Origin of the sequence: Nonomuraea sp. NPDC050404, assembly GCF_040655495.1 — a bacterium.
Lineage (GTDB): Bacteria > Actinomycetota > Actinomycetes > Streptosporangiales > Streptosporangiaceae > Nonomuraea.
Map to the genome: position 1 here is coordinate 221769 of NZ_JBFAKB010000018.1, position 46270 is coordinate 268038.

Below are 46270 nucleotides of genomic sequence, written 5' to 3' on the forward strand. Positions count from 1 at the left end.
GTGGGCGCGGCGCCCTTCGCCGGAGCTGCGATCGGGCACGAGTTGCCGCTCGGTGCCCTCGTCGGTCACGTAGTGGCAGCGCTTGAGCCCGAAGGGGGTTGGCACGACCTCAATCGTGCCGCCCTCGACGGGAAAGACGGCGGGGAGCGTGGACACGGCGTGATGCCTGCCGTCGAGATACAGGTGGACCTTGCCCTTGCCGTCCTCGGAAAAGAACCGCCCGACATAGTTGGCGTCAACGGCATAGACCATTTGCCGGCCGTGCGCGTCCCGCAGCGTCAGGTAGAACAACGCCCGGGAAAGCGTCTGCCACCAGCGGAAACGCTTGAGCGGACGGCCATTTCCAGGTTGGACGCGTTGTACGGCTCGGCGTCTTCGCAAATCCTTGAACACTTCAGACTCCATGTCATCGCGTGCGAACGTCTAGGCGGCGGGGTCGGTCGGGTCCGTCTCCTGTTCGAGGAGGGCGTTGATGCGCTGCAGGACCCGGATCTGCGCGGAGTTGTAGAACTCCACCACCGCGTGCGCCATCGCGTTCTCGGCCAGCTTCGCTCCCATGGGGGAGTCCGCCACCGGGCTGTTCGCCCACGGGTGCTCTTCCCGCATCCTGCGGATCATCGGCAACATGCGCTCGGCGATCCGGTCGATCGTGGCGTCGTCGGCGTCCGCGGGGACGGCCTCGAACTCGTCATCGGCGTTGTCCCGTACGGTGATCATCTGACGGAACTCCCGCATGGCCTCCTCACTGAAAACCGTCGAATAGACCATGAGCATGGACTGTTCGGCGTCGGAGAGGTCATGGGAGATGGGAGCGAACGCGGGCGGCACGTGCATCGGCGCGCGATGACGCAGGATGACGGCCAGCTCCGCGCGGATCCGGTTGAGCCGTTCGATCGTCGCCTCCAGCTCGGCGTCCAGCACCCGGATCGCCTCGTCCGGCTCCTGGTCGGCCCGTCCCATCGCGGCGATCTGCGACAACGGCACCCCCAGATCGCTCAGCCGCCTGATCTGCAGGAGCCGGAGCAGGTGCGAGATCTGGTACTGCTTGTATCCGTTCGCCGCGCGCTCGGGCATCTCCAGCAACCCGATCTCGTGGTAGTGCCGGATGGTCTTCACCGTCGAGCCCGCGAGTTCGGCAAGTTGCCGGGTGCTCCACGCCACTGTCTTCGCCTCCCTCATTCCTGACTCAAGTCCACACCATGACGTAGGGGCACAGTCAAAGCGGAACCGGGTGTGATCTGAACCACTGTGCGGCTCTCCTTGACTGTGCCCCAAGGGCACGCTGTTGGCTCGGTGGCGTAAACGGTACGAGGAGGGAAGCACATGACCATGCATCGCAGCGTGGCGCGGAGTCTGGCGGTGGTGGCCGTGATCGGCGCCGCCGGCGCGTTGACGGCGGCGCCCGCCGTGGCCGGTGCCACGGCATCCGCCACCGCCAGGCCCGCGACCCAGGTGAAGTGGGGCGAGTGCCCGAAGGAGATCGTGACCGAGGCAGGACCGAACAAGCTGGACTGCGCGACCGTGCCGGTGCCGCTGGACTACAACGACCCGGACGGCACCAGGATCGACATCAAGATCTCCCGGCTGGCCAGCCAGAATCCGGTCAAGCGGCGGGGCATCCTGATGCTCAACCCGGGTGGCCCCGGCGGGTCCGGGTTGAGCCAGCCCGCGTTCCTGATGACCCGGGGGCTGCCCGCGAGCGTGAAGGACAGCTATGACGTGATCGGCATGGACACCAGGGGGATCGGGCATTCGGCGCCGGTCAGCTGCGGATTCACCGCCAACGGGCCGTACGCCGCCAACATCCCGCCGTACGCGGTGGACGACGCGGCGGTCGTCAAGCGGGCGAAGGTCGCCAAGCAGGCGGCGGAGCAGTGCGCGCAGAAGGACCGCGACGGCCGCCTGCGTCACGTGTCGACGGCGAACATGGCTCGCGACCTGGACCGGATCCGTGCCGCGCTCGGCGAGAAGAAGACCAGCTTCCTCGGCTACTCCTACGGCACGGCCCTGGGAGCCGCCTACGCGTCGATGTTCCCCGAGCGGTCCGACCGCATCGTGCTCGACAGCAACATCGGCGACACCCACCTCGACCCCGCCGGCATGCGCCGCTACGGGCTGGGCATGGAGCAGACCTTCCCCGACTTCGCGAAGTGGGCGGCCAAGCGGCACGGCACCTACGGCCTGGGCCGCACGCCGGAGGAGGTGCGTGCGACGTACTTCAAGCTCGCCGAACGCCTCGACAGGAAGCCGCTGCCCGACATCGACGGCGCCACCTTCCGGGCCGCCATGTTCGCCCTGCTCTACCGCGAGGCGCAGTACATCACGGCGGCGCAGATGTGGCAGACCCTCCTGACCGGCACCTGGCCGAAGCCCACGCCCGTCCCGCCGGGCCCGTCGCCCATGGACAACGCCTACACCGTGTTCCTGGCCGTGACCTGCAACGACATCCAGTGGCCCAGGGACGTGAACACGTATCGCCGCGCCGTGGAACAGGACCGCGAACGGTACCCGATGTACGGCGCGGCCGCCGCGAACATCACGCCGTGCGCCTTCTGGCCGTACAAGCCGGCCGAGGCTCCGGTGAAGATCACCGACGAGGGCCCGGCCAACGTGCTGCTCGTCCAGAACCAGCGCGACATCCCCACCCCCCACCGCGGCGGTGAGATGCTCCGCGAGAAGTTCGGCGACCGCGCCCGCCTGGTGAGCGTCGACGCCAGCGGCCACGGCGTCTACCTCCTGGGTGAGAACGCCTGCGCCTCGAACACCACCACGAGCTATCTGGTGGACGGCAAGATGCCCGCGCGCGACGTGACCTGCCCCGCGTCCTGAGGCGTGACCGGGCCCGGATCGGTGAGCCGCGTGCTTCCGTACGCGATCCGTGCCATCGATCCGTGTTCGGTTCCGTGGTCACCACGGATGTGGACCGGCCGGGCCGGAAGAGAAGCTGTGCACACGGTGATCCACGACCAACAGGAGCAACCATGACCGCCTCTTCCACCCAGGGCATCAAGACCGTCCTGCACCCCGTGTCCGACCTGGCCAAGGCCAAGGCCGTGTACGCGGCCCTGCTCGGCATCCCGCCGCAGAGCGACTCGGCCTACTACGTCGGCTTCGACAGCGAGGGCCAGCACATCGGCCTGGTGCCGGGCGGTGGGCCGCAGGGCATGACCTCGCCGGTGGCCTACTGGCACGTGAGCGACATCGAGGCGAAGCTGGCCGAGGTGACCGCCGCGGGGGCCACCGTGAAGGAGGCCGCGCACGAGGTCGGCGGCGGTCGCCTGGTGGCCACCGTCACCGACCTCGACGGCAACGTCCTCGGGCTGATCCAGGACCGGTGAGAGCCGTTCCGCCACCGACCGAACCCACCTCACCCAAAGGATCAGCCATGACCACTTTCGCGACCATCACCCTGGAAGTTCCCGACCCCACCGCCGCGGCCGCCTTCTACGAAGCCTTCGGCCTGGGCTCCCACGTACGCGTACGCGCCTCAGAGGCGCCGACGACCGGCTTCCGCGGATTCACGCTGTCCCTCGTGGCCGCCCAGCCCGGCAACGTGGACGCCCTCATCGGCGCCGCCCTCGACGCCGGCGCCACGACGCTGAAGCCGGCCGAAAAGAGCTTCTGGGGCTACGGCGGCGTCCTACGCGCCCCGGACGGGACGATCTGCAAGATCGCGTCCTCGAAGAAGAAGGACACCGAACCCGCCGCCCGGCGGATCGACCAGGTCGCGCTCCTGCTGGGCGTGGCGGACGTCAAGGCGAGCAGGCGGTTCTACGTCGAACGCGGCCTGGCCGTGGCCAAGAGCTTCGGCGGCAAGTACGTCGAGTTCGACACCCCGTCGTCGGCAGTCACGCTGGCCCTCTACCCGCGCCGCGCCCTGGCCAAGGACACCGGCATGGCCCAGGAGGGCACCGGCTCGCACCGCATCGTGATCGGCGGCGACGCCGGGCCCTTCACCGACCCGGATGGGTTCGTCTGGGAAACCGTCTCCGCCTGAGCTTCAAGAACTTCAAAGGGGAACCTGTCATGAGCAGCAGCACGTACGAGGGATTCACGGCCGATGAACGGGCCGCGATGAAGGACCACGCCCAGGAGCAGAAGAAGGCCGCACGCCGGGCCTCCCGCGCGGACAAGGCGGCGGAGGCGGCACGGGACGTGCTCGCGAAGATCGCCGAAATGGATGACTCGGACCGGGTCATGGCCGAACGTGTCCACGCCGTCATCACGGCAGCCGCTCCGGCGCTGGAGCCGAAGCTCTGGTACGGAATGCCCGCGTACGCGCTGGACGGCAAGATCGTGTGCCACTTCCAGAGCGCGGCGAAGTTCAAGACCCGCTACGCGACGCTCGGCTTCAGCGACCAGGCGAACCTGGACGACGGCACGATGTGGGCCGCCGGATTCGCACTGACCGAGGTGACGGCCGAGGTGGAGGCGCGGATCAGCGCGCTGGTACGGCAGGCCGTGAGCTGATGCGCGCGGCGAAATGGCCGGCCGGGGAACTCGGGTCAGGCGAGTCCCCCGGCCGGCCGGGTCATTGCGAGATCAGTTGATGGGCGGGTAGGCGTTGGCGAGCAGTTCGCGGAACTGGGCCGAGAACCACTGGCCGGACAGCGGGGCGTCGGCCTTGGCGCCCGACATGTTGTTGCCGTTCAGGTTGTTGCCCGTGTACGTCGGGTCGCACATCCGGTCGAACTTCTTGCCCTCGTCGTTCGGGATGTCGCGGCTGGCGCCGTCGGACTCACCCGGAGGCTTGATCCAGACGTAGGCGTCGAAGCCGGCTGCCGGGCTGGCGGTCGGCCTGGTGCCCATGCCGGCGCCGCTCTGGTTGCACCAGTTGCCGGCGTGGATGCGGCGGTCGAGGCGGGACTGGTTGACGAACTCGTCCACGTTGGTCGAGGTGCTCGGCCCGGACGGGCGGGCGCTGCCGCCCCAGCCGTTGCGCGAGGTGTCGACCAGCATGCCGAGACCCGAGCGGAAGCCCTTGGCGATCAGAGCGTTGCGCAGGGCGGTGGCGAAGGTCTGCTCGTCCACGTACCAGTTCCAGTCGATCCACTTGGACTGCCGGATCGGGGTGTTGCCGATCGTCATGTTGACGTTGAAGTACGGCTCGCTGGTGGCGGAGTAGTTGGCGGTGTTGACGATGAAGCCGTCCACGCTGTCCACACCGGCCGTGGTGGCGGCGACGGTCTCGTGGAACAGGTTCACCGACGGCTGGAAGTTCGAGTCCCAGCCGAGCCACGCGTGGTGGGCGGCGTCGATGTAGGTGTAGACGTTGGTGATGGCGTGCAGCTGGTTGAGCGCGTAGCGGACGCCGTCGCGGTAACCGCCGGCGCCGTTGGCCTCGCGGCACTTCTCGAACGCGTTGAGGTTGGTGACGAGGTTCGGCAGCGAGTCGGGCTCGATGATCGTGACGATGCGCAGGCCGGCGTAGGCGGGGCTGCGCAGGATGGCCGCGATCGGGTCGATGTACTCGGTCTTGTAGCGGTTGAAGCCGTCCTGGGCGATGAGCAGCTCACCGTTGGAGGCCAGCGCCGAGCAGTCGCGGTTGGGCAGGTTGTAGATGACGACCTGGATGGTCAGCGGCGCGGAGCCGTTGGCGGCGTCCTGCCTGACGGCCTCGTCCAGGTGGGCGCGCAGGCCCATGGCCCCGCCGGTGCCGGCGATGGCCGCGATGCGGTCCATCCACACGGCGGTGGAGGTGTTGGCGACCGCCGAGCCGCCGGGCTCGGCCGCGGCCTTGGCGCTCCAGTTCGGGTTCACGTAACCGGTGGCGCCGGCGTACGGGTTCTCGACGTGGGTCGGGTTGGGGCCGCCGTCGTCGTCGGCCTCGGTGGCGGTGACCGTACGGGAGGTCAGGCCGGTGGAGGCGACGGTGAAGGTGCGGCTGCCGGCGGCCGTGTCGGTGTCCTGCGCGGCGGCCAGGGTGACCGTCTGCGGGACGTTCCAGTTCGACGTGGTGAAGGTGAGCGAGGCGCCCGAGCTGACGGTGAGGTTGCTGTCGCCGCTGCCCGCCGTCGTGGTGACGGTCACGCTGGAGGAGGGCTGGGCGGCCAGGCGCACGGTGTACGTGCCGGTCGATCCCTCGGGCACGGTCACCGAGGTCGGCGTCACGACGATCGACTGCTCGACGGTGCCGTCGTCGTCGACCTCGCTCGCGTTGACCGTGGCGCCGGTGACGCCGGTTCCGCCGACGCTGAAGGCGGCGGTGCCCGAGGCGGTGTCGGAGTCCTGGGCCGCGGCCAGGGTGACCGTCTGGGCGGTGTTCCAGTTGCTCGGGGTGAAGGTGAGCGAGCCGCCGGAGCTGACGGTCAGGTCCGTGTCACCGCTGGTGCGGGCGGTGGTGACGGTGACGTTCGAGCTGGGGGCGGAGGAGAGCCTGGCCGTGAACGTGGCCGTGCCGCCCTCGTTGACCGCCACCGCGCTGGAGGAGGTGACGACCGACGGGGTGGTCGGGTTCGTGCCGCCGCACGAGGTGCCGTTGACGCTGAACGCTGTCGGGTTCGGGTTGGTGCCGGACCAGGTGCCGTTGTAGCCGACGGAGACCGACGCGCCGGTGGCCAGGTTGCCGTTGTAGGGCATGTTGGTGCCGGTCACGCGGGTGCCGGACTGGCTCCAGTTCGCGCCCCAGCCGGTCGGGGTGTACTTCTGGCCCGCCGTCGCGTAGTCGAAGGCGAGTGACCATGAGGTCAGCGGGTCGCCGGTGTTCTTCAACGTGATGCTCGCGGTGAAACCGCCCTGACCAGGGCTGCTCGTCCACGAGTTGGCTGTGTAGGTCACGTCGCAGGCGACGGCGGCGTTCGCGGCCGTGCCCTGGCCGACGACGAGCCCTAAGGCCGCGACACTCGCGGCGGTCATGGTCACGGCCCATTTGCGGAGGCCGCGGTGGAGTCTCACGAGCGATCATCTCCAGGATTAGTTGGCTGGGAGCGCTCCCATGGTGTGCCGCGCCAGCGGCCGTGTACAGCGGGCGGCGGTCGGGGAGGTGTCTGCCGCCCCGCATGCTCGTTGAATACCCCTAAACGAGGATGAAACTTTCATCCCGGTCAGCCTGGTGAGAGGAAACACGAGGGTTACCGAAATGCCATTCCGTTGACATACGCCGGAGCGCACCCACAATCCACTTTGGGAGCGCTCCCACACCCCTACTCCCATGGAGACCCCGTGAAGTACAGACCTCCACTCCTTTTGACACGCTTATCGAGACGGCTCGCCGTGGCCACGACTGTGGTCCTCGCGGCAGGGTTGACCTCGGCGGTCACGGCGGCCCCCGCCCAGGCGGCCGTGGCCTGTGACGTGACGTACGCGGCCAACCAGTGGACCAGCGGACAGGGCCAGGGCGGTTTCACCGCGAACATCACGTTGAAGAACACCGGTGACCCGCTGACCTCCTGGTCACTCGCCTTCGACTACCCGACGACCGGGCAGCGGTACACCCCGACCGGGTGGGGCGCGAACTGGAGCCAGTCCGGCACCCGCGTGACCGGCACCAACATGCCGTGGAACGGCAACCTGGCCACCGGCGCCTCCGTCAGCATCGGCTACAACGGCACGTGGACGGGCAGCAACCCGAGCCCGACTTCGTTCAGCGTCAACGGCGTCACCTGCGGCGGCACCGGCTCCGCGCCGACCGTCTCGCTGACCTCGCCGAGCGCCGGCCAGACGTTCACCGCCCCGGCCACCGTGCCGATCACGGCGAGCGCCTCCGACGCCGACGGCACCGTCGCCAAGGTCGACTTCTACCAGGGCTCCACGCTGCTGGGCACCGACACCTCCTCGCCCTACAGCTACAACTGGGCGAACGTCGCCGCCGGCAGCTACTCGATCACGGCCAGGGCCACCGACAACGCCGGCCTGGTCACCACCTCCTCACCGGTCGGCATCACGGTCTCGCCGAACACGGGCCCGGCGCTCGTGGTGAGCCCGACGACCCTGTCGGTACCGGAGGCCGGCACCGCGACGTTCGGCGTCAAGCTCTCGCAGGCGCCCTCCTCGAACGTGTCCGTCTCCGTCGCCCGCGCCAGCGGTGACGCCGACCTCACCGTCTCGGCCGGCGCCACCAGGACGTTCACCCCGTCCAACTGGAACACCGAGCAGAGCGTCACGCTCGCCGCGGCCAACGACACCGACACCACGGCCGGCTCGGCCGTCTTCCGGGTCAGCGCCACCGGCTACACCGCGGTGAACGTGACCGCCAACGAGGCGGACGACGACGTCGGCGGCAACAACGTCTACGTCCAGCGCTTCGTCGAGCTCTACAACGAGCTGCACGACCCGGCCAACGGCTACTTCTCGCCCGAGGGCGTGCCGTACCACTCGATCGAGACGTTCATGGTCGAGGCGCCGGACCACGGGCACGAGACCACGTCCGAGGCCTACAGCTACTACCTGTGGCTGGAGGCGGCCTACGGGCGGGTGACCGGCGACTGGTCGAAGTTCAACGCCGCGTGGGCCTCGATGGAGAAGTACATCATCCCGGCCACCGCCGACCAGCCGACGAACTCCTTCTACAACGCCTCGAAGCCGGCGACGTACGCGCCCGAGTCCAACAACATCAGCGACTACCCCTCGCAGCTCGACACCGGCGTCACCGTCGGCTCCGACCCGATCGCGAGCGAGTTGCAGAGCGCGTACGGCACCCGCGACATCTACGGCATGCACTGGCTGCTGGACGTCGACAACACCTACGGCTACGGCCGCTGCGGCGACGGCACCACCAGGCCCGCCTACATCAACACCTACCAGCGCGGCCCCGAGGAGTCGGTCTTCGAGACGATTCCGCAGCCGTCCTGCGACACCTTCGCGCACGGCGGGCCCAACGGCTACCTGGACCTGTTCACCAAGGACGCCTCGTACGCCAAGCAGTGGAAGTACACCAACGCCCCCGACGCCGACGCCCGCGCGGTCCAGGCCGCCTACTGGGCGCTGACCTGGGCCAAGGAGCAGAACAAGGCGGGCGACATCTCCGCCACCGTGGGCAAGGCCGCCAAGATGGGCGACTACCTGCGCTACTCGATGTACGACAAGTACTTCAAGCAGCCCGGGTGCACCAGCCCCTCCTGCCCGGCCGGCACCGGCAAGAACGCCTCGAACTACCTGCTGAGCTGGTACTACGCGTGGGGCGGCGCGACCGACGCGAGCGCCGGCTGGGCCTGGCGCATCGGCTCCAGCCACAACCACTCCGGCTACCAGAACCCGTTCGCGGCCTGGGCGCTGGCCAACGTGACCGAGCTGCGGCCCAAGAGCTCCACCGGCGCGGCCGACTGGAGCACCAGCCTGACCCGCCAGCTGCAGTTCTACAAGTGGCTGCAGTCCGCCGAGGGCGCCATCGCCGGCGGCGCGACCAACAGCTGGGAGGGCCACTACGCCACCCCGCCGGCCGGCCTGCCGAAGTTCCACGGCATGACCTACGACTGGCAGCCCGTCTACCACGACCCGCCGTCGAACCAGTGGTTCGGCTTCCAGGCGTGGACGATGGACCGGGTGGCGCAGCTCTACTACGCCACCGGCAACGCCGACGCCAAGGCGCTGCTGGACAAGTGGGTGACGTGGGCGCTGGACAACACCACGATCAACGCCGACGGCAGCTACGAGATCCCCTCCACGCTGCAGTGGTCCGGCCAGCCGGCCGGCAACTTCAGCGCCACCACGGGCATGCCGCCGGCCAACCCCGGCCTGCACGTGACCGTCGTGAACCACACGACCGACGTGGGCGTCGCCGGCGCGTACGCCAAGGTGCTCATGTACTACGCGGCCAAGGCGAACCACGCCGAGGCCCGTGACACCGCCAAGGCGCTGCTCGACGGCGTGTGGGCGAACCGCGACGCCGAGGGCGTGTCGGTGCCGGAGACCAAGGCCGACTACCGCCGCGTCGACGACCCGGTGTACGTGCCGCCGGGCTGGACCGGCGAGATGCCGAACGGTGACCCGATCAACTCCAACTCCACCTTCATGTCGATCAGGTCGTTCTACGAGGACGACCCCGACTGGCCCAAGGTCGAGGCCTTCCTGAACGGCGGCCCCGCCCCGGTCTTCAACTACCACCGGTTCTGGGCGCAGGTGGACGTCGCCGTCGCCCTGGCCGAGTACGGGCGGCTCTTCCCGTGATTCGTCGAGCAGCTCTGATCGCTGCGGCGTCGCTGGTCCTGCCACTGTCCCTCGGGACGGTGGCGGGGCCGGCGGCCCACGCCGCGCCCGCTTTCTCCTACGGTGAGGCGCTGCAGAAGTCGCTGTGGTTCTACGAGGCCCAGCAGTCGGGCGCGCTGCCCGACTGGAACCGCGTCTCCTGGCGCGGCGACTCGGGCCTGAACGACGGCAAGGACGTGGGCGCAGACCTCACGGGCGGCTGGTACGACGCCGGCGACCACGTCAAGTTCGGCTTCCCGATGGCGTTCTCCGCCACCATGCTGGCCTGGGGCGCGGTGGAGTACCGCGATGCGTACGCGGGCTCCGGCCAGCTCACCCACCTGCTCAACAACCTCAAGTACGTCAACGACTACTTCATCAAGGCCCACCCCTCCCCGAACGTGCTGTACGGGCAGGTCGGCAACGGCGGCACGGACCACGCCTGGTGGGGCCCGGCCGAGGCGATGGCGATGAACCGGCCCGCGTACAAGATCGACGCCTCGTGTGGCGGGGCGGACCTGGCGGGTGAGACGGCCGCGGCGATGGCGGCCTCCTCGATCGTCTTCCGCCCGACAAATCCGTCGTATGCGGACACGCTGGTGACGCACGCCAAGCAGCTGTACACCTTCGCCGACACGGTCAGGAAGAAGTACAGCGAGTGCATCACCGACGCCTCCAGCTTCTACAACTCCTGGAGCGGCTTCAACGACGAGCTGGTGTGGGGCGCGATCTGGCTCCACCGGGCCACCAACGACGCCTCCTACCTGGCCAAGGCCGAGAGCGGCTACGCCGGCCTGGGCACCGAGCCGCAGAGCAGCATCAAGTCCTACAAGTGGACGATCGCCTGGGACGACAAGTCCTACGGCGCGTACGTGCTGCTGCACAAGCTGACCGGCAAGCAGCAGTACCTGGACGACGCCAACCGCTGGCTCGACTGGTGGACGGTCGGCGTGAACGGCTCCAAGGTGGCGTACTCGCCGGGCGGGCAGGCCGTACTGGATCGGTGGGGTTCGCTGCGTTACGCGGCCAACACCTCGTTCGCGGCCCTCGTGCACAGTGACGCGATCACCGACGCCACCCGCAAGGCCCGCTACCACGACTTCGCGGTCCGGCAGATCAACTACGCGCTCGGCGACAACCCGCGCAACTCCTCCTACGTGGTCGGTTTCGGCGCCAACCCGCCCAAGAACCCGCACCACCGTACGGCGCACGGCTCGTGGACCGACCAGCTCAGCAGCCCCGAGCAGACCCGCCACACCCTGTACGGCGCGCTCGTCGGCGGCCCGCCCGACCCGAACGACGCCTACACCGACAAGCGCGACGACTACGTCATGAACGAGGTCGCCACCGACTACAACGCCGGCTTCACCAGCGCGCTGGCCCGCCTGTACAAGGAGTACGGCGGCGCGCCCGCGGCGAACTTCCCCGCCCAGGAGACCCCGGACGGGCCGGAGATCTTCGTCGAGGCGGGCGTGAACGCCTCGGGGAGCAACTTCACCGAGATCAAGGCGATCGTGCGCAACCAGTCGGCCTGGCCCGCCAGGGTGCTGTCCGACGGCTCGTTCCGCTACTACTTCACCCTCGACGGCTCGACGACCGCCTCGCAGATCAGCGTGTCGTCGGCCTACACGCAGTGCAAGGCGCCGACGTTGCACCAGGCGGGCGGCAGCACGTACTACGTGGCCATCGACTGCTCGGGCCAGGCCATCGCGCCCGCCGGGCAGTCGCAGCACCGCAGGGAGGTGCAGTTCAGGATCAGCAGCGCGGGCACCTGGAACCCGGCCAACGACTGGTCCTACGACGGCATCCCGACCACGCCCGGCACAACGCCGGTGCGTACCGACCACATCACGCTGTACGGCGGCGCCACCAAGATCTGGGGTGAGCCGCCAGGTCCGGAGGAAGAGGACGAAACAGCTCCCGGCAAGCCGGGCAAGCCCGCGGTTTCGGCCATCACGGGCTCGTCGGCGAAGCTGAGCTGGACCGCCTCCACCGACAACGTCGGCGTCACCGGCTACGACGTCTATCTGGGGTCCACCAAGGTAGGCACGGCCACGACGAACTCCTTCGACCTGAGCGGTCTCACCCCTGCCACGGACTACGCCGCCCACGTGGTGGCCAGGGACGCGGCGGGCAACACCTCGGCGCAGAGCGACAGCACCACGTTCACCACCTCGGCCACGGTGGACGGGACGCCGCCCAGCAAGCCGGGCAAACCCGCGGTCTCCGGGATCACCGCGACGGGCGCCCGGGCGAGCTGGGCGGCGTCCACGGACAACGTGGGCGTGACCGGCTACGACGTCTACCTCGGATCCACGAAGGCGGGCACGGCCACGACCACGTCGTTCGACCTCACCGGGCTCACACCCGGCACCGCCTACACGGTGAGCGTGGTGGCCAGGGACGCGGCGGGCAACAGCTCGACGGCGTCCGACGGCACCGCGTTCACCACCACCGGCGCTCCGGCCGGCGGGTGCACGGCCACCTACAAGGTGGTCAACTCGTGGAGCGGCGGGTTCCAGGCGGAGGTGACGGTGAAGAACGCCGGAACGTCCGCGACCAGCGCCTGGGCGGTCGCCTGGAGCTCACAGGGCTCGATCACCCAGCTCTGGGGCGGCAGGCACACCGCCTCCGGCGGGACGGTCACGGTCAGGAACGAGGCGTGGAACGGCTCACTCGCCCCGAATGCGACCACCACGTTCGGTTTCATCGCGACCGGCGCCTCCACCACCCCCGACCCCATCACCTGCACGCCCGCGTGAGCCGAGACCCCGCCCCCGCCGCAAGCGCGGCGGGGGCGGTTCCATCGACAATCGAGAGCACTTGTCACCCCGGCGTACACACCTGCGCCAACTGAACTACTCGGCCTGTTGGTGCGTATGAGGAGGTGAGGCGCAAAACATCGCATACTGCCCGACACCATCCCCGCCCGGATGGGACGGACGCGGCCGGACCTCCACCCGGTCGCGTCCGTTTGCGCGTTCGCTCGGCTCGTTCGCTCGGCTCGTTCACTTGGCTGTCGAAGTGGCCAGCGCGAACCGCTCCCGCGCCGCCTCGATCGCCGAGTCGTCAGAGAACTCCTCGAACGCGAGCCGGTGATAACGCTGGGGGATGAGCTGCCTGACCCGGTCCGGATACCCGGCCCCGTCCTTGGGGACGCGGATCTCCGGCGGAATGTCGATCTTGACGGCGATCGGCCCGGAGGCGCGGACCGAGGCGGCCCAGTCCGGGCTCTCCCCGGTGATCGCGCACATGTGGCGGGCGTAGACCCACCGCACCTCGACCAGCGAGGCGGCGTTGGCAGGTTCGGTGCCGAAGGGCTCCACGGCGCACACTACGCTGGATTCAAAGCTGTGTCCGTGGGCGTGGTGCTCGCCTGGCGAGGACTGTTCGAGCAACAGGGTCACCTGGGCGGCGAGCTCCTCGTTGAGCTTCGATGACGGCTGCCTGGCGACGAAGAACGTCACCCCGGCCAGCACCAGGCAGGCCAGGGTGACGATCGCCGCGATGAGCCCGCGACGGGTTTTGATCACGGGCTGGAGCAGGTCAGGGTCGGGGCCGGGGACGGTACCGAGCCTGTCGCGTTGAAGCCGAACGTGGTGGACGCGTTCGCCGCGAGCTGCCCGTTGTAGGTCTGGTTCTTGACCGCGACATTGGGTGCCTGCCCGGTCAGCACGCCGTTCCATGGTGCGCCGTCGAAGCCCTGCCCACCGCTGTAGGTCCACTTGACCGTCCAGCCGTTGATCGAGCTGGTGCCCGTGTTCTTCACGGTCACCTCACCCTGGAAGTGGCCGGCCCAGCCGGTGTTGGTGGCCTTCCACGTCGCCGTGCAGGCCCCGGGGGTCGGGTCGGGGCTGGGGCCCGGGTCGGTGGGGCCGGGCGTGCTGCCGCCGGGGCCGACACCGGTCACCTGGCCGTTGCCGCCGTCGAAGGTGACGTCGGAGCAGCTGTAGAAGTTCTCGTTGCTGTCGGAGCGGATCCAGTGCGTGAAGATGATGTGCTTGCCGCTCTTGCCGGACGGGAGCTGGGCGTTCCAGTAGTAGTAGTTGAGCCCGCCGGCGCCGCCGGACTTGGGCGGGTCGGTGACGCTGCCGAACAGCTCCAGGTCCGACCACTTCAGTGCGCCGTTGGCGTTCCAGCCGTTCTTGGTGACGTAGTAGTTGAACTTGCCGGGGTGCTCGGCCCAGTTGCTGTGCCGCATCTGGATGTTCGCCCCGGAGGTCAGGTGGGTCAGGGGCCAGTCGCCGCGAACCGCGTTGTAGGCCGAGAAGTCGTAGGGACCGCCGGTGCCGCCGCTGCAGAGCTGCCCGTCGGGGATGAATCCGGTGGTACGGCCCGCGCCGTCGGAGCGCAGCACCGCGAACCAGTTGTACAGGGGGGTCGCGCCGCTCTGGTTGACGGCGGACGCGCACGCGGGGTTGTAGGGGATGATCTGCCCGTTGTCCCGCAGGCCGTCCTGCCAGCACAGGAACGTACGGCTGCCGGGGAACATCGACACACCGTGGGCCTGCGCCGAGGTGGGTGCCATCAGAAGACTGGTGATCAGGACCAGGACGGCGGTGATCGCCGCCGACTTGAATAACCTCATGGGGATTCCCTTGCGCTGACTACAGAGGAAACCTGCCCACGACCTGCCCGCCCGGCCTGCGCATTGAATCACGTTCGGCAGCGTTCCGACAACGACGGGTGAAACTTTCAGCCGATCTTGGTCACGGTTTCCGCTGGTGGCCCGCCCCGCTCCAGGTCGCCCGCAGCCGCGCCCCCTTGCCCCCGGTGGACGGGCTGAGGAGGCTGCATGTTGGGAGCGCTCCCACTACACTCCACCCCCATAGAGGCGGGAGCAACACGCCATGAGGCACGCGCACATCCACCTGATCATCGGGGCGTTACTCGCCATGGGCCTGTTCGCCGCACCGGCGAAGGCCGCGCCGGTGATCTGCGAGAAGTACGGCTCCGCGAGCATCCAGAACAACCGCTACATCGTGCAGAACAACGTCTGGGGCGCGAGCACCGCGCAGTGCGTCGACGTCAACCAGAACGGCGGGTTCACCGTCACCCAGGCCGCGCACAACAACTCCACCAGCGGCGCGCCCGCCGGCTACCCGTCGATCTTCGCCGGCTGCCACTACGCCAACTGCACCACCGGCAGCAACCTGCCCATGCGGGCCGACGCGGGCGGCTTCGCGGCCCTGCGCAGCAGCGTCAGCATGAGCTACTCCTCAGGCACCTACAACGCCTCCTACGACCTGTGGTTCGACCCCACGCCCCGCACCGACGGCCAGAACACCGGCGCCGAGCTGATGATCTGGCTCAACCGGCAGGGCTCCATCCAGCCGATCGGCTCACGCGTCGGCACCGCGAACCTGGCCGGCGGCACCTGGGAGGTCTGGTTCGGCAACGTCGGCTGGAACGTGATCTCGTACGTGCGCACCTCCACCACCACCTCGCTGGACTTCGCCATCGACACCTTCTACTCCGACGTCGTCAGCCGCGGCTACGGCCAGCGCTCGTGGTACCTGACCAGCGTCCAGGCCGGCTTCGAGCCCTGGATCGGTGGCACCGGCCTGGCGGTCAACGCCTTCTCCTTCAGCACGAGCGGCGGCGGGGGCGGCGGGGGCGGTGGTGGCGGCGGAAGCTGCGCGGCCACCGCGACCACCCAGAACGCCTGGAACAACGGCTACGTCGTCCAGCCCGTCACCGTCACCAACCGTGGCACCTCGACGCTGAACGCCTGGACGGTCACCTTCCCGCTGCCGTCGGGGCACACCATCACCGGCATGTGGAACGCGTCCTACAGCGTCAGCGGCGGCACCGTCACGGTCAGGAACCTGCCGCACAACGGCGGCCTGGCGCCGAACGCCGGCACGTCCTTCGGCTACCAGGCGACCAGGCCGAACGGCAACACGCAGGTGCCGGGCGGCTACACCTGCGCATGAGGCTCGCGCGGGCACGCTTTGCGAGGGGCCCGTCCCGCGCGATGAAGAGGGGTACGGCTGGTGCTGCCGTACCCCTCATCAATCCTTCTCCAGCGCCGTGTCGAGGTCGTCCAGGCGGGCCTGGAGCTCGCTCAGGCAGGCGGGCGCCAGGCGGCCCTCCCGCCAGCGCTGGGACAGTTTCTCGCGCAGGCCCTCGGTTCCCGTCCTGGTGTCACCCATGGCGTTGTCCAGCACCTGCCTGAGGTCGAGCACGACGTCGTCGTCGGTCGCGCCGCACGGCGTCCTGGCCGACAACACGGACTTGAAGCCCGTCGCGGCCTGCTCGACCGTGACCGCCTCGGCCGGCGTCGCCTCGATCAGCCCGGCGGTCTCTGAGGGGGACGGTGACGGCGGCGGCCTGTCACGCACCTCCTCCAGCGCCTGCTCCCGCGGCGGCGTTCCGGTCTGCTGGAACCACAGCAGGGCCGACAGCGCGAGCGCCGCCGAACCCGCCACCGTCAGGCCGCGCCGCAGGTGGCGGCCCAGCGTGGCGGTGCCGAGCGCGGAGTTGAGCGCGGCGACGATCTGCGCCGTCGTCGGCCGGTCCTCCGGCTCGCGCGCCAGGCAGCGCTGGCAGAGCGTGGCGATCGTGTTCGGCACGCCGGGGACCCGTGGCGGGGGTTCGGTCCGGCAGGCGAGTTCGATCTCCTCCCACGTGGTCTCCGGGTACGGCGTGCGCCCGGTGAGCATGAGGTGGATCAGCACGCCCAGGGCGTACACGTCCACCGCGGGGTGGGTCGGCGCGCCGAGCAGCCGCTCGGGGGCCACGTAGGGAGGGGTGCCGCGGTCGTCGTCGGGGTCTCCCGCCCACGCCGCGATGCCGAAGTCGAGCAGCTTGGGGCCGGCGGCGGTGAGCAGCACGTTCTCCGCCGTGACGTCCCTGTGCACCAAGCCGCGGGCGTGCCCGGCCATCAGCACCCGCGCCAGCCGCAGCGCGATGGCCGCCGCCTCCGGCCACGGCAGCGGCCCCGTCTCGATGCGCTCGGCCAGTGGCGTGCCGTCGAGCAGCGGCATCACCACGTACGCGGCGACACCGCCGCTCGTGGTGACGGTCTCGCCGTAGTCGTAGATCTCGATGGAATCGGGATGGATGAACCTGGCCGCGGCACGGGCCTCGCTGCGCACGCTGACCCGTTCTCCGGAGTCGGTGTGCAGCGAGGCCGTGAGCACCTTGACCGCGATCATCCGATGCAGGGACTGGTCGAAGGCACGCCAGATGACCGACATGCCACCGCGGGCCAGCGGGTCCAGCAACAGATACCTGCGGGCCAGCACATCCCCTGGCTCAAGCCGACTCACGGACGACCAGTTCCGTGGGGAGTACGGGGTCGATCCCCGCGGCCCCCGTCAGGAGCAGCCGGGTGGCGACCGTGGCCAATTCCTCGACGGGCTGGCGGATGGTGGTCAGTGCCGGGACGGTGTGCCTGGCGACCGGGGCGTCGTCGAACCCGATCACCGCCACGTCCGCCGGCACCTTGCGTCCCGCCCTGCGCAGGGCCTGGATCGCGCCGGCCGCCATCAGGTCCGAGGCGACGAAGACGGCGTCCAGGCCGGGCGCGTGGCGTAACAACCACTGCATGGCGTGGGTGCCCGAGGCGGCGGTGAAGTCGCCGTACGCCACGGGCACGTCGGGTGCGCCCGCCGCCTGGAGGGTGCGTACGAGGCCCTCCAGCCGATCACGGGCGCCTGGTAAGGAGGGTGGGCCGCCGATCGCGGCGACGTTGCGGCGGCCGGTGAGCAGGAAGTGCTCGGCCGCCTGACGGCCGCCGTCGAGGTTGTCGACGTCGGCGAAGGGCAGTTTGAGGTCGTGGGGCGGACGCCCGATGTTGCGGACGGGGACGCCCGAGGTGGATAACTTGATCGCCAGGGGGTGGCGCTCTCGCGCGCCCACGATGAGCACCGCGCCGGATAAGGCGGGCAGCGTGGACGAGGTGGGGGTGACGGTGGTCACCATGAGGTGGGTGCCGTGCTCTGCTATCACGGCGCCCGCGGCTGACAGAAGCCTGGCGTAGTAGGGTTCGGAGAAGAGCCGGGGCAGGTGATCACATATCACTGCCGTGACGCCGTCGGCCATGGTCTTGGCGGCCGTTCCCCGGGGTGCGCGTTGTCGGACGTATCCCATGCGGGACACGGCATCGTAGACTTGGCGGCGGGTCGAGGTACTGACCCGCACCGAGCCCGTGAGGACTCGAGATGCGGTCGCGGGGGAAACCCCTGCAGCGGCCGCCACCTGTGCCAGTGTGGGCTGCTCGGTCATGGAGCACCTCGCGGAAAGATCCTGGGAGCGCTCCCACGTTACCAATGTTTCGTCGCTGTTAATAGGGCCTTTGCAAGGAGTGCGTCCGCTTGTGCGGACGCACTCCGAATTTGCTCAGCTAGAGACCATGGTGACCGTCAGAGGTTTCTGTGCCGGATGTGGATCACGGCATAATGTCGTGTCCGATTTGTCTTATCCGACAATCAGGAAACTTCTCCTACCCAAGATCAGTCGAACTCGCCGTCCCAGACGTCGATGTCGTCCAGATCGCCGCCGTCCTCCGGCCGCTCCTCATCGTCCGGCTCCTCCCGGACCGGCGCGCAGCTCGAACCGCAACCGCCGAAGCGCGAGCTGTTCACCGGGGTGAAGTCGGTCGCCGGTGTGCCCTTCAGGGCCCCGAGCATGGTGTCCTTCCAGATCGGCCCGGGGATCGAGGCGCCGAAGACCGAGCCGTAGTACCGGCCGCCGATGTTGACGTTGTTGAGCTTGTGGTTCTGCGCGCCGCGCGGGTCGCCGATGCTGACCGCGCCCGCCAGGTCCGGGGTGAACCCGGCGAACCAGGCCGTGGCCTGCGAGTCCGTGGTGCCGGTCTTGCCCGCCGCGGGCCGGCCGATGCCGCCCACGCCGCGCATCGTGCCCTTGGTGAACACGCCGGACAGGATGTCCGCGGCGGCGTCGGCCACCTCGGGGTCCAGCGCCTCCTTGCACTTGGGCTGGTAGTTCTTGACCTTGCCGTCGCGGTCGGTGATCTTGGTGATCGCCATCGGCGCGCAGTACTTGCCGCGCGCGCCGATCGCCGCGTAGGCGTTGGCCACGGTCACCGGGTCCATCTCGTTGATGCCGAGGGTGAAGGTGGAGAACTCCTGCAGATCCAGGCCGTCGGAGCGCTTGATGCCCAGCGACTTGGCGGTCTTGACCGTGTCACACAGGCCGACCTTCTCCTCCAGCTTCATGAAGAAGGTGTTCACCGAGCCCCAGGTGCCGGTCTGCAGCGACTTGAAGCCGCCGCCGCCCTCGTCGTTGGTGACGGTGTGGCTGGGGTCGGCGATGTTCTGGCCCTTGCAGTTCTTGAACGTGGAGTAGTACGGCGCGCGGTATCCGCTGCCGACGGAGAAGCCGTCGCCCAGCTTCATGCCCTCCTTGAGGGCGGTGACCAGGGTGAAGGTCTTGAACGTGGAGCCCGCCTGGAAGCCGGTGCCGCCGCCGTGCGCGGCGTCCGCCACGACGTTGTACGACATCTGCTTCTTGCGCTTGTTGTTGCCGTACGCGCGGCTTGCGGCCATCGCCTTGATCGCGCCCGTGCCCGGTTCCACCAGGGCCTCGGAGGCGACCGGGTTGTCCGAGGCGTACACGTGCTTCTTGATCGCCTTCTCGGCGGCCTTCTGCATCTTCGGGTCCAGCGTGGTCTGGATCGTCAGGCCGCCCCGGTCGAGGAACTGCTCCCTGGCCTTGGCCGTCTTGCCGAAGACCGGGTTCCTGAGGACCTCGTTGCGGACGTACACGCAGAAGTACGGGTATTTGCTGGAGGTGCAGCCGCCGGGGATGTCGACGCCCTTGTAGCCGAGCTTGGTGGCCTTGGCCTCGGCGGCCTGCTGCGGCGTGATCTTGCCGAGCTTGGCCATGGTGTCGAGCACCAGGTTGCGGCGCGACAGCAGCGACGCCCGCTGCTTCTTGCCCAGGTTGGGGTCCGTCGCGTTGGGGTCCTGCACGGCGCCCGCCAGGGTCGCGGCCTGCGGCAGGGTCAGCTCGGACGCGCTGACGCCGAAGAAGCGCTTGGCCGCCGCCTCCACCCCGTTGGCGCCGGCGCCGAAGTAGGCGATGTTGAGGTACTTCTCCAGGATCTGGTCCTTGGTGTACTTCTCCTCCACCGCCATCGCGTAGCGCAGTTCCCTGAGCTTGCGCGCGTAGCTGGCCTCCAGGGCCGCGCTGCGCTCCTTGTCCGTGGTCGCGGAGTTGAGCAGCACCTGCTTGACGTACTGCTGGGTGATGGAGGAGCCGCCCTGGGCGATGCCGCCAGAGGAGAGGTTCTTGGCCATGGCGCGGATGGTGCCCTCGATGTCGATCGCGCCGTGCTCGTAGAAGCGGAAGTCCTCGATGGAGATGATGGCCGTCTTCATGACCTCGGCCACCTTGTCGAGGGTGACGTTCTCGCGGTACTCCTCCCAGAACCAGGCGATCGGGGTGCCCTTGGCGTCGAGCACGGTCGTCCGTTCCGCGAGCGGGGGCTCCTTGAGTTCCTCGGGTTTGATGCCGAGCTCCTCTGATGCCGAGACGAACATCGCTCCGCTACCGCCCACAGCGGGCAGCGCGATGGCCGCGGCGACCACACCGGCCGCGGTCGCTGCTGCCGCGAGGCGCGCGACACCCGACAAACGGGAACCCATGGTGGTTAATCCCTCCCCATCCTGGCAATATGGTGCATCCTAAACCCGGGCCGGGCATGCTCCATGTAAAAGCTATGACGCCTCAGGGGCCGCGAATGTTGCGACTGTGGCGGGGTTTTTCGCTATCTGCGCGGAGATAGACCGGTTCGCGCCGCCTGAGGCCACAGTGATGCTGGTCACCTTCTGCGACGGCTGTGATTGTGCCAGACAACGGCAAAGAAGCGCGCTGCCTCCAGGACCCTGACGCGCCCGTCTGGCAACCTCCACCCAGGGCAATTCTTCCTGGCCTGATCCGTCACACCCATTTCGCCGAGGAGCATGCGATGAGCGGCTCGGGGTCCGCCACCGAACTGGACCAGGTAATCCTTCCCGCCATTCCGCCGGCACACGTGACCAGCGGCCAGGTTTCTCCGTTGCAGGTCACCGACCGGCTGCGGCGGGGCAGCCAGATCGTGGGCAGGTTCGAGACGTCGGGGCTGGCCGGCTTCAAGGTGTCGGCCCAGGGGCGGGCGCTGCGCGTTTCGGCGGCGCTGTCGGTGGACGAGCGGTCGGTGAGCGGCTGGCACACCGGGAACACCGAGTTCAGCCCGCTGCCCCGCCTCATCCAGATCCGCTCCCAGGGACGGCTGCGCCAGTGCGTGTTGCTGCGCGGCAGGAAGGCGCAGGCCAGGGTGGCCTTCGACCTGACGCCCGAGGAGATCCCCGACGACGGCCTCATCTGCGTCGAGGCGCTGGACATCACCGAGGGCGAGGACATCTGCGAGGAGGTCCGGCAGGCCGTCGCGGGCCGCGTCGCGCCCGACGGGGTGGCCGGCGTGCGGCTGGACAAGGTGGTGTTCGAGGAGCCGCCGCCGGTGGACTACGACCCCGACACGCTCGACGGGTCGCGCTGCGAGGTGTACTCGCTGATCAGCGCGGGCGGCCTGGCCAACCTCAACCGTCAGGGCCCGCGCCCGCTGCGCGACCGCATGTTCGTGGTCAACCCGGTGCTCAAGGACCGGTTCGGGTCGAGCGGGCGCATCACGCTCCGGCTCGGCACCAGGGCGGAGGCGGTGAGCGTGATCCCCGCGACCTGGAAGCGGGTCAACAGCGAACTGCGCTGGTTGCGGCACGCCACCAGGAAGCTCCTGCACACGGCCGCGCCGTCCGTCGAGCGGGTGCTCAGCTTCGGGGATGGGGACATGGGGGTTCCGGAGCAGCGCGTGCGGGGCAACGTCCTGGAGCTGGAACTGTCCAGCCCGTCCTCCTCACCCCTGCTGGTCCTGCTGGCCGGCTGCCCGGACGCCCTGCCCACCCTGGAGTCCGGCACGGCCCACTAGCCTCGCGCCTGGGTACGGATCCCGCACCTGCTTGTACGGATCCCGCGCACCGGTGGTCCGGGTTCCGCACCCGCCTGATCCGGATCCCGCACCCGCCTGATCCGGATCCCACACCCCCTGGTCCGGATCCCACACCCCCTGGTCCGGATCCCACACCGGTACGGGGACGAATAATTTCCGGTCGAATAAGATGCGGGTTCATGGGCGACGCCATCGACAGGATCCTCGAACAGTGGCGGCGCGAGCGACCCGATCTCGACCTGTCGGCCATGGACGTCTTCGGCCGGCTCGCCCAGATCATGCGGCTGATGATGCCGCAGGTGGACCAGGTCTTCACCAAGCGCGGGCTGCGGCAGGGCGAGTTCGACGTGCTGGCCGCGCTGCGCAGGGCCGGGCCGCCGTACACGCTGATCCCCTCCGAGCTGTCGGAGGTGCTGATGATGTCGCGGGCCGGCATGACCAACCGGCTCGACCGGCTGGAGGCGGCCAGCCTGGTCGAGCGCAGCCTCGACCCCGCCGACCGGCGCAGCTTCCGCGTCAAGCTGACCGGCGACGGCCTGCGGATCATCGACGACGCGCTCACCGAGCACGCCGCGAATCTGGCCCGCCTGGCATCCCCGCTCACTCCCGACGACATGGACACCCTCGCCGCTCTCATGCGCAAGCTGGCCGGCGGCCCTCTGGGGGATCGCGTGCCCGAGTAAGAACGGAAAATTGACGATCACCTGTGATAACGCCGCTCAGCGGGCAGTTGAATACATGTGGGCAGAGGTTTGCGAATCGAGACGACCCGGCATCTTCATTGCACGGTCATGCGCGCCAGCGGCGTGCTGGACCACGCCGGGCGGGTCCGGTTCAGCTCACGCATCAACGCCGTGTGGGATTGGACGCCGGGGCCCGTCCTCGTGCTGGACCTGGCCGACCTGGACTTCTACGACTCGTCGGTCATCGGGGTGATCGCCATGGCGATGCAGCGGATGGAGGAGGAGGGCAGCGGCCGGATCTTCGTGGTGCGGCCCTCCGAGCATCTGCTGTCGGTGCTGCGGCTGACGGATCTGCTGTCGCACGTGGAGGTGCGTGACAGCGTGGAGGTGACGGTGGCGGAGCTGATGCTCCAGGCGGGCGAACCACCGGATCCCGACCCCACCGCCACCTCACCGCCGCCACTGCTGATCACCCGCATGAACACGCGCAAGCCCCGCTGAGCAGCCGCTCCCGCGACTTACAGCCCGTACGCCTCCAGCAGGCGCAGCCACACCTCGCTGACCGTCGGGAACGACGGAACCGCGTGCCAGAGCCGTTCGAGCGGCACCTCCGCGGTCACCGCGATCGTGGCCGCGTGCAGCAACTCGGCCGCCCCCGGCCCCACGAACGTGACGCCGAGCAGGACCTTCCTGTCCTCGTCCACGACGGCCCTGGCCCGGCCGCGGTAGTTGTCACCCAGCAGGTACGCCCCCGTCACCGAGCCCATGTCGTAGTCCACGACGCGCACCCGGAAACCGTCGGCGCGAGCCATCTCCTCGGTGCGGCCCACCGCGCAGATCTGCGGGTCGGTGAAGACGACCTGCGGCGACCCGTACCCGCCCGCGAGATCCCGCATCGAGGGCAACTCGTCCCCACGGGCGCGCGCGGCGATCACGTCGCCACAGATCCTGGCCTGGTACTTGCCCATGTGGGTGAGCAGCACCCGCCCGTTGACGTCGCCCACGGCGTACAGCCAGCCCTCGTCGAGGGCGGTGACCCGCATGCTGTCGTCCACCTCGATCGGCCCCTTGTCGGACAGGCCGATCGTGTCGAGCCCGAGATCGCGGGTCGCGGGCCGGCGGCCGGTCGCCACCAGCAACTCGTCGGCCTCCAGCGGCGGACCCTCCGACAGGTGCAGGGTCACCGGGCCGCCGGGCTCGGGGCGCTCGACCCTGAGCACGTCGATGGAGGTGCGCACGTCGATGCCCACCTCGGTGAACGACTCGGCGAGCATCTCGCCCGCGAACGGCTCCACCCGGCCCAGCAGGCTGTCGCCGCGTACCAGCAGGGTGGTCTGCCGCGCGCCGAGCCCGTGCATGGCCTGCGCCATCTCGCAGGCGACCACGCCGCCGCCGATCACGGCCAGCCGCCCGGGGACCGACTTGGCCGCGGTCACGTCGTGGCTGACCCAGGGGGCCGCCTCGGCCAGCCCGGGAACGGGCGGGACGACCGCGGTGCTGCCCGTGGCCACCACGACGGCCTGGCGGGCGGTCAGCACGCGCTCGCCGCCGTCCTGCGTGGTCACGCGTACGCGCTTGGGCCCGTCGAGCCGGCCTCGGCCGCGTACGAGCTCGGCCGGCACACTCTCCAGCCACCGCACCTGGCCCGCGTCGTCGTAGTTGGAGACCGCCTCGTCGCGCCTGGCCAGCACCGCGGCCACGTCGATGGGCCCGAGCGAGAGGCCGGGCACCCGCGCCACCTCACCCGCCAGATCGATGGGCCGCAGCAGCGCCTTGCTCGGCACGCACGCCCAGTAGGAGCACTCGCCGCCGGCCAGCCGCTCCTCGACGATCGCCGCCGTCAGGCCGCCGCGCACGGCCCGGTCCACGACGTTCTCTCCGACGGGACCCGCGCCGATCACGATGACGTCGAACTCGTCAGCCACCCCAGCCTCCACAAGCACTCGCCCGACTATGAAGGGAATGCTTTCACGCCTGGGCGGCGGCGTCAGCCAAGGGGTGGCGCTGCGGGTGAGAGTCCTTTCATCTCGACCTCATGCTCCTCCAACGGCCCATCGAGACGCTGAACTCGGCCACGGAAATCCCGCGGCCGGATTGGAGAGGCAACATGGGTCAGGCAGTACGGCGGGTGCTGCTCGCCACCGCGCTCGCGCTCGGACTGGGCGCCACGGGCACGATCTTCACCACAACGGCGGCACAGGCCACCGCACCGACGGGCGTCCAGTCCGTCACCACAACGACCAACGACGACGACGATGACGACGACGGCGCTCCGCGCGGCGGCGTGGACACGGGCGTGGGCGGGACCGTCTCGCGTGACGACGATGATGACGACGACGGCGCTCCGCGTGGTGGCGTGGACACGGGCGTGGGCGGAACGGCCTCGCGCGATGACGACGATGACGACGATGACGGCGCTCCGCGCGGTGGCGTGGACACGGGCGTGGGCGGGACCGTCTCGCGCGATGACGACGATGACGATGACGGCGCTCCGCGTGGTGGCGTGGACACCGGGATGGGTGGGACCGCCGATGCCGGTACCGCTGGTGACGCGGGTGCCCAGAACAAGACCTCGCTCAACGAAACGACCAAGGTGAGCAACGCCACGGTCGCGCAGAGCGGGGCCGAGGACGGCGGGTCGGTGCCGCTGGTGCCGCTGGCCCTGGCGGGTGCGGCGCTGCTCGGAGCCGGCGCGTTCTGGCTGCGGCGCACCTTCTCCGCGGGCAGCTGACCGTGCGCCGCCTGCTCCTGGCGACCGCCGCGTGTACCCTGGCCGCCACCGCGGCCTGCGCCCCCGGCGAAGCCGCCGCAAGCGCACACCCGGCGGTCGCCCACAACGGGAACTTACGGGCGACCGAAGCCACGGAAGGCCGGTTGGGGACCTCCGCGACGGGCGGGATCCAGACGACCACGGAAGGCCGGTTGGGGGCCTCTGCGGCGGGCGGGATCCGGACGACCGCGGGGGTTCGGTTGGGGGCCTCCGCTGAGGGCAGGACCGGGACGTTCGCGGAGGCTCGGTTGGGGGCCTCCGCGGACGTGGCGGACCCCGTACGGCTCCGTATTCCGGCCATCGGCGTCTCCACCCGGATCATCCCGCTCCGGCTCGACGCCAAGGGCCGCCTGATCGCGCCCACCAGCTACGTCCGGGTGGGCTGGAACAAGGCGGGCCCGGAGCCGGGCGAGCGGGGAGCGGCCGTGATCGCGGGTCACGTCGACTCCAAGACCGGCCCCGCGGTCTTCTACCGCCTGCCCAAGCTGAGCAAGGGCGACCGCGTACACGTCGATCGCTCCGACGGCAGCACGGTCACCTTCAAGGTGACCCGCCTGGCCCGCTATCCGAAGAACCGCATCCCGAACAAGGAGGTGTACGGCCCCGCCAAGGGCGCCCAGCTCCGGCTGATCACCTGCGGCGGCACGTTCGACCGAACTCGCGGCAGCTACCGCGACAACGTGATCGTCTTCGCCCAGTGAAGCAAGTAAAGATCGAGTAGACCGCATCCGGAAACCGTGCCGCCGAGGACACGCCCTCGGCGAGCGTGACCGTGCCGCCGAGGACACGCCCTCGGCGGCACGGTCACGCTCGTCTGGTCGCACTCGCCGCTCGCCTCATTCGCCTTCACGTACGGCTCACGTCGGCGTCCGTTAACCCGGAAGCCGTACCGTTTCGGCATGGCGGATCGTTACCCGACCTCACACCCATACCGGCAGGCCACGGACGGCTACCACACCTATCGGATCCCGGCGGCGGTGGTGAGCAGAGCCGGCACGGTGCTGGCGTTCGCGGAGGGGCGGCGCGCCTCGGCCGGCGACTCCGGCCACATCGACCTGGTGCTCAAACGGTCCTCAGACGGCGGCAAGACGTGGGGCGCGCTGCAGGTCGTGGCCACGGAGTCGCGTCGTGGCACGGCCGGAAACCCGGCGCCGGTGGTGCTGGACGACGGCAAGATCGTGCTGGTGTTCGTCCGGCAGGGCCCGTCGGCGACCGAGGACAAGATCCGGCGCGGCCAGGTGTCGGCGGCCGATGGGCGGCGGGTGTTCGTCCAGGTCAGCGAGGACGACGGGGTCACCTGGTCGGCGGCCCGCGAGATCACCGCCAGCGTGAAGCGGTCCGAGTGGCGCTGGTACGCCACCACGCCCGGCCACGCGCTCGTGCTGCGCGAGGGCCCGAACGCCGGACGCATCCTGATCCCCGCCAACCACTCCATGCCGCCCGGCGGGCAGGACAACGGGACCGAGGGCAAGTACAACGGCGGCCACTGCCTGCTGAGCGACGACGGCGGCCAGACCTGGCGCATCGGGTACGTGGACGACAACCCCGACGGCTACGTCAACGTCAACGAGACCACCGGCGCCGAACTGCCGGGCGGGCGCGTCTACCTCAACACCCGCACCGACTCCACCGCCCCCGGCACCAGGGCGGACGCCTACTCGGCCGACGGCGGTCAGACGCTGGAGCTGCCCTTTCGCCCGCAGGCCGGGCTGGTCGGCCCGGTGGTGGAGGGCAGCGTGTTGTGGTGCGGGTCGCCGGACGTGCTGCTGTTCTCCGGCCCCGCCGACCCGGCCGCGCGGGCCCTGATGACGATACGCGCCAGCCACGACCACGGCGTGACCTGGCGGGTGGCGCACACGGTGTCCGGGCTGCCGGCGGCCTACTCCGACCTGGTCAGGGTGGACGGGGACACGGTGGGCCTGCTGCATGAGACGGGGAACTTCAGCGCGTACGAGAGCATCGCCTTCCGCCGAATCCCCGTCGCCGAGCTGGCCGCGCCCTAGCGGTCAGCCGTTGACCTGCGAGTCGGAGTTGAGCACGTTCATCACCATGATCAGACCGTGCACGGTGTCGTCCTCCGTACGCAGGTGCGAGAGATGTATGGTCAGCGGCGCCGGCCGTCCTCTGCGGTTGACCGCGTCGAGCACCAGCCCCTCCACCTCCTCCAGCGGGTTGGACCCGTTGGCGAGCGCGGCGCGCAGGCGCGGCAGCAGCAGCTCAAGCGGCAGGCCGATGTCCAGGCCGGCCAGCGGCTCGCCGACGGCCTCGTCCGAGCGCATCCCCCACAGTTCCTCGGCTCCTGGGCTCCACACCACCACCCGGAGATCGCCGTCCAGCACCACCACGGCGTCCCCGAGGCTGCGCACCACCGAGGAGACGAAGTTGTTGACCTCGTCGAGCTCGATCGTGCGGGCCGTCAGCGCGTCGTTGATGTGCTGCAGCTCGTCGTTGGTGGACTGGAGTTCCTCGTTCATCGTCTCCAGTTCCTCGTTGGTGGACTGGAGCTCTTCGTTGGTGGTCTCCAGTTCCTCGTTGGTGGACTGGAGTTCCTCGTTGGTGGTCTCCAGTTCCTCGTTGAGCGACTGCAGCTCCTCATAGGCCTGTTCGAGCTGCCTGTTGGCCTGCTCCAGCTCGTCCCTGAGCTTGCGGTAGCGGGTGACATCGTAGAAGTGGATGCCCATCCCGACGAGGTTGCCCGAGGCCAGCAGGGGCACGACCGAGACATCGAAGACGCTGGGCTCAGGGCTGCCGACGCGGTGCCAGGCCACTTCCTCCAACTCCACCGGGCGCAGGTCTTGGCGCGCCTGTTCGATGACCGATCGCAGTTCCACGGGGCGGTAGGACACCTCCAGATCCTGGAAGGGGCGGCCGACGTCGCGCGGGTTGAGGTTGAACAGGGCCTCGGCCTTGGAGTTGGCCAGCGCGAGGTTGCCTGAGACGTCCACGACGAGCTGGGCCACGGGTCCGGAGGCCAGCGCCACGGACGCCAGCGTGGGCAGCCGGGAGGCGAGGTCGGCGGCGCCGCCGGTGACCGACCACGGCGCCCGGCTGCCGTGATTGACGGGCTTGATCTTCCTGAACAGCCGCATGCGCAGGTCCACCGGCTCGAACTTGTCGCTGTGGTTGAGCAACATCTCCGCCTTGCCCAGGAACAGGAATCCGGGGTCGGACAACGCGAAGTGGAAGCGCCGGATGATGTTGAGCTGCATCTCGGTGTTGAAGTACATCAGCGTGTTGCGCGCCAGCAACAGGTCGACCCGCGAGATCGGGGCGTCGTGGGTGAGGTCGTTGCGCCCGAAGATGAGCTGACGGCGCAGGTCACGGCGGAAGGTGAAGCCGCTGTCGACCGGCTCGAAGTACGTCTCGCGCAGGTCGATCGGCACGTCGGACAGGGACCTTTCGTTGTAGACGCCCGTCCTGGCCGCCTGCAGCGCCTTCTCGTCGAGGTCGGTGCCGTAGATCTTCACCCGGTCGCGGAACGCGTCCATGCCCAGTTCCTCGGCCAGGACCATGGCGATGGTGTACGCCTCCTCGCCGGTGGCGCAGCCCGCGCTCCAGATCCGGATGGGCTGCCCGGCCGACATCTGGCTGAGCAGGGCGGGGATCACGACCTCGCGCAGGCGTTGCCAGGCGGCGGCGTCCCTGAAGAAACTGGTGACGTTGATCAGGAGGCTGTCGAACAGTCTCGTGAACTCCTCCGGTTCGAGTTCCAGAAGATCGCGGTATTCGCCGTAATCACGCAACTTCAAGGCTTCGAGCCGGCGGGCGATGCGCCGGATCAGGGTGTTGCGTTTGTATCCCGTGAAGTCGAACCCGCGGGTCTCCTTGAGGAGAAGGAGGAGGTCGTCGAACTCACGCTCTTCCTCTGTAGTCACAACGGCAGCCTACGCCGTCGTGGCGGGCTCAACCTCTCGTCTGAGCATCACCGGTGCGGCCGATGCGGGACTGCAGCATGCGAATAGTGTTCAGTGCCTCGGCGGTGCGTTCCTCCTCTTCCTGAAAGTAACGCATCGACAGGTTCTGGCCCCTGCCCTCGGCGGCCTGGCGCATGCGGTCGAGCACCCGCAGCCGCTCCTCCAGCCGCTGGATCGCCACCCACAGGGCCCGTTCGACCGAGTCCGACTGCGCGTTGATCATGCTGTCGCGCGACCAGGCATGACCGACCCGGCAGATGTAGCGCTGAGTGGTCGTGCTCTTCTGCTCGTAGATGGGGCCGTTGCACTCTGGGCAGCTGAAAGCGATCAGTTCGCCTTCCGGCTCCCCCAGCGCCGGCGCCTCATGCAGGAACTGCTCGATCTCGCGTTGGAGCTCATCGTCGTACACCTGGCCCTCCATGTTGACAGGGGTACGGCACTGCTCCAGGATCCAGCCGCCGATCTCCCGCACGGGGAGCGCCCGTGCGGTCGGCACCGCCGCCATGGCGGCGCCCGGCATGCCGGGGAAGGCGCACTCCGCGAGATCCTGTATGGCGACCGCGCCCCCAAGCCTGTCGATCGCCTCGCAACCCTTCGCCCCATCGTCCAGTGTGCCGCTCAGCACCACGGCGGTCGTGTGGGGCCCGGCGTCCAGCGCCGCGCTCATGAACAACGGGTCGGCCGCCGGACGGTGCCCGTTGTGTTGCGGGCCGCGCGACAGGCGGATCTTGCCCTCGCTCATGAGCAGGTGGAAGTCGGGGCGTGCCACGTACACGCGGCCTGGGCGCACTGTCTCCTTGTCTTCGGCGGGCGCTGCTCTGAGCGGGCCCGCCCGGTCCAGGATGCTGGCCAGCACGCTGCTGCCCTGGGGTGGCACGTGCAGGACCACGAGCAACGCGGCCGGCAGGTCGGCGGGCAGATCACTCAGCAGGATGCGCAACGGCTCGACTCCACCCGCCGACGCGGCCACCACCACCACGTCACGTCCCGCTGTCCTCATGCCTTCCCCCTGTCCTGGAGCGCGAAGATCATGCGCGAGATCCGGGCCTATCGGAAGCGTGGCGGTGCCGGGCTCCTGCTGTCGGCACCCACGGTCAGGCGCACGTCCGTGAGGCTGAGGCGCATGATGCGCAGGGCGGCGCCACACCGTTCGCGGGCGGTGGCCAGCAGCGTGCTGGACTCGGACGTGAGCGCGAGCTGGCGGGCCATGGTCTCCTGCTGGCGGGTGGCCCGCTCACGGAGCGCGCGCGCCTCATGAATGATCGGGTTCAGGTTGCTCATCTCGAATATGGGCGGTGGCGGGCTCGCGCTGATCTCCCGCCCGGTCTCCCGCGCGGCCGGTTCGGGCTCTGGCCGGCCGGGCTCTGGCTGGTCAAGCACTGGCTGGTCAAGCACAGGCTGGTCAAGCACAGGCTGGTCAAGCACAGGCTGGTCAAGCACTGGCCGGACGGGCTCTGGTCGCGGCCGGGAACCGTCACGGGCGGTGGACGGAAGGCGGGGCATGGTACGCAGGCGCGGCAGGTGACGGCGTCCGACGACGGTCGGCGCGGACCGGTAGGAGTCCACGCCGGCGTCCGCGAGTGCCTCCGGCATGCTGTCGAACACCGGGATCGCCGCGAGGGAATGCTCGTGCATCAGCGCGATGAGGCGGCGCAACGGCGGCTGCACCTCGGCCAGGGCCAGGTGGCCGCCCTTGGCCTGCAGGGCGCGGTGGGTGATCGACAGCAGTTCGAGCCCGTTCAGATCACAGAACCACAGGTCGCCCGCCGCCACGAGCACGTACTTCACCGAGGCCTGCGGCAGGGGGTCGAGGAAGGCAGCGAGCACGGGACGCGTCGTCGAGTCGAGCTCTCCGGTGAGCGCGATCACCAGGGTTTCGGCACTCACGGGTACCAGCCGTACTGACAGCTGCATCATGAAGGGCCTCCTCTCCGGCCGCCGTGAGTTTGGGGGATGCGCGCACGACGGATTTCCGGCACATGCCCATACTCCTCCCCTGCAATGAAAAGGGCCAGGCAATCGGCCATCAAGCGAATTTGCGGTCGGCGAGATTGTTGGGCAATCCCGTCCAGATGTCCCCCGGCGGGGCTCCCTCCAGCCGGGCGAGCAGGTGGGCCTTGGCCGCGATCCGCTCCCCGAAGAGGGCCGCACGGTCGGCGCGGGCGTCGGAGGTGGCGGGCAACGCCTCGGACGCGTGGCGGGCGGCGGCGGCCACGACGTCCCAGAGCCCGGCCTCCGTGGCCCGGTCGCCGCCGCCGAACAACGAGATCAGGCTGCCGAACGTGGTGCCGAGCAGCGAGCCGAAGAGCTTGGCGTGCAGGACCGCCGGGTCGTCGCTGAGCAGCCTGGCGCTGACCGGCGGGACCGCGATCCCGTTGCGGGCCAGCCTGGCGGGGCTGATCCTGACGTCGGCCAGGTCGCGGTAGACCAGCCGGTACGGCAGCCCGTCCGCGTCCGGCGAGACCAGCAGGTTCTGCCCGTGCGCCTCCAGGGCCACGCCGAGTGACAGCAGGCCCAGCGCGTTCGTCATGGCCAGGCGGGCGAAGGCGGCCAGCCAGGCGGCGGGGTCGGGCGCCATCCTCCTGGTGACCGCCGCGACGGGCAGCACCGGGCCCGGTTCCGGCTCGCGCAGCATGACAGAGAGGTCGGCACTGTGCCCGCCGGCGGCCCCGGCCAGGTAGCGGGCTATCCGCAGGCCGCCGCCGCAGCGCGCGGACAGGGTGGTGAGCAGGGTGGTGAGCAGGTCGGACAGGGGGACGCAGTCGCGTACCGAGCCGGGGGAGATGTCCCTGACGCCCGAGGTCATCCGCGTGGTGAAGGCCGTCTTGAGATGCGGGCCGCCGTCGAGCGGGGCCAGGGTGCGCGCGGACATGAGCGGGCGGGCCGCGATGACCCCCGTGGCGTACGGGCGCAGGCCCAGGGCGGCCAGCACGTGCCGGGTCTGCCAGGGGTGCACGGGCAGCAGCAGCCGGTCGCCGTCCATGAGGGAGTCCGGCCACGGGCCCGTGACCAGGCACTCGTTCGCGGGCAGCGCCAGCAGGTCGAGCAGGACGGTGGGGCGGTGCTCCGGCATGTACGCGAGCTGCTCGGCCACGGACACGCCCGGGCGGTTGCGGCAGCCCGGGTGGTAGGGATGGCCGTCGACCACGCTCTGCTCGTGCTCCTCCGGGGTGACGGGAGGCCGGCCGGAGGCGTTCGCGCGGGAGAGCGCCAGCGAGGCAACGCTGTTGTCGAGGTCCTCGGCCAGGCGGCCGGTGCCCGGCAGCCCGAGTGCGTCCAGCAGCTCCGCCGGGTGGGTGTGCGGGTGGCCGTCCAGCCGGAGCGCGGTCACGTCCCCGATGTCGTACGCGCGCCGCTCCGGCCCCGTGAGCCCGCGCCCGTCGGCCAGCAGCACGCGGCCGGGACCGGTCACCGTCAGGCCGGGCAGTGGTTCGTACAGGAGTCCCCGCCACAGGCGGCCCAGGACGGCGGCCCGCGCGCCGGGCAGGGCGGCGGTGTAGCCGGCGGACAGGGCGGGGCGCACGCGGGCCAGTTCCGCGGCGAACTCCCGCTCTAACCGCCTCATATAACGCACCTTCCCCCATAAAACCTGCCTGATAGCCATCCTGTGGGCATCCATGGCGGCAACGGGTAGGAGTAGGGTCGCCATGGCATTTACGGACGACCTCCTCCGTCCCCTCGGGCCGGAGCTCCGGGAAGCCGAAGCTCTCGCGGTGACGGCGCTGCTGAACTGCCTGATCAGGGAGGTGGCCCGGCCCGCCGGGCCCGGGATCTTCCTGCTGCCCGCCACCGGGCACGTCCTGCGGGCCGGCGGCGCCCGCTTCCCCTCCGAGCCCGCCTTGCTCGCGCCGTCCGGCCGGCACCCGCTGCCCTCTGCCGAGGCGGTTCCGTCTGTCCGAAGTCCGCCGGCATCGGCCGAGGCGGTTCCGTCCGGCTGGTGGCCGCTGTCCCTGGGCGAGCTGGTCGCGTTGGCGGCTGCCGAGTTGCGTGCGGGCACCGGGGTGCGCAACGACGCGCTGGCCGCCGAGATCATCGACAGCCGGGACGTGACGGCCGCGCTGCTGGCGGCCAGGCGGTACACCCTGCCGCCCGCCGACGCGTACCTGCGCTCGGAGCAGGCCCTCGTGGCGGGTCACCGCTACCATCCCGCGCCCAAGGCGCGCGGCGGGGCGGCGCCCGCGTCCTGGCTGCCCTACTCGCCCGAGGCGCGGGCGAGTTTCATGCTGCCGCTGTTCGGCGTGCCCGCGGGCGACCTGGTGGGCGAGGGGGACACGGGCGCGCTCGACCGGCTGGGCGGGCCGCCGGGCGACGGGCTGGCCCTGCTGCCCGCCCACCCCTGGCAGATCGAACTGCTCGGCGGACGCCTGCCGCACTACCTGGGGCGCACGGCGGCCGTCGCGGTGCCCACGGCCTCGATCCGTACGGTGTACCTGCCGGAGGTGGACCTGTTCTGCAAGTTCAGCCTGGACGTGCGCATCACGAACGACGTACGCCGCCTGTGGCTGCACGACCTGCGCCGGCTCACGACCGTCTCGGCCCTCCTCGACCGCGCCTTCGACGACCTGCCCGGCCACCTGCCCCGCCCCGCCCTGCTGCGCGACCGCGGCTGGCGCGGCGCGGACCTGGGCGGGGACGGGGGCGAGGCGCTGGCCGTGATCGTCCGCGACGGGCCGGGCGAGCACCTGCGCCCCGGGCTGACCCCGCTGCTGGCGGCGGGGATCAGCGAGGGCTTTCCCGGCAACCCGCTGGACCCGCTGGACGAGGACGGGGGGCTCGAATGGTGGCAGCGGTACCTGGAGCACGTGGTGCCGCCGGTGTTGCACGCGTACCTGCGGCACGGTGTCGTGCTCGAATGCCACCTGCAGAACGTGCTGATCGCGGTGGACGGGCGCGGGATGCCGGCGCAGGCGCTCTTCCGCGACTACGAGGGCGTCAAGCTGGTCGCCGAGCGGCATCCCGGGCTCGTCGCGCCCGTGTTGTTCGCGGCGCGGGCGTGGGACCGGCTCGTGTACTGCCTGCTGACCAACAACCTGTGCGAGATCGCGGGCGCGGTGGCCGCCCGGCATCCCCGCGCGCGCGATGAGTTGTGGGCGCGGGCCAGGGCCGTGTTCGCCGCCGCGGCCAAGGACCACGAGGACCCGGCCGAGCTGCGCGACCTGCTGGCCGCCCCGCAGATCCCGGCCAAGGCCAACCTTCTGCTGCGCTGGCTGGGGGCCGACGGCGCGGCGATGCGCTGGGTGCCGATCCCCAACCCGTTGCGGCACCTCACGGAAGGGAGCGCATACGGCCGATGATGGCGGTCGTCGAGCGGTCGGGCAGGTAACCGAGCACCCGTACCTCGCCGCCCAGCGAGCGGACCAGCGGCGCCTCCGCGAGCATGTCCGCCGTGTAGTCGCCGCCCTTGACGTACAACTCCGGACGGAGCATCCGCAGCAGCCGTTCCGGGGTGTCCTCATCGAATTCGGTCACGTAGTGCACGTCGTTGAGGGCGGCCAGAACCGACATTCGGTCCTCGCACGAGTTGACCGGCCGTCCCGGGCCCTTCAGCCGGCACACGCTGGCGTCGCTGTTCACCGCCACCACCAGCACGTCCCCGAGCCGGCCCGCCTGCTCCAGGTACGTCACGTGCCCCCGGTGCAGCACGTCGAAGCAGCCGTTGGTGAACACCACCCGCTCGCCCCTGCGCCGGTGCTCGTCCAGGAGCTGGGCCAGCCGGTCGGCCGTCTGCACCGTCTCCTCGTGGCGGCGCAGGGCGCGCAGCAGGTCGGAGCGGGTGCAGATGGCCGTGCCCCGGCGGCGTACGACGACTCCGGCCGCGGCCTGGCCCGCCTCCGCGGCCTCCTCCGGCGTCGCGCCGCCCGCCAGCCACAGCGCGAACGCCGCGGTGTAGGTGTCGCCCGCGCCCGTCGCCATGTGGTGCGGCACGGGCTGGGCGTAGGTCCGGTACGCCGGGCGGCCGCTCCTGTGCAGCAGCGTGCCCTCGCCGTCCAGCGTGGTCACCACCATGCGCGCGCCGGTGAGCTTGAGCATCTCGTCGGCATGGGTCATCAGGTACGCCGGCCGGTCCGCCGCGCCGTCCCGGCCGCCCAGCAGGCGTACGACCTCGGCGTAGTTCGGCAGCACCGCGGCCGGCGCGCACTCCCGCCACGGCGCCACCGCGTGCGCGTCCACGATCAGCAGGGGCAGGCCGGCCAGCGAGCGGCGTACGGCGGGGGTGCACACGCCGCCGCCGTAGTCGCAGGCCACCACCACGTCGGCCGCCGCCGCGGCCTCCAGCGCGCGCCGCATGAGCTCCCGCTCGGCCTCCCGGGAGAGCGCGGCCGGATCCTCGTCGTCGTAGCGCGCGGTGAGCTGCCCGCCGGCGATCAGCCGCCGTTTGTGCGCGGTACGGCGTCCCGGCACGGTCAGCAGATCGACGCCGACGCCCAGCAGCCGCAGGGCACGTACCAGCGTGTCTCCGCAGTCGTCGTCGCCCACGACGCCGATCAGGCGTACGCGGGCGCCGAGCGCCACCAGGTTGGCCGCGGTGTTGGCGGCGCCGCCGGGGAAGTCCTCGGTGGCCTCCAGGCTCATCACGGGCACGGGCGCCTCCTGCGCGAGACGCTTGGCCGACCCGTGCAGCCACGAGTCGAGCATGACGTCGCCGATGACGACGGCGCTGATGGTCTCGTCTGTGCTGCCCATGAGGAGCGAGTACCTGTAAAAGACCAGCTCAAACCCCACATTACGGAGTTATGGGCGGTACGTCCCCGGGTAGCCGGGCCGTTATGGCCATGAGAGGACTTGTAGACGGCGTGAGCCGGATCGCGGTGCTACGCGCCAACGCGCTCGGCGACTATCTCATGGCCGTGCCGGCGCTGGAGGCGCTCAAACGGGCCTACCCCGGAGCGCACCTGACGCTGCTGGGCGCCGCGTGGCACGCCGATTTCCTCGGCGGGCGGCCGGGGCCCGTGGACGAGGTGGTGCCGCTGCCGCCCATTTCGGGCATCTCCACGCGGGAGATCGGGCACCGGGCACCCGAGGGGTTGTGCGCGCGGTTGCGGGGGCGGGAGTTCGACCTGGCGGTGCAGATCCATGGCGGCGGGCGCTTCTCCAATCCGTTCATCCGCGCGCTGGAGGCCAGGGTGAGCGTGGGGTCGCGGGCGCCGGGCGCGGAGAGCCTGGATCGCTGGGTGCCGTACACGGACTACCACCACGAGACCCTGCGGTTCCTGCAGGTCACGGCCTTGGTGGGCGCGGTGGGCGGCGGGCTGGAACCCAGGATCGCGGTCACCGCCGGGGATCGCGCCGAACTGGCCCGCGCGCTCGGCAGGCCGCCGTCCGGGCTGGTGGCCGTGCACCCCGGCGCGAACGACCCCCGGCGGCGCTGGCCGGTGGAGCGCTTCGCCGCCGTCGCCGACCTCACCGGCCGCCCCGTGGTCGTCACCGGTACGCGCGCGGAGAAGGACCTGGTCATGGGCGTGGTCGAGGCCATGCGCAACCCCGCGATCCCAGTTGTGGGCGCGCTCGGCATCGGCGGTCTCGCCGCCCTGTACGAGCGCTGCGACCTGCTGATCGCCAACGACACGGGCCCCCGCCACCTGGCCGGAGCCGTCGGCACGCCCACGGTCGCCGTCTACTGGTGCGGCAACCTCATCCAGGCCGGCCCGCTCAGCAGGGCCACGCATCGGCCGCTGGTCTCCTGGACCACGGCCTGCCCGAGGTGCGGCGCGGACGGGGTGGCCCCGGGCGCCGAGCGCTGCCCGCACGACGAGTCGTGGGTGGGTGACGTCTCGGTGGACATGGTGATGGAGCAAGCAGAGGACCTCATTCTTTACCGATCGTTCTAGATTCTGCTAGTGTCCACTGTCGTGGCAAGGAGCAAGGAATTCGACCCAGACGCCGTGTTGCAGCAGGCGCTCGAACTGTTCTGGGAGCGCGGCTACGAGGCCACCTCGATGGCCGACCTCGTGGAGCGGCTGGGCGTCGCGCGGGCGAGCATCTACGCGACGTACGGCGGCAAGCGCGAGCTGTACCTGAAGGCGCTGGAGCGCTATCTGGGGCAGCGCGACGTGGTCGGGGAGCTGTCGCAGCCGGGTCCCGCCCTGCCCGCCGTCCGGGCCCTGTTCGACTCGTACGTGGCCGAGTGCCTGGCCGACGAGCTGCGACGGGGCTGCATGGTGGTGAACACCGCCGTGGAGTTCGCCTCGCGGGACGCGGTCGTGCTGGCGAAGGTGGTGACGAGCTGGGCGGCGCTGGAGACGGCGCTGGCCGGCGCGCTCATCAGGGCGCGGGCGCAGGGGGAGATCCCGGCGGGCAAGGATCCCGCCGCGCTGGCCAGGTTCCTGCTCGTGCTGCTCCAGGGCCTGCGGGTGCTCGGCCGGGCCGACCCGGACCCGCGCCGGTTGCGTGACGCGGTCGATCAGGCCATGTCCGCACTCATCATTTGAGAACGATTGGTATAGAGATATGACTGGAAGATTTACGGGAAAAGTCGCGCTCGTCACGGGTGCGAGCGGCGTCGTGGGACGCGCGGCGGCGCTCGCCTACGCACGGGAGGGCGCGGCGGTCCTGGTCGCGGGACGAGACGAGAGCCGCCTGGCCGAAGTGGTGAAGCTGGCCGAGGAGGGCGGCGGCCGGGCGAGCGCGTTCGCCGTGGACATCACCCGCTCGACCGAGGTCGCCGCCATGGTGGAGGCGGCGGTCTCCCGCTACGGCGGCCTCGACGTCGCGCTCAACGCCGCCGGCATCTTCGGCATGATGGCGCCGCTGGCCGACTACGACGAGGACACCTGGGACGACGTGCTCGCGGTCAACCTCAAGGGCGTGTTCCTGTCCATGAAGCACGAGATCGCCCACATGCGCTCGAACGGGGGCGGGGCGATCGTCAACGTCTCCTCCAACATGGGGGCGCACTTCCGCCTGCCCGGGGCCGCCGCGTACGCCGCCTCGAAGGCCGCCGTCAGCACCCTGACCCGCACCGCCGCCCGCGACCACATCGACGACGGCGTACGGATCAACGCCCTCAGCCCGGGCCCGATCGACACGCCCATGTCGATGCGGGCGGGGGAGACCCGGGAGGAACGCGCCGAACGCATGAAGACCTCGCTGCCGCTCGGCCGCGTGGCCACCCCCGAGGAGATCGCCGACGCGGCGTTGTGGCTTTCGTCAGCGGAGTCGAGCTTCGTCGTGGGCGCGGACCACGTGATCGACGGCGGCGCGACCGCCTGACCACCGCGCGCGTCGCGTTAACCACCACCAGAGCAGGGCGTACAGGATCAGCACCGGCACGGCCCAGGTCAGCGCCAGGTCCGAGACAACGTACAGATCACCGCGCAGAGCGGGCAGCGACGGGAGGTAGAACACGGGGCCGTCACCGAACGCCTGGCCGATACAGAAGCCGTCCCATAGGGGGCCAGGGAAGAGCACGTGCCTCCAGATCTCCCACGTCGGGTAAGCGGCGGCGCACAGGGCGGCCCCCCAGACCGCCAGGGCTAATCGCGACACGTCCATTTACTCCTGATCGTTCGTTATGATCCGCGACGAGGGGAGCAATGATCACATGGCCGACGACAGTCCCGCCTTCATATCCGCGCTCACAACCGAACATTTCGTCCTGCAGACCGCCGCGAGCACCGCCACCAGCGAAGAATCCTCGCGCGCGACGTTATACGTCATGGCACTGTCGAGTTCCCTCGTGGCACTCGGCTTCGCCGCACCGCCCTCGCCCGCGTTCGCACCGCTGGCCGCGAGCATCCTGCCCGCCCTGATCATCCTCGGCTTCTTCACCAGCGTACGGCTGGTCGACACCGGCCTGCTGATCATCCAGTGCCGCACCGCGATGACCCGCATCCGCGGCTATTACCGCGACCTGTCCCCGCACGGCGCCGCCTACATCATCCCCTGGGCCGGCCCCGCCGAGAGCGACGTCGTCGCCGCGACCACCGCGACCCTGGGCATCGGACGGCGCCCCAACTGGCTCATCGGCCTGTTCACCATCGCCATGACGATCGCGGCCATCAACAGCATCGTCATCGGAGCGAGCGTCACCCTGCTCGCCGTCCAACTCTTCCCTTTCGGCGTGGCCATGACCCTCGGCCTCCTGATCGCCGCACTCCACGCGACCCTGTTCTACCTCTACCAACGCCACCGCTACCGCACCCGCCCGCCCCTCCCACCCATCCCCGAGCAGCAGTGACCGCGGCTACCCGCGCCGCCGTTCCGCGATCGCCCGCCGTACCGGCACATAGGCGATCATCACCAGCGCGACGAGCAGCGGCCAGGGGTTGTCCAGGACACTGGCCGTGCTGAGCCAGTACAGAAGACCGGCGTTCAGGTAGCCCACTGCCATCTCATCCATGACCACCACGAGCAGGCCAAGCGTCCAGTAGCAGAACAGGAAGCCCACCACCCGCCGCACCACCGGACGCCAGGCGACGGCGGCGGCCGGATCGTTCGCGGGCCCCAGCACCTGCGTGGCGACCAGCACCAGCACGGCGGCCACCAGCAGGCTCACACTCGTGCTCTCCCGCAGCGCCTCGCCCACCCTCCCGAACCACTGCCCGCTGAACAACCGCACGTCGGCACACACCACAGGATCGAAATACGGCCGTACGAGCGGCTGGACCACCCCGAACAACGCGAGCACCCCACCCACCCGCGCCGACCGCCATCGGACCACCCCGACCAGCACGACGATGACCGGAACGCCCAAGGTCATCACGAGCGTCAGAAGCGCGTGAAGATCCGCCCGCAGCGTCAGAATCAACGGCCCGAACCACCATTCCCAGACACTTCGGGGAGTCAGGAGCGACCCGTGACAGAAGCCGGACTCCTCGACTTCGAACACGGTGCTCCACCACAGCACTCCTGTGGGAAGGGCGGCGGCACAAAGGGCACCCACCCAGGCGGCGACGGCTAATCGCGACAATGTGATCTCCTTTTTGGCGCAACTTTATCTCTTATGTGGACATAGTGGCATCTGAGCCGCATGCAGGTCACGGTCGCAAATAGGGTGAAAAATCCCTTTCATCGTTTGCGCGGAAATGGACACAGTGCCATGCGGTTAATATGATGCTGAGGCCGCCGGCCGGAGGAAGATCCGTGAATCGCGTTGAGATCGTGCCTATCGCATGAAGGCGAAGATTCGAGCACTTGCCCAGCCGGGAAATATTGTCCCTGCTCTTGTGATCGCCGCCGCCTTCACCGTTTCGTTGGATCCGAAGATCCTTGGGGTCGAGATTGAGGATCGACAGGTCGTTCTCCTGCTCTTCGCCTTGTTGGCGATTGATGCAGTGGTAGAACGATCCGGTCGGCTGCGTCGCATCGACGGGCATACGAAACGGATAGCCGATCATATCGCCAACGACAGTACGGCGAGCTCGGTGCTGAGAGATCGGTCGTCCTTCGAGCGCATGGGAGCGCTCGTTTCCGACGCCCGGCGGAATGTCATGATCATAGGTATCAACCTGGATGGCGCGATGATCGCATTGCCGGAGCTCTCTGCCTTGGCGAAGGCCGAAGTGGCGATTCGCCTGCTGGCGATGGACCCTGACGGCTCCTGCCTGGAGTCGAGTGCGCAGATGAGCCATGTGCACCCTGAAGTCAGGAGGCAGAAGATTCGCCAGAACCTTCAGCTGCTGCGGCAACGGCTGGACGAGCAGCTTCCTGAGGCTGCCCGCCGAAGAGTCGACCTCCGGGTGGTGGATCAAGTCCTTCCGGTCGGAGTGGTGGGAACTGACGTTGATACCTCCAAAGGGAAGCTGATAGTGCAGCACTATCTGACTGCCTTTCCTGGGGAGAGGTCGCCAATGATCATGTTGCGTCGAGATGTCGATGAAACATGGTTCAAGCGGTACTTAGAGCAGTGCGAGGCATGCTTCGTCCGCTCTGAAGAGTGGCGATGAAGCGTGATCGGTGAAGACGTCACGAAAATCGCTGCATTCTTCGATCTTCAGTACGGTCGTCACGTCAGATATTGGTGGGCAGGCGACAACAGGTACAGCCTCGACCCTTCGGATCACACCTGGTTCAACGCGGAGGTTCTGCGTGCCGTGTCCAAACGGCCGCGTGGCAGGGCGCTGGACATTGGTGCAGGCGAAGGAGCGGACGCCATCAGGTTGGCCAAGCTGGGCTACGAAGTTGACGTTATAGAGGTCAGCCCGGTGGCTTGCCGGAAAATTGAAAGATTTGCGAACCGCGAGAACGTCCATCTCGATATTCGGAACGAGTCGATTGACCAGGCTGTCCTGTTCCGCCGATATGACGTGGTGCTCATGAACGGTGTGCTGCATTACGTGGCGGACAAGGATGCCGTCCTGAAGAAGATACGAGCGGCGAGCGCCCTCCGGGCGACCCACATCGTCTCTCTGTTCAGCAACGCATCCACCATGCCACGAGAACACCTGGTCATTCCGGTGTATCCGGATCGCGAAGGTGGTGTCACGGAGCAGTTCTATCGGCGGTCCTACGCGTCTCTCGACCTTCGTTACGAACGGTCCAGGCCGGAGAAGTCCCATCCAGGATTCTCCGCTCATACGCACAGCCACATCAAGTTCATCGCTCATCTAGCAGACAGCGCGGAGCCAAAATGAAGATCCCCACCGACGACGAGCTGGCGACGGCGAGGCAACTGTGGGACTACCTGCGCCTTGACCAGCAGGTTGAACGTGCCGAGTGTATTCTCGTCTTCGGAGGTCATGACCTGGGAGTGGCGCGCCGTGCGGTGGAGCTCTATCGGGACGGCCTTGCCCCCAGAATTCTGGTTTCCGGTGGTCCCGCACATGTGCCCAGCGGCAGCGTGTTCAGCACAGAGGCGGATGCCATCGTCGATGTCCTTGTCCGTTCGGACGTGCCCGACGCTCACATCTACGTCGAGCGGCTGGCCAGTAACACCAGCGAGAACTTCTGGTTCTCCGCCGAACTCCTGCGTGACCTCCGCATGTCACTCGACTGTTTCCTGATCGTCCAGAAGCCTTACTGCGAACGCCGGACGATCGCCACGGCCAAGCGTCGCTGGCCGGAGAAGACCGTCAGGGTGGCCTCTGAACGGGTGACCTTCGCCCAGTATTGCGATGATGCCATTCCGGTTTCCAGGATTCTCTCCATGCTCGCCGGCGAGATCCTCCGTCTGGAGAGCTACGCCAAATCCGGGCTGATCGAGTGCGGTGAGCCCGTTCCAGCTTCTCTGCTCGACGCGGCGCGCGCCCTTCAACAGGCCGGTTTCAACGGCAGGGCATTGGCTGTCACGACTGTTCGGTGACTGGTCGGCTCGCGGGGGTGTGCCGATTCTGGCCGCGTAGTTCCTGGTGCAGGTGCTCGTACAACTCTTCCAGCGTCGCCCCACAGCGCACGTTGGACAGCCCGCTGCGGCGGGGCACCAGGACGGTGCGGTACGCGATGTAGCCGCCCCCGGCCCCCGCCGTGATCACCCAGCCGGGGAACTCCTCGATCACGGAACGACTGCCAGATCGGCCCACACGATCCGGTGGCCGTCCTCGATGACGTCGGTGCCGTGCCGGATGCTCAGACCGGTCACGATGCCGAGCCCCCTGCCGGACTCCGCCAGAGAGCCGGCCGGGGGTGTGAAGCGGGGTTCTGCGTCGGAGGTGCCCGGGTCGATCACCTCCAGGCGGACGAAGCCGTTGCCGAAGCCCAGGCGCAGCGTCACCCAGTCGCGTTGTTGCCCGCCTGGCACGTGCTGAATGACGTTGGCGACCAATTCGGCGACGATTTGGAGGGCGTCGGAGCGGAGGGTGGGGTGGCTGCTTGCGAGCCAAAGGCCAGTCGCTTGTCGGGCATTCCATGACGTTCTTTCGTTTCGGCGCAGGGTCGTATCCCGCCATTGGCCGACGTTGGGAGTATCCGTTGCTGTGGTTTCCACTCGCATGTATTCACCGATTTAGTCAGAAATGTCGTTATTTTGTCCGATGAGAGTTGACGCCCGGGGTGCGGAGGCTCTTACCAGGGTGTCGTTTCGCCGGTAGCTTGTAATGGTCGGGTCACTGTCTGTCGCCGGACGGATGTGGCGGTGCTGCCGAGTCCTTTGAAGGGGTGTGAGATCCATGGTTGAGGACACGCGGACATACGGTGAGGTGCTGAAGAGCGCGCGTGATGCGGCGGATCTGTCCCAAACGGCCCTGGGAAGGCTGCTTTCATGCAGTGAGAGCCTCATCGGACTTATCGAGCGCGGTAAGCGCAGGCCGACCGAGAATTTCACGACTATGGCGGAAGGCGCTCTGGGCCTCAATGGGGAACTGTTCGAGCTTCTGTCCAATGCGACGATCATGCCGGCGTCGAAGTGGTTCCGTGAGTGGCCGGAGGCGGAACAACGGGCGCACACCATACGCACCTGGCAGCCACTTGTGGTTCCGGGGCTCCTCCAGACGGCCAACTATGCGCGTGCCGTTCTCTCCTGCTGGCCTTTCGCTTCCGGGCAATGGATCGAGCAGACGCTAGAAGCGCGGATCTGCAGACAGGCCGTGTTCGAGCGCAGCAAGCCACCTATTTATAGGGCGCTGTTCGATGAATGCGTGCTACTACGACCGGTCGGTGGTAACGGCGTGATGCGCGAGCAGTTGCAGCACCTGCTTGACATGGCCGAGCGGCCCAACGTCTCGTTCCAGGTCGTCCCGTTGGATGTGGGAGTAACAGTCGGCGTGCTCGGAGGTTTCGCCATCGCCGAAGGCGACGGGATTTCGGATCACGTTTACCACGAAGGGGTGGCGCAGGCGGGGGTGTCCGTCCATCAGGAAACGGTGAGAAGCGTCAACGTCATGTACGACGCAATTCGCGAGTGGGCACATCCGATACATGTAAGCCAGCGCCTTGTACGTGAGGCGGTGGCGCGCTATGGAGAGCGGTAAGGAGCTGCGCGCCGAACTGGCGTCCGCTCGATGGCGGAAGCCCACGCTCTCCCACGATGATGGGGGCGACTGCGTATACGTGGCCAGGCTGAGCGGCGACCGATACGCGATCAAGGATTCGGAGCAGCCGGACGTCCCCCCGATGATCCTTCGCGGCGGCGTCTTCCGGGCCTTCGTGGGTGGCGCGAAACTCGGTGAGTTCGACTTCTGACCGCTGCCTAATCCCGCCACCTTTGAGGTACGCCGGCGGTGACGTCGCTGTTCGTGGAGGCGACGTCGTAAGGCACAACACGAAGAAGCCCGCCCGATCCCGCGAAGGGGACCAAGGCGGGTCTCCGTCGCAGGCAGTACAGGCACCCTACGTCGGGCATGCGGCAGAGAGAAAGCCCCCGTGCCCGTAAGGCAGGAGGAAGGAGAGCGGGGGCTTCGTCTCTGTGGTGACGGTGTTCTGCCTGTGGGGTGCGAATGCCGGCGCCCACTCCTAGCTTCTACCTCTCCTAGCCAAATTTTGGCTAGTTCCGATAGACGTACACATCATGGCCCTCCTACAGTGCTCCCATGACGACACGGAGCGAAGAACTCTTCGACCAGCCCGACATCCCAGCAGACCTAGACCGGTACGAGCTGGACATCACCCAGCACTGGCAGGCTCTGCTCACCCGCACCAGGAAGCGCTGGACAGCCACACTCCAAGACCCGCCAGAGGGGCACGTCATCCACGTCCAGGGGGCAACCTGGCGCGAAACCGCAGACGCCTTTACGGAGGCCCTGAGAGGACTCCCCGGCTACGACTCCGACGTCGCCGGCATCAGCTTCGTGCCCGCCGACCCCGAAGCAGCCGACGTCCTCGACAAGGTCCGGGCCGCGCGGCGGGCACGACTGATGGCCGAGCAGGCCGAACGCGACGCGGTACGCGACGCGATATACACCCTCATGGACCGGGAGTGGACCAACCGCGATATCGGTAGCCTGCTCGGCCTGTCACACCAGCGCATTTCTCAGATCGCGCCGCGCTCTTAGCTGAAGACGCGCATGGTGCCCCCGCTCGCAGGAGCGGGGGCACCGTTCTGCCGCCGGCTAGAACGCCGGACCGGTCGGCACGATACTGCCGGCACAGCGTTTCCCGGTGCTGGGGTCGCTGTGCGTGATCTTCGACCCGATGGGCTTGTCGAACTGCCCCCCGCAGAGCTGGCACTCACTCTTGGGCATCTTCTTGTTCGGCATGGGTTCTCCTCAGGTCAGGAGGCTGTTGAAGCCACGACACACCCGTAGGGAGGCCGCTCCCCATGGCCTAGTCAGCTTGCGCAACTCGTGTGCAGATCGTGCAAGTCCGCTCGCTGATCGCGATGATTCCGCGTAACGTCAAGGAGACTCTGTGTGATCCAGGAGCGTGACATGGACGCACGTGACGCCCTCTGGGACTCCTCCCGAGTCCGAGCGCTGATCAACGCGAGAGACGTCGGCGGCCTGCTGAGAGCCGCCCGCCAAGCCCGAGGATGGCGACAGGCCGACCTCGGGCACGCCAGCGGATACTCGGCATCCACGATCTCCCGCCTAGAGACACGCCGCCGCGCCCCCAGCGACCTCCCGACCCTGCGACGAGTCGCCGACGCCGTCGCCATTCCAGCCGACGTGCTCGGCGCTGCCCTCGGGCTTTCCAGCACGTCATCGACTACGGTGGCGGCAGCCGCCCTCCAGCCCAGGTTCCGGGAGGATCCAGTGAAACGCCGAACCTTTCTGGCCGCTGCGGGGCTCGCCGTACCGGCGCCCGCGCTGGCCTCACTGGAGGAGGCGCTCGCCCCGCGGCCGGTGCCCGCCACACCGGTCACGGCTGGAGAGGTAACCGCCCACCTGGCACGCGCCCGCGCCTTGTTCGACGCCGGCGACCTAGTGCTGTGACCGGAAACGATCACCGGGTTGGGTGAGGATTTCAGGCTGCCGGTGCGAGGGGTCGGCCGCCCCAGCGGAGGCCCTTCTCGCTG

The 46270-nt window shown here is 69.0% G+C and carries 44 protein-coding genes (1 of these 44 running past the window's edge); 25 read left to right on the plus strand and 19 right to left on the minus strand.

Annotated elements, in window-relative coordinates; all coding sequences use genetic code 11:
- Both AB0I81_RS40975 and AB0I81_RS40980 read right to left on the minus strand, forming a co-directional pair.
- On the minus strand, nucleotides 1-393 hold the 5' portion of the coding sequence (locus AB0I81_RS40975) for a hypothetical protein (RefSeq protein ID WP_360668969.1). It extends 279 nt beyond the left edge of the window; 393 of the gene's 672 nt are visible here — the first part of the coding sequence; the start codon lies at nucleotides 391-393; the stop codon falls past the left edge of the window.
- 30 nt (nucleotides 394-423) lie between these two features.
- Nucleotides 424-1161, minus strand: coding sequence for a MerR family transcriptional regulator (locus AB0I81_RS40980; RefSeq protein WP_360668972.1), 738 nt, complete (start codon nucleotides 1159-1161; stop codon nucleotides 424-426).
- A 162-nt stretch (nucleotides 1162-1323) separates the two neighbouring features.
- On the opposite strand from AB0I81_RS40980, the gene AB0I81_RS40985 reads away from it, so the two are divergent.
- From AB0I81_RS40985 to AB0I81_RS41000, 4 genes are all read left to right on the plus strand, one after another.
- Nucleotides 1324-2829 (plus strand): alpha/beta hydrolase, encoded by a 1506-nt coding sequence (locus AB0I81_RS40985; protein WP_360668975.1) that lies wholly within the window; start codon nucleotides 1324-1326, stop codon nucleotides 2827-2829.
- A 152-nt stretch (nucleotides 2830-2981) separates the two neighbouring features.
- The gene (locus AB0I81_RS40990) at nucleotides 2982-3338 is read left to right on the plus strand and encodes a VOC family protein (protein WP_360668978.1); all 357 of its coding nucleotides are present in this window, start codon (nucleotides 2982-2984) and stop codon (nucleotides 3336-3338) included.
- Between the two features lie 47 nt (nucleotides 3339-3385).
- Entirely contained in the window at nucleotides 3386-3997 is a 612-nt protein-coding gene (locus AB0I81_RS40995) for a glyoxalase (protein ID WP_360668981.1), read from the plus strand.
- A gap of 29 nt (nucleotides 3998-4026) precedes the next feature.
- The gene (locus AB0I81_RS41000) at nucleotides 4027-4470 is read left to right on the plus strand and encodes a DUF1801 domain-containing protein (protein ID WP_360668984.1); all 444 of its coding nucleotides are present in this window, start codon (nucleotides 4027-4029) and stop codon (nucleotides 4468-4470) included.
- A gap of 72 nt (nucleotides 4471-4542) precedes the next feature.
- On the opposite strand, the gene AB0I81_RS41005 is transcribed toward AB0I81_RS41000, so the two are convergent.
- Nucleotides 4543-6855: a glycoside hydrolase family 6 protein gene (locus tag AB0I81_RS41005; protein ID WP_360669106.1), complete on the minus strand. Its 2313-nt coding sequence runs from the start codon at nucleotides 6853-6855 to the stop codon at nucleotides 4543-4545.
- Between the two features lie 357 nt (nucleotides 6856-7212).
- On the opposite strand from AB0I81_RS41005, the gene AB0I81_RS41010 reads away from it, so the two are divergent.
- Nucleotides 7213-10104, plus strand: coding sequence for a glycoside hydrolase family 48 protein (locus tag AB0I81_RS41010; RefSeq protein WP_360668987.1), 2892 nt, complete (start codon nucleotides 7213-7215; stop codon nucleotides 10102-10104).
- Nucleotides 10101-12884 carry a glycoside hydrolase family 9 protein gene (locus AB0I81_RS41015; RefSeq protein ID WP_360668990.1) on the plus strand — a complete coding sequence of 928 codons (2784 nt, stop codon included), beginning with the start codon at nucleotides 10101-10103 and terminating at the stop codon, nucleotides 12882-12884. Before AB0I81_RS41010 ends, AB0I81_RS41015 begins: the two co-directional genes overlap by 4 nt.
- A 246-nt stretch (nucleotides 12885-13130) precedes the next feature.
- On the opposite strand, the gene AB0I81_RS41020 is transcribed toward AB0I81_RS41015, so the two are convergent.
- Nucleotides 13131-13655 carry a hypothetical protein gene (locus AB0I81_RS41020; RefSeq protein ID WP_360668993.1) on the minus strand — a complete coding sequence of 175 codons (525 nt, stop codon included), beginning with the start codon at nucleotides 13653-13655 and terminating at the stop codon, nucleotides 13131-13133.
- Nucleotides 13652-14710, minus strand: a complete 1059-nt coding sequence (locus AB0I81_RS41025) for a lytic polysaccharide monooxygenase (protein WP_360668996.1) — start codon at nucleotides 14708-14710, stop codon at nucleotides 13652-13654. Before AB0I81_RS41025 ends, AB0I81_RS41020 begins: the two co-directional genes overlap by 4 nt.
- Before the next feature lie 262 nt (nucleotides 14711-14972).
- Between AB0I81_RS41025 and AB0I81_RS41030 the strand changes: the two genes are divergently transcribed.
- Nucleotides 14973-16058: a cellulose binding domain-containing protein gene (locus AB0I81_RS41030; protein ID WP_360668999.1), complete on the plus strand. Its 1086-nt coding sequence runs from the start codon at nucleotides 14973-14975 to the stop codon at nucleotides 16056-16058.
- A gap of 78 nt (nucleotides 16059-16136) precedes the next feature.
- On the opposite strand, the gene AB0I81_RS41035 is transcribed toward AB0I81_RS41030, so the two are convergent.
- The 3 genes from AB0I81_RS41035 to AB0I81_RS41045 form a co-directional block, all read right to left on the minus strand.
- Nucleotides 16137-17396, minus strand: coding sequence for a serine/threonine-protein kinase (locus AB0I81_RS41035; protein WP_360669002.1), 1260 nt, complete (start codon nucleotides 17394-17396; stop codon nucleotides 16137-16139).
- Entirely contained in the window at nucleotides 17383-18354 is a 972-nt protein-coding gene (locus AB0I81_RS41040) for a LacI family DNA-binding transcriptional regulator (RefSeq protein WP_360669004.1), read from the minus strand. The genes AB0I81_RS41035 and AB0I81_RS41040 overlap by 14 nt, the downstream gene beginning before the upstream one ends.
- Nucleotides 18355-18581: 227 nt before the next feature.
- Nucleotides 18582-20738, minus strand: a complete 2157-nt coding sequence (locus AB0I81_RS41045; protein WP_360669007.1) for a transglycosylase domain-containing protein — start codon at nucleotides 20736-20738, stop codon at nucleotides 18582-18584.
- 323 nt (nucleotides 20739-21061) lie between these two features.
- On the opposite strand from AB0I81_RS41045, the gene AB0I81_RS41050 reads away from it, so the two are divergent.
- The 3 genes from AB0I81_RS41050 to AB0I81_RS41060 all read left to right on the plus strand — a co-directional run bounded on the left by AB0I81_RS41050 (nucleotide 21062) and on the right by AB0I81_RS41060 (nucleotide 23262).
- Nucleotides 21062-22057: a hypothetical protein gene (locus tag AB0I81_RS41050; RefSeq protein ID WP_360669009.1), complete on the plus strand. Its 996-nt coding sequence runs from the start codon at nucleotides 21062-21064 to the stop codon at nucleotides 22055-22057.
- 200 nt (nucleotides 22058-22257) lie between these two features.
- On the plus strand, nucleotides 22258-22761 hold the full coding sequence (locus tag AB0I81_RS41055) for a MarR family transcriptional regulator (protein WP_360669012.1): 504 nt from the start codon (nucleotides 22258-22260) through the stop codon (nucleotides 22759-22761).
- 57 nt (nucleotides 22762-22818) lie between these two features.
- The gene (locus AB0I81_RS41060) at nucleotides 22819-23262 is read left to right on the plus strand and encodes an STAS domain-containing protein (RefSeq protein ID WP_360669015.1); all 444 of its coding nucleotides are present in this window, start codon (nucleotides 22819-22821) and stop codon (nucleotides 23260-23262) included.
- A gap of 17 nt (nucleotides 23263-23279) precedes the next feature.
- Here the strand turns inward: AB0I81_RS41060 and AB0I81_RS41065 are convergent, their stop codons facing one another.
- Nucleotides 23280-24686 carry an NAD(P)/FAD-dependent oxidoreductase gene (locus tag AB0I81_RS41065; protein ID WP_360669018.1) on the minus strand — a complete coding sequence of 469 codons (1407 nt, stop codon included), beginning with the start codon at nucleotides 24684-24686 and terminating at the stop codon, nucleotides 23280-23282.
- 182 nt (nucleotides 24687-24868) lie between these two features.
- Here AB0I81_RS41065 and AB0I81_RS41070 point away from each other — a divergent pair, with 182 nt between their 5' ends.
- The 3 genes from AB0I81_RS41070 to AB0I81_RS41080 all read left to right on the plus strand — a co-directional run bounded on the left by AB0I81_RS41070 (nucleotide 24869) and on the right by AB0I81_RS41080 (nucleotide 27534).
- Entirely contained in the window at nucleotides 24869-25492 is a 624-nt protein-coding gene (locus AB0I81_RS41070) for a hypothetical protein (RefSeq protein ID WP_360669021.1), read from the plus strand.
- Nucleotides 25493-25779: 287 nt separating this feature from the next.
- Nucleotides 25780-26232: a class F sortase gene (locus AB0I81_RS41075; RefSeq protein WP_360669024.1), complete on the plus strand. Its 453-nt coding sequence runs from the start codon at nucleotides 25780-25782 to the stop codon at nucleotides 26230-26232.
- A 198-nt stretch (nucleotides 26233-26430) separates the two neighbouring features.
- Nucleotides 26431-27534 (plus strand): sialidase family protein, encoded by a 1104-nt coding sequence (locus tag AB0I81_RS41080; RefSeq protein WP_360669027.1) that lies wholly within the window; start codon nucleotides 26431-26433, stop codon nucleotides 27532-27534.
- Nucleotides 27535-27537: 3 nt separating this feature from the next.
- Here the strand turns inward: AB0I81_RS41080 and AB0I81_RS41085 are convergent, their stop codons facing one another.
- The 4 genes from AB0I81_RS41085 to AB0I81_RS41100 all read right to left on the minus strand — a co-directional run bounded on the left by AB0I81_RS41085 (nucleotide 27538) and on the right by AB0I81_RS41100 (nucleotide 33010).
- A complete protein-coding gene (locus AB0I81_RS41085; protein ID WP_360669030.1) occupies nucleotides 27538-29406 on the minus strand; it encodes a CheR family methyltransferase in 1869 nt (622 codons plus the stop codon).
- A 28-nt stretch (nucleotides 29407-29434) separates the two neighbouring features.
- Entirely contained in the window at nucleotides 29435-30445 is a 1011-nt protein-coding gene (locus AB0I81_RS41090; RefSeq protein ID WP_360669033.1) for a chemotaxis protein CheB, read from the minus strand.
- 47 nt (nucleotides 30446-30492) lie between these two features.
- On the minus strand, nucleotides 30493-31362 hold the full coding sequence (locus AB0I81_RS41095) for an STAS domain-containing protein (protein WP_360669036.1): 870 nt from the start codon (nucleotides 31360-31362) through the stop codon (nucleotides 30493-30495).
- Nucleotides 31363-31471: 109 nt separating this feature from the next.
- Nucleotides 31472-33010: an IucA/IucC family protein gene (locus AB0I81_RS41100; RefSeq protein WP_360669039.1), complete on the minus strand. Its 1539-nt coding sequence runs from the start codon at nucleotides 33008-33010 to the stop codon at nucleotides 31472-31474.
- A gap of 82 nt (nucleotides 33011-33092) precedes the next feature.
- On the opposite strand from AB0I81_RS41100, the gene AB0I81_RS41105 reads away from it, so the two are divergent.
- Nucleotides 33093-34739 carry an IucA/IucC family C-terminal-domain containing protein gene (locus tag AB0I81_RS41105; protein ID WP_360669042.1) on the plus strand — a complete coding sequence of 549 codons (1647 nt, stop codon included), beginning with the start codon at nucleotides 33093-33095 and terminating at the stop codon, nucleotides 34737-34739.
- On the opposite strand, the gene rfaE2 is transcribed toward AB0I81_RS41105, so the two are convergent.
- The gene (gene rfaE2, locus AB0I81_RS41110) at nucleotides 34711-36129 is read right to left on the minus strand and encodes a D-glycero-beta-D-manno-heptose 1-phosphate adenylyltransferase (RefSeq protein ID WP_360669045.1); all 1419 of its coding nucleotides are present in this window, start codon (nucleotides 36127-36129) and stop codon (nucleotides 34711-34713) included. The genes AB0I81_RS41105 and rfaE2 overlap by 29 nt on opposite strands.
- Nucleotides 36130-36218: 89 nt before the next feature.
- On the opposite strand from rfaE2, the gene AB0I81_RS41115 reads away from it, so the two are divergent.
- The 3 genes from AB0I81_RS41115 to AB0I81_RS41125 are packed head-to-tail and all read left to right on the plus strand — an operon-like array spanning nucleotide 36219 to nucleotide 38655.
- Nucleotides 36219-37274: a glycosyltransferase family 9 protein gene (locus AB0I81_RS41115; protein ID WP_360669048.1), complete on the plus strand. Its 1056-nt coding sequence runs from the start codon at nucleotides 36219-36221 to the stop codon at nucleotides 37272-37274.
- A gap of 21 nt (nucleotides 37275-37295) precedes the next feature.
- Entirely contained in the window at nucleotides 37296-37874 is a 579-nt protein-coding gene (locus AB0I81_RS41120) for a TetR family transcriptional regulator (protein ID WP_360669051.1), read from the plus strand.
- Nucleotides 37875-37893: 19 nt separating this feature from the next.
- Entirely contained in the window at nucleotides 37894-38655 is a 762-nt protein-coding gene (locus AB0I81_RS41125) for a glucose 1-dehydrogenase (RefSeq protein WP_360669053.1), read from the plus strand.
- Here AB0I81_RS41125 and AB0I81_RS41130 read toward each other — a convergent pair.
- Nucleotides 38593-38931, minus strand: coding sequence for a hypothetical protein (locus AB0I81_RS41130; protein ID WP_360669055.1), 339 nt, complete (start codon nucleotides 38929-38931; stop codon nucleotides 38593-38595). The two genes, AB0I81_RS41125 and AB0I81_RS41130, sit on opposite strands and share 63 nt — an antisense overlap.
- Nucleotides 38932-39100: 169 nt before the next feature.
- On the opposite strand from AB0I81_RS41130, the gene AB0I81_RS41135 reads away from it, so the two are divergent.
- A complete protein-coding gene (locus AB0I81_RS41135; RefSeq protein ID WP_360669058.1) occupies nucleotides 39101-39622 on the plus strand; it encodes a hypothetical protein in 522 nt (173 codons plus the stop codon).
- Between the two features lie 6 nt (nucleotides 39623-39628).
- Here AB0I81_RS41135 and AB0I81_RS41140 read toward each other — a convergent pair whose 3' ends face one another.
- A complete protein-coding gene (locus AB0I81_RS41140) occupies nucleotides 39629-40144 on the minus strand; it encodes a hypothetical protein (RefSeq protein WP_360669061.1) in 516 nt (171 codons plus the stop codon).
- A gap of 412 nt (nucleotides 40145-40556) precedes the next feature.
- On the opposite strand from AB0I81_RS41140, the gene AB0I81_RS41145 reads away from it, so the two are divergent.
- Genes AB0I81_RS41145 through AB0I81_RS41155 form a run of 3 tightly spaced genes read left to right on the plus strand, consistent with a single transcriptional unit; the run spans nucleotide 40557 to nucleotide 42685 of the window.
- The gene (locus AB0I81_RS41145) at nucleotides 40557-41330 is read left to right on the plus strand and encodes a DUF5919 domain-containing protein (RefSeq protein WP_360669064.1); all 774 of its coding nucleotides are present in this window, start codon (nucleotides 40557-40559) and stop codon (nucleotides 41328-41330) included.
- 3 nt (nucleotides 41331-41333) lie between these two features.
- Nucleotides 41334-42017, plus strand: a complete 684-nt coding sequence (locus AB0I81_RS41150) for a class I SAM-dependent methyltransferase (protein WP_360669067.1) — start codon at nucleotides 41334-41336, stop codon at nucleotides 42015-42017.
- Nucleotides 42014-42685 carry a YdcF family protein gene (locus AB0I81_RS41155; RefSeq protein WP_360669070.1) on the plus strand — a complete coding sequence of 224 codons (672 nt, stop codon included), beginning with the start codon at nucleotides 42014-42016 and terminating at the stop codon, nucleotides 42683-42685. The genes AB0I81_RS41150 and AB0I81_RS41155 overlap by 4 nt, the downstream gene beginning before the upstream one ends.
- On the opposite strand, the gene AB0I81_RS41160 is transcribed toward AB0I81_RS41155, so the two are convergent.
- The gene (locus AB0I81_RS41160) at nucleotides 42669-42878 is read right to left on the minus strand and encodes a hypothetical protein (protein WP_360669072.1); all 210 of its coding nucleotides are present in this window, start codon (nucleotides 42876-42878) and stop codon (nucleotides 42669-42671) included. The genes AB0I81_RS41155 and AB0I81_RS41160 overlap by 17 nt on opposite strands.
- Nucleotides 42875-43312, minus strand: coding sequence for an ATP-binding protein (locus tag AB0I81_RS41165; RefSeq protein WP_360669075.1), 438 nt, complete (start codon nucleotides 43310-43312; stop codon nucleotides 42875-42877). The genes AB0I81_RS41160 and AB0I81_RS41165 overlap by 4 nt, the downstream gene beginning before the upstream one ends.
- A gap of 175 nt (nucleotides 43313-43487) precedes the next feature.
- Between AB0I81_RS41165 and AB0I81_RS41170 the strand changes: the two genes are divergently transcribed.
- The 3 genes from AB0I81_RS41170 (at nucleotide 43488) to AB0I81_RS41180 (ending at nucleotide 45308) form a co-directional block, all read left to right on the plus strand.
- Nucleotides 43488-44288: a helix-turn-helix transcriptional regulator gene (locus AB0I81_RS41170; RefSeq protein WP_360669078.1), complete on the plus strand. Its 801-nt coding sequence runs from the start codon at nucleotides 43488-43490 to the stop codon at nucleotides 44286-44288.
- Nucleotides 44275-44499: a DUF397 domain-containing protein gene (locus tag AB0I81_RS41175; RefSeq protein ID WP_360669081.1), complete on the plus strand. Its 225-nt coding sequence runs from the start codon at nucleotides 44275-44277 to the stop codon at nucleotides 44497-44499. Before AB0I81_RS41170 ends, AB0I81_RS41175 begins: the two co-directional genes overlap by 14 nt.
- 347 nt (nucleotides 44500-44846) lie before the next feature.
- Entirely contained in the window at nucleotides 44847-45308 is a 462-nt protein-coding gene (locus AB0I81_RS41180) for a hypothetical protein (protein WP_360669084.1), read from the plus strand.
- A 57-nt stretch (nucleotides 45309-45365) separates the two neighbouring features.
- Here AB0I81_RS41180 and AB0I81_RS41185 read toward each other — a convergent pair whose 3' ends face one another.
- Nucleotides 45366-45512 carry a hypothetical protein gene (locus AB0I81_RS41185; protein WP_360669087.1) on the minus strand — a complete coding sequence of 49 codons (147 nt, stop codon included), beginning with the start codon at nucleotides 45510-45512 and terminating at the stop codon, nucleotides 45366-45368.
- 153 nt (nucleotides 45513-45665) lie between these two features.
- Here AB0I81_RS41185 and AB0I81_RS41190 point away from each other — a divergent pair, with 153 nt between their 5' ends.
- On the plus strand, nucleotides 45666-46187 hold the full coding sequence (locus tag AB0I81_RS41190) for a helix-turn-helix domain-containing protein (RefSeq protein ID WP_360669090.1): 522 nt from the start codon (nucleotides 45666-45668) through the stop codon (nucleotides 46185-46187).
- Nucleotides 46188-46270 lie beyond the last annotated feature (83 nt).

Coding starts and splice junctions, on each gene's coding strand:
- AB0I81_RS40985 (WP_360668975.1), top strand. CDS start 1,324: ATGACCATGCATCGCAGCGTGGCGCGGAGTCTGGCGGTGGTGGCCGTG.
- AB0I81_RS40990 (WP_360668978.1), top strand. CDS start 2,982: ATGACCGCCTCTTCCACCCAGGGCATCAAGACCGTCCTGCACCCCGTG.
- AB0I81_RS40995 (WP_360668981.1), top strand. CDS start 3,386: ATGACCACTTTCGCGACCATCACCCTGGAAGTTCCCGACCCCACCGCC.
- AB0I81_RS41000 (WP_360668984.1), top strand. CDS start 4,027: ATGAGCAGCAGCACGTACGAGGGATTCACGGCCGATGAACGGGCCGCG.
- AB0I81_RS41005 (WP_360669106.1), bottom strand. CDS start 6,855: ATGACCGCCGCGAGTGTCGCGGCCTTAGGGCTCGTCGTCGGCCAGGGC.
- AB0I81_RS41025 (WP_360668996.1), bottom strand. CDS start 14,710: ATGAGGTTATTCAAGTCGGCGGCGATCACCGCCGTCCTGGTCCTGATC.
- AB0I81_RS41030 (WP_360668999.1), top strand. CDS start 14,973: ATGAGGCACGCGCACATCCACCTGATCATCGGGGCGTTACTCGCCATG.
- AB0I81_RS41040 (WP_360669004.1), bottom strand. CDS start 18,354: ATGACCGAGCAGCCCACACTGGCACAGGTGGCGGCCGCTGCAGGGGTT.
- AB0I81_RS41045 (WP_360669007.1), bottom strand. CDS start 20,738: ATGGGTTCCCGTTTGTCGGGTGTCGCGCGCCTCGCGGCAGCAGCGACC.
- AB0I81_RS41050 (WP_360669009.1), top strand. CDS start 21,062: ATGAGCGGCTCGGGGTCCGCCACCGAACTGGACCAGGTAATCCTTCCC.
- AB0I81_RS41055 (WP_360669012.1), top strand. CDS start 22,258: ATGGGCGACGCCATCGACAGGATCCTCGAACAGTGGCGGCGCGAGCGA.
- AB0I81_RS41070 (WP_360669021.1), top strand. CDS start 24,869: ATGGGTCAGGCAGTACGGCGGGTGCTGCTCGCCACCGCGCTCGCGCTC.
- AB0I81_RS41080 (WP_360669027.1), top strand. CDS start 26,431: ATGGCGGATCGTTACCCGACCTCACACCCATACCGGCAGGCCACGGAC.
- AB0I81_RS41090 (WP_360669033.1), bottom strand. CDS start 30,445: ATGAGGACAGCGGGACGTGACGTGGTGGTGGTGGCCGCGTCGGCGGGT.
- AB0I81_RS41095 (WP_360669036.1), bottom strand. CDS start 31,362: ATGATGCAGCTGTCAGTACGGCTGGTACCCGTGAGTGCCGAAACCCTG.
- AB0I81_RS41100 (WP_360669039.1), bottom strand. CDS start 33,010: ATGAGGCGGTTAGAGCGGGAGTTCGCCGCGGAACTGGCCCGCGTGCGC.
- AB0I81_RS41105 (WP_360669042.1), top strand. CDS start 33,093: ATGGCATTTACGGACGACCTCCTCCGTCCCCTCGGGCCGGAGCTCCGG.
- rfaE2 (WP_360669045.1), bottom strand. CDS start 36,129: ATGGGCAGCACAGACGAGACCATCAGCGCCGTCGTCATCGGCGACGTC.
- AB0I81_RS41115 (WP_360669048.1), top strand. CDS start 36,219: ATGAGAGGACTTGTAGACGGCGTGAGCCGGATCGCGGTGCTACGCGCC.
- AB0I81_RS41125 (WP_360669053.1), top strand. CDS start 37,894: ATGACTGGAAGATTTACGGGAAAAGTCGCGCTCGTCACGGGTGCGAGC.
- AB0I81_RS41135 (WP_360669058.1), top strand. CDS start 39,101: ATGGCACTGTCGAGTTCCCTCGTGGCACTCGGCTTCGCCGCACCGCCC.
- AB0I81_RS41140 (WP_360669061.1), bottom strand. CDS start 40,144: ATGACCTTGGGCGTTCCGGTCATCGTCGTGCTGGTCGGGGTGGTCCGA.
- AB0I81_RS41145 (WP_360669064.1), top strand. CDS start 40,557: ATGAAGGCGAAGATTCGAGCACTTGCCCAGCCGGGAAATATTGTCCCT.
- AB0I81_RS41155 (WP_360669070.1), top strand. CDS start 42,014: ATGAAGATCCCCACCGACGACGAGCTGGCGACGGCGAGGCAACTGTGG.
- AB0I81_RS41165 (WP_360669075.1), bottom strand. CDS start 43,312: ATGCGAGTGGAAACCACAGCAACGGATACTCCCAACGTCGGCCAATGG.
- AB0I81_RS41170 (WP_360669078.1), top strand. CDS start 43,488: ATGGTTGAGGACACGCGGACATACGGTGAGGTGCTGAAGAGCGCGCGT.
- AB0I81_RS41175 (WP_360669081.1), top strand. CDS start 44,275: ATGGAGAGCGGTAAGGAGCTGCGCGCCGAACTGGCGTCCGCTCGATGG.
- AB0I81_RS41180 (WP_360669084.1), top strand. CDS start 44,847: ATGACGACACGGAGCGAAGAACTCTTCGACCAGCCCGACATCCCAGCA.
- AB0I81_RS41185 (WP_360669087.1), bottom strand. CDS start 45,512: ATGCCGAACAAGAAGATGCCCAAGAGTGAGTGCCAGCTCTGCGGGGGG.